The organism is Streptomyces sp. A01 (assembly GCF_059026195.1).
In genome coordinates this window covers 171532-228470 of sequence record NZ_JBWLKN010000012.1, presented here as the reverse complement: position 1 = coordinate 228470, position 56939 = coordinate 171532, and the positions used below count along the sequence as shown (strand labels likewise).

49 protein-coding genes and 1 tRNA gene (2 of these 50 only partly in view) are annotated in these 56939 nt (G+C 71.1%); 27 read left to right on the top strand and 23 right to left on the bottom strand.

Going from position 1 to position 56939, the window contains the following annotated elements; genetic code table 11:
- Together AC5P1B_RS18735 and AC5P1B_RS18730 are read right to left on the bottom strand one after the other, a co-directional pair.
- Positions 1-181, bottom strand: partial view of a P1 family peptidase gene (locus tag AC5P1B_RS18735; protein WP_493888417.1) — the 5' portion only. It extends 1112 nt beyond the left edge of the window; 181 of the gene's 1293 nt are visible here — the first part of the coding sequence; its start codon is at positions 179-181; the stop codon falls past the left edge of the window.
- Positions 182-417: 236 nt separating this feature from the next.
- Positions 418-744 carry a nuclear transport factor 2 family protein gene (locus tag AC5P1B_RS18730; protein ID WP_493888416.1) on the bottom strand — a complete coding sequence of 109 codons (327 nt, stop codon included), beginning with the start codon at positions 742-744 and terminating at the stop codon, positions 418-420.
- A gap of 347 nt (positions 745-1091) precedes the next feature.
- Between AC5P1B_RS18730 and AC5P1B_RS18725 the strand changes: the two genes are divergently transcribed.
- Together AC5P1B_RS18725 and AC5P1B_RS18720 are read left to right on the top strand one after the other, a co-directional pair.
- The gene (locus AC5P1B_RS18725; protein WP_493888415.1) at positions 1092-1649 is read left to right on the top strand and encodes an AMP-binding protein; all 558 of its coding nucleotides are present in this window, start codon (positions 1092-1094) and stop codon (positions 1647-1649) included.
- 169 nt (positions 1650-1818) lie between these two features.
- A complete protein-coding gene (locus tag AC5P1B_RS18720) occupies positions 1819-2007 on the top strand; it encodes a hypothetical protein (protein ID WP_493888414.1) in 189 nt (62 codons plus the stop codon).
- A 204-nt stretch (positions 2008-2211) separates the two neighbouring features.
- Here AC5P1B_RS18720 and mscL read toward each other — a convergent pair whose 3' ends face one another.
- From mscL to AC5P1B_RS18695, 5 genes are all read right to left on the bottom strand, one after another.
- On the bottom strand, positions 2212-2724 hold the full coding sequence (mscL, locus tag AC5P1B_RS18715; protein ID WP_493888413.1) for a large conductance mechanosensitive channel protein MscL: 513 nt from the start codon (positions 2722-2724) through the stop codon (positions 2212-2214).
- Positions 2725-4089: 1365 nt separating this feature from the next.
- A complete protein-coding gene (locus AC5P1B_RS18710) occupies positions 4090-4962 on the bottom strand; it encodes an S-methyl-5'-thioadenosine phosphorylase (RefSeq protein WP_493888412.1) in 873 nt (290 codons plus the stop codon).
- A 507-nt stretch (positions 4963-5469) separates the two neighbouring features.
- Positions 5470-5838: an FmdB family zinc ribbon protein gene (locus tag AC5P1B_RS18705; protein WP_493888411.1), complete on the bottom strand. Its 369-nt coding sequence runs from the start codon at positions 5836-5838 to the stop codon at positions 5470-5472.
- Between the two features lie 66 nt (positions 5839-5904).
- Positions 5905-7221: an MFS transporter gene (locus tag AC5P1B_RS18700; protein ID WP_493888441.1), complete on the bottom strand. Its 1317-nt coding sequence runs from the start codon at positions 7219-7221 to the stop codon at positions 5905-5907.
- Positions 7222-7633: 412 nt separating this feature from the next.
- Positions 7634-9673, bottom strand: a complete 2040-nt coding sequence (locus tag AC5P1B_RS18695; RefSeq protein ID WP_493888440.1) for a potassium/proton antiporter — start codon at positions 9671-9673, stop codon at positions 7634-7636.
- 247 nt (positions 9674-9920) lie between these two features.
- Between AC5P1B_RS18695 and AC5P1B_RS18690 the strand changes: the two genes are divergently transcribed.
- Positions 9921-12725 carry a penicillin acylase family protein gene (locus AC5P1B_RS18690; RefSeq protein WP_493888410.1) on the top strand — a complete coding sequence of 935 codons (2805 nt, stop codon included), beginning with the start codon at positions 9921-9923 and terminating at the stop codon, positions 12723-12725.
- 287 nt (positions 12726-13012) lie between these two features.
- On the opposite strand, the gene AC5P1B_RS18685 is transcribed toward AC5P1B_RS18690, so the two are convergent.
- Positions 13013-13615 (bottom strand): 5-formyltetrahydrofolate cyclo-ligase, encoded by a 603-nt coding sequence (locus AC5P1B_RS18685; protein ID WP_493888409.1) that lies wholly within the window; start codon positions 13613-13615, stop codon positions 13013-13015.
- A gap of 102 nt (positions 13616-13717) precedes the next feature.
- On the opposite strand from AC5P1B_RS18685, the gene galU reads away from it, so the two are divergent.
- The 7 genes from galU (at position 13718) to AC5P1B_RS18650 (ending at position 19581) form a co-directional block, all read left to right on the top strand.
- Positions 13718-14620 carry a UTP--glucose-1-phosphate uridylyltransferase GalU gene (gene galU, locus AC5P1B_RS18680; protein ID WP_493888408.1) on the top strand — a complete coding sequence of 301 codons (903 nt, stop codon included), beginning with the start codon at positions 13718-13720 and terminating at the stop codon, positions 14618-14620.
- 4 nt (positions 14621-14624) lie between these two features.
- Positions 14625-15956 (top strand): molybdotransferase-like divisome protein Glp, encoded by a 1332-nt coding sequence (gene glp, locus AC5P1B_RS18675; protein ID WP_493888407.1) that lies wholly within the window; start codon positions 14625-14627, stop codon positions 15954-15956.
- A gap of 241 nt (positions 15957-16197) precedes the next feature.
- Positions 16198-16683 carry a cyclic pyranopterin monophosphate synthase MoaC gene (gene moaC / locus AC5P1B_RS18670; RefSeq protein ID WP_493888406.1) on the top strand — a complete coding sequence of 162 codons (486 nt, stop codon included), beginning with the start codon at positions 16198-16200 and terminating at the stop codon, positions 16681-16683.
- Positions 16684-16793: 110 nt separating this feature from the next.
- Positions 16794-17351 carry a MogA/MoaB family molybdenum cofactor biosynthesis protein gene (locus AC5P1B_RS18665; RefSeq protein ID WP_493888439.1) on the top strand — a complete coding sequence of 186 codons (558 nt, stop codon included), beginning with the start codon at positions 16794-16796 and terminating at the stop codon, positions 17349-17351.
- Positions 17348-17971 carry a GNAT family N-acetyltransferase gene (locus AC5P1B_RS18660; protein WP_493888438.1) on the top strand — a complete coding sequence of 208 codons (624 nt, stop codon included), beginning with the start codon at positions 17348-17350 and terminating at the stop codon, positions 17969-17971. Before AC5P1B_RS18665 ends, AC5P1B_RS18660 begins: the two co-directional genes overlap by 4 nt.
- 150 nt (positions 17972-18121) lie before the next feature.
- A complete protein-coding gene (sepX, locus tag AC5P1B_RS18655; RefSeq protein ID WP_493888405.1) occupies positions 18122-19417 on the top strand; it encodes a divisome protein SepX/GlpR in 1296 nt (431 codons plus the stop codon).
- Positions 19418-19507: 90 nt separating this feature from the next.
- Positions 19508-19581, top strand: a tRNA-Ala gene (locus AC5P1B_RS18650).
- A gap of 126 nt (positions 19582-19707) precedes the next feature.
- Here AC5P1B_RS18650 and AC5P1B_RS18645 read toward each other — a convergent pair.
- The 4 genes from AC5P1B_RS18645 to AC5P1B_RS18630 form a co-directional block, all read right to left on the bottom strand.
- Positions 19708-20979, bottom strand: coding sequence for an MFS transporter (locus tag AC5P1B_RS18645; protein WP_493888404.1), 1272 nt, complete (start codon positions 20977-20979; stop codon positions 19708-19710).
- Positions 20976-21530, bottom strand: coding sequence for a methylated-DNA--[protein]-cysteine S-methyltransferase (locus tag AC5P1B_RS18640; protein ID WP_493888403.1), 555 nt, complete (start codon positions 21528-21530; stop codon positions 20976-20978). The genes AC5P1B_RS18645 and AC5P1B_RS18640 overlap by 4 nt, the downstream gene beginning before the upstream one ends.
- A 59-nt stretch (positions 21531-21589) precedes the next feature.
- Entirely contained in the window at positions 21590-23065 is a 1476-nt protein-coding gene (locus AC5P1B_RS18635) for a DNA-3-methyladenine glycosylase 2 family protein (protein WP_493888402.1), read from the bottom strand.
- A gap of 485 nt (positions 23066-23550) precedes the next feature.
- Positions 23551-24048 carry a MarR family winged helix-turn-helix transcriptional regulator gene (locus AC5P1B_RS18630; RefSeq protein WP_493888401.1) on the bottom strand — a complete coding sequence of 166 codons (498 nt, stop codon included), beginning with the start codon at positions 24046-24048 and terminating at the stop codon, positions 23551-23553.
- A 45-nt stretch (positions 24049-24093) separates the two neighbouring features.
- On the opposite strand from AC5P1B_RS18630, the gene AC5P1B_RS18625 reads away from it, so the two are divergent.
- Complete coding sequence (locus tag AC5P1B_RS18625; RefSeq protein ID WP_493888400.1) at positions 24094-25059, top strand: EamA family transporter; 966 nt, start codon at positions 24094-24096, stop codon at positions 25057-25059.
- A gap of 149 nt (positions 25060-25208) precedes the next feature.
- Positions 25209-25850: an NAD(P)-dependent oxidoreductase gene (locus AC5P1B_RS18620; protein WP_493888399.1), complete on the top strand. Its 642-nt coding sequence runs from the start codon at positions 25209-25211 to the stop codon at positions 25848-25850.
- Between the two features lie 7 nt (positions 25851-25857).
- Here the strand turns inward: AC5P1B_RS18620 and AC5P1B_RS18615 are convergent, their stop codons facing one another.
- Both AC5P1B_RS18615 and AC5P1B_RS18610 read right to left on the bottom strand, forming a co-directional pair.
- Positions 25858-26670, bottom strand: a complete 813-nt coding sequence (locus tag AC5P1B_RS18615; protein ID WP_493888398.1) for an SAM-dependent methyltransferase — start codon at positions 26668-26670, stop codon at positions 25858-25860.
- A 126-nt stretch (positions 26671-26796) separates the two neighbouring features.
- Positions 26797-27273 (bottom strand): GNAT family N-acetyltransferase, encoded by a 477-nt coding sequence (locus tag AC5P1B_RS18610; protein WP_493888397.1) that lies wholly within the window; start codon positions 27271-27273, stop codon positions 26797-26799.
- Positions 27274-27340: 67 nt separating this feature from the next.
- Here AC5P1B_RS18610 and AC5P1B_RS18605 point away from each other — a divergent pair, with 67 nt between their 5' ends.
- Positions 27341-28138, top strand: coding sequence for an exodeoxyribonuclease III (locus tag AC5P1B_RS18605; RefSeq protein ID WP_493888396.1), 798 nt, complete (start codon positions 27341-27343; stop codon positions 28136-28138).
- A 296-nt stretch (positions 28139-28434) separates the two neighbouring features.
- Here AC5P1B_RS18605 and AC5P1B_RS18600 read toward each other — a convergent pair whose 3' ends face one another.
- Positions 28435-29250 (bottom strand): MerR family transcriptional regulator, encoded by an 816-nt coding sequence (locus tag AC5P1B_RS18600; RefSeq protein WP_493888437.1) that lies wholly within the window; start codon positions 29248-29250, stop codon positions 28435-28437.
- Between the two features lie 303 nt (positions 29251-29553).
- Between AC5P1B_RS18600 and AC5P1B_RS18595 the strand changes: the two genes are divergently transcribed.
- From AC5P1B_RS18595 to AC5P1B_RS18585, 3 genes are read left to right on the top strand one after another with little or no spacing between them, the layout of a single operon-like run.
- A complete protein-coding gene (locus AC5P1B_RS18595; RefSeq protein WP_493888395.1) occupies positions 29554-31140 on the top strand; it encodes a flavin-containing monooxygenase in 1587 nt (528 codons plus the stop codon).
- Positions 31137-32168, top strand: coding sequence for an alpha/beta fold hydrolase (locus AC5P1B_RS18590; RefSeq protein WP_493888394.1), 1032 nt, complete (start codon positions 31137-31139; stop codon positions 32166-32168). The genes AC5P1B_RS18595 and AC5P1B_RS18590 overlap by 4 nt, the downstream gene beginning before the upstream one ends.
- On the top strand, positions 32165-33061 hold the full coding sequence (locus AC5P1B_RS18585; RefSeq protein ID WP_493888393.1) for an SDR family oxidoreductase: 897 nt from the start codon (positions 32165-32167) through the stop codon (positions 33059-33061). The genes AC5P1B_RS18590 and AC5P1B_RS18585 overlap by 4 nt, the downstream gene beginning before the upstream one ends.
- Before the next feature lie 182 nt (positions 33062-33243).
- On the opposite strand, the gene AC5P1B_RS18580 is transcribed toward AC5P1B_RS18585, so the two are convergent.
- Both AC5P1B_RS18580 and AC5P1B_RS18575 read right to left on the bottom strand, forming a co-directional pair.
- Positions 33244-33447 carry a hypothetical protein gene (locus AC5P1B_RS18580; protein ID WP_493888392.1) on the bottom strand — a complete coding sequence of 68 codons (204 nt, stop codon included), beginning with the start codon at positions 33445-33447 and terminating at the stop codon, positions 33244-33246.
- Positions 33448-33594: 147 nt separating this feature from the next.
- Positions 33595-37107: a S41 family peptidase gene (locus AC5P1B_RS18575; RefSeq protein WP_493888391.1), complete on the bottom strand. Its 3513-nt coding sequence runs from the start codon at positions 37105-37107 to the stop codon at positions 33595-33597.
- Positions 37108-37504: 397 nt separating this feature from the next.
- Between AC5P1B_RS18575 and AC5P1B_RS18570 the strand changes: the two genes are divergently transcribed.
- The 6 genes from AC5P1B_RS18570 (at position 37505) to AC5P1B_RS18545 (ending at position 45954) form a co-directional block, all read left to right on the top strand.
- Positions 37505-38134, top strand: a complete 630-nt coding sequence (locus tag AC5P1B_RS18570; RefSeq protein WP_493888390.1) for a TetR/AcrR family transcriptional regulator — start codon at positions 37505-37507, stop codon at positions 38132-38134.
- A gap of 113 nt (positions 38135-38247) precedes the next feature.
- On the top strand, positions 38248-40473 hold the full coding sequence (locus tag AC5P1B_RS18565) for an MMPL family transporter (RefSeq protein WP_493888389.1): 2226 nt from the start codon (positions 38248-38250) through the stop codon (positions 40471-40473).
- A gap of 649 nt (positions 40474-41122) precedes the next feature.
- Positions 41123-42499 (top strand): energy-coupling factor ABC transporter permease, encoded by a 1377-nt coding sequence (locus AC5P1B_RS18560; RefSeq protein WP_493888388.1) that lies wholly within the window; start codon positions 41123-41125, stop codon positions 42497-42499.
- A gap of 212 nt (positions 42500-42711) precedes the next feature.
- On the top strand, positions 42712-43458 hold the full coding sequence (cbiQ, locus tag AC5P1B_RS18555; RefSeq protein ID WP_493888387.1) for a cobalt ECF transporter T component CbiQ: 747 nt from the start codon (positions 42712-42714) through the stop codon (positions 43456-43458).
- Positions 43459-43526: 68 nt separating this feature from the next.
- Positions 43527-44324 (top strand): energy-coupling factor ABC transporter ATP-binding protein, encoded by a 798-nt coding sequence (locus AC5P1B_RS18550; protein WP_493888436.1) that lies wholly within the window; start codon positions 43527-43529, stop codon positions 44322-44324.
- Between the two features lie 265 nt (positions 44325-44589).
- A complete protein-coding gene (locus tag AC5P1B_RS18545) occupies positions 44590-45954 on the top strand; it encodes a serine hydrolase domain-containing protein (protein ID WP_493888386.1) in 1365 nt (454 codons plus the stop codon).
- Between the two features lie 335 nt (positions 45955-46289).
- Here the strand turns inward: AC5P1B_RS18545 and AC5P1B_RS18540 are convergent, their stop codons facing one another.
- The gene (locus AC5P1B_RS18540) at positions 46290-46670 is read right to left on the bottom strand and encodes an ArsR/SmtB family transcription factor (RefSeq protein WP_493888385.1); all 381 of its coding nucleotides are present in this window, start codon (positions 46668-46670) and stop codon (positions 46290-46292) included.
- Between the two features lie 94 nt (positions 46671-46764).
- Between AC5P1B_RS18540 and AC5P1B_RS18535 the strand changes: the two genes are divergently transcribed.
- Positions 46765-48021 carry an MFS transporter gene (locus AC5P1B_RS18535; protein ID WP_493888384.1) on the top strand — a complete coding sequence of 419 codons (1257 nt, stop codon included), beginning with the start codon at positions 46765-46767 and terminating at the stop codon, positions 48019-48021.
- 136 nt (positions 48022-48157) lie between these two features.
- The gene (locus AC5P1B_RS18530) at positions 48158-48940 is read left to right on the top strand and encodes an SDR family NAD(P)-dependent oxidoreductase (protein WP_493888383.1); all 783 of its coding nucleotides are present in this window, start codon (positions 48158-48160) and stop codon (positions 48938-48940) included.
- A gap of 94 nt (positions 48941-49034) precedes the next feature.
- On the opposite strand, the gene AC5P1B_RS18525 is transcribed toward AC5P1B_RS18530, so the two are convergent.
- The 3 genes from AC5P1B_RS18525 to AC5P1B_RS18515 all read right to left on the bottom strand — a co-directional run bounded on the left by AC5P1B_RS18525 (position 49035) and on the right by AC5P1B_RS18515 (position 51063).
- Positions 49035-49886, bottom strand: coding sequence for an EamA family transporter (locus tag AC5P1B_RS18525; protein WP_493888382.1), 852 nt, complete (start codon positions 49884-49886; stop codon positions 49035-49037).
- Between the two features lie 110 nt (positions 49887-49996).
- Positions 49997-50200 (bottom strand): DUF397 domain-containing protein, encoded by a 204-nt coding sequence (locus tag AC5P1B_RS18520; protein ID WP_493888381.1) that lies wholly within the window; start codon positions 50198-50200, stop codon positions 49997-49999.
- Positions 50201-50211: 11 nt separating this feature from the next.
- The gene (locus AC5P1B_RS18515; RefSeq protein ID WP_493888380.1) at positions 50212-51063 is read right to left on the bottom strand and encodes a helix-turn-helix domain-containing protein; all 852 of its coding nucleotides are present in this window, start codon (positions 51061-51063) and stop codon (positions 50212-50214) included.
- A gap of 141 nt (positions 51064-51204) precedes the next feature.
- On the opposite strand from AC5P1B_RS18515, the gene AC5P1B_RS18510 reads away from it, so the two are divergent.
- The gene (locus AC5P1B_RS18510) at positions 51205-51651 is read left to right on the top strand and encodes an ATP-binding protein (protein ID WP_493888379.1); all 447 of its coding nucleotides are present in this window, start codon (positions 51205-51207) and stop codon (positions 51649-51651) included.
- A 127-nt stretch (positions 51652-51778) separates the two neighbouring features.
- Here AC5P1B_RS18510 and AC5P1B_RS18505 read toward each other — a convergent pair whose 3' ends face one another.
- Both AC5P1B_RS18505 and AC5P1B_RS18500 read right to left on the bottom strand, forming a co-directional pair.
- The gene (locus AC5P1B_RS18505) at positions 51779-53431 is read right to left on the bottom strand and encodes a penicillin-binding transpeptidase domain-containing protein (protein ID WP_493888378.1); all 1653 of its coding nucleotides are present in this window, start codon (positions 53429-53431) and stop codon (positions 51779-51781) included.
- Between the two features lie 395 nt (positions 53432-53826).
- Positions 53827-55593 (bottom strand): dolichyl-phosphate-mannose--protein mannosyltransferase, encoded by a 1767-nt coding sequence (locus AC5P1B_RS18500; RefSeq protein WP_493888377.1) that lies wholly within the window; start codon positions 55591-55593, stop codon positions 53827-53829.
- 112 nt (positions 55594-55705) lie between these two features.
- Here AC5P1B_RS18500 and rsmI point away from each other — a divergent pair, with 112 nt between their 5' ends.
- Together rsmI and AC5P1B_RS18490 are read left to right on the top strand one after the other, a co-directional pair.
- The gene (rsmI, locus tag AC5P1B_RS18495) at positions 55706-56599 is read left to right on the top strand and encodes a 16S rRNA (cytidine(1402)-2'-O)-methyltransferase (protein ID WP_493888435.1); all 894 of its coding nucleotides are present in this window, start codon (positions 55706-55708) and stop codon (positions 56597-56599) included.
- Between the two features lie 301 nt (positions 56600-56900).
- Positions 56901-56939: the beginning of a hypothetical protein gene (locus AC5P1B_RS18490; RefSeq protein WP_493888376.1), read on the top strand. The gene runs 528 nt beyond the window's last position; 39 of the gene's 567 nt are visible here — the first part of the coding sequence; its start codon is at positions 56901-56903; its stop codon lies off the right edge, out of view.

Below are 56939 nucleotides of genomic sequence, written 5' to 3'. Positions count from 1 at the left end.
CATCCACGGCGGCCACGGCGCCGCCTTCGGGGGCGAGGACCACGGTGGTGCCCGTGAGCCACCCATCAGTGACCCGGTGAGCGTGGCCGACTCGCAGCCCCCGGACATCCGTCAGCGCGTCCTGCGGACCAGTGCCCGGTCCGGATGCGCCGGGTGCCGCCTCAGCGTCAACGTCAGCCATGAGCCATGGGTATCACGCGCCTTCTGCTGACCAACGCCTCTGGGGGGCTCCCCCTCCCCCACCCACCCCCTGCCCCCCCCCGCCCCCCACCTCCCGTGCGCGCCCGTGCCCTCGCTGCCCGTGCCTCCCTTCACCCTGCCTGGCCGACGGGCTTGAGGTAGGTACGGGCACGCGGTCAGAGCTGGTGGGTGCTCATCACCGTCCAGCCTCTTCACCGGCTGCCGTCCCGGCCTTCGTCAGCCGGTGATGCGCAGCCGTGTTATCCGGTCGCCGTTGATGAGGAAGACGAGATCGGTCGGCCCGGTGAAACCGTCGCCGCCGACCTCCGTGTTCACGGCCGCCACGTTCCCGGCCTTGCGGGATCGCTTCACGTCGAGGGTCACGTGCTGCCCGATGAACTCGGCGTCGCTCCAGTCTCGTATCGCCTCACGGCCATGGAATTCTCGACCCCAGTCGATGACCGAGCCGTTGGTCGCGAAGGAGGCGAGGAATGACTCCGTGTCACCGCCCGAGACGGCGTCGAGAGCGCGCTGTACGGGGTCGGGAAGGTCGGAAGCACTCATCGTGAGGACTCCTTTGACTAGCGGTCCAGCCATCGCGGGAGGGCGCGTCGGCTTCTGTTTCAGCACAGCAGAGGTGAGACCGTCCCGCGCGCCGGGAGCGGACAGGCACCGGTGCACACGCCCGGACAGGCACCAGTGCAGACGCCGGCGAAGTTTGTCGTGATGTGCTCGCGCGGCCGGACGTGCTGGGCGTGGCCGAGCCGGGAGCAAGCCCTCGTCCTCCTCCTGGTCACAGTCGTCCTGCTCCTGGTCACGGCATGAACACGGGAGATCGGCGTTCCTGGGCGGGATGGGCCGTATAGCGATCGTTAATCGGACGTCAATCGCCCGCCGCGACGATTGGTCACATGTTCGCCGTACCTGACATCGCCGCTTCCACGTCCTCCTCAGCCGCCGCCTCCGTTCCCGGTTCCGGGTCCGTGTCCGGTGGCTCCGGTGACCAGGTGGTCCTGCGCTGGGTCAGCGAGCCGGGACCGGGGGAGGAGTTCACCCACACCGAGCTGCTGGACCAGGCCAGGCGGGCCTCCGCCACGCTGACCCGCCTCGGTGTGCGGCCTGGCGACCGGGTGGCCGTCATGCTGCCTCTGGTCCCCGAGTCGGTCGTCGTCACACTCGCCTGTGGCCGTCTCGACGCGACGCGTCTGTCGGTGTCGTCCGGCGAGCCCGTAGGGGCGCTGCGTGAACGGATCAGGGAGTCGGGAGCACGCGTCGTGGTCACTGCGGACGGCCTGCTGCGCGATGGGCGGGTGTACGGCCTGAAGGCCGCGCTGGACCGGGCGCTGACCGGCTGCCCGGACGTGTCCGCAGTGCTGGTCGTGCACCGGGTGGGACTCCCGGTGCCATGGACTCCGGGTCGGGACCACTGGTGGCACGAGGGCCTTTCGTCCTCTGCCGCTACCCAGTAGTTCCTTGCCGGAGCGGCCGTTGGGGGACGGCCGTGGGGGTGGCCGCCTATGTGAGGTGGGCGGCCACCAGCGGGGCGTCGCCGGACCGGGGGGTCGGCGACGCCCTGAGGCGTTCCAGGCGGGGTGTCCTTCCCAGCCACCTGGTGCCGAACGGTCGTATCCTGGAGGCATGAGCACCGCCCCCGCCCCTGAACCGCGCGATCCGGCTCCTGCGCTGATCTTCGACGACCCGCTGGCGCAGCGATCCTCGGACGATACGGACCAAGGGTGGGGTGAGCGGGCTCCGGACACGGGCGGCGGCGACTCGGCCGCCGATCTGGCCCGCTTCCTCGACGAGAAGCCGCCGCACCACGGGTAAACCGACATGAAGCCGTCTCATCGCCCGCTAGAGGACCCGGGCCGGTGGGGCGGCTTCGCCGTCTCCGGCTGTCACCCCCCGCACAGCCGACGCTGACCACTGCGGCCCCAGCTGCGAGCTTCCCGCTGGGCTGTTCCCCTGTGGGCTTCGCTGTGGGCGGTCCTCCTGCGAGCTGTGCGTCGGCCTTCGCTCGCTCGGTTACCGCTACCGCTCGGTCGGCGTGGAGTCGGTGCCGGTGCCCGAGCCCGGACCGCGCTGTGAGACGAGGGCGTCGCGGATCTCGCGCAGCAGTGCCACCTCCACTGCCTCCGCCTCGGCGTGCTCCGCCTCCGCCTTCTTCTCCTTGGCCGCCTTCCGCGCCAGGTAGCGCGACATCGGCAGCACCATCAGGAAGTAGACGACCGCCGCGGTGATCAGGAACGTGAGAACCGCGCTCAGCACCGTGCCCCACATGATCGGGACACCGCTGATGACGGTGCCCGTCTTGTCGGTCTTGCACGGCCCCTTGAGGCACGAGCTGTACTTGTCGAGGTCTTTGGTGCCGAACGCGCCGACGAGCGGGTTGATCATGCCCTTCACCACCGAGTTCACCACGTTGGTAAACGCGGCTCCGATGACGACGGCCACTGCCAGGTCGATGACGTTGCCGCGCATCAGGAAGGCCCTGAAGCCCTCCAGGACGCTCTGCTTCTCCCCGCTCGCCGTGCTGCTGCTCACCGAACTGCCTCTTCCTGAGATCGGATTCCCGGATTCCGCAACCTACGGCAGGGCAGGGCGGCGCTGTCCAATCCGTCACCTCCCGCCACGGCGTTGGCGGGGCGGTCGACATGGCGGCAGTGCGGTTCATCGCAGGACCACCGCCAGCCGTGCCGTGACTCCCGCGCTGACGAGCTTCATCGCGGTCTCTCGCGGTACTGACAAGACGATCAGAGCCCCGTCGTGCGCAGCAGTCTGGCCTTGCTTCGGCACCTGGGCCACTCGGGCGGCGCGTGCCACCACGTGCGCGCCATACGCGTCACCCGGGGCGCTGGTCCGCACGCCGCCCCGCTGGGGGGCACCTCCCATGTTCCGCCCCATGCCAGGGCTCATCGCTTCGCTGCTCGGACCGTCTCCCGGCCGCCGCCCGACCTGAGCCCCTTCAGCGGTGCCTTCCGCGGTTCCCTCGTTGGTCTCTTCGCCGGGAGTACCGCTGGGTCCTTCGCCGGAACCTTTCCCGGATTCCTGCCCGGATTCCTTCCCGGGATCTTCCTCCGACGCCTTCCCAGGGCGTTCACCCACGTCGTCGCGGAGGTCGCCGCTGGTGAAGCTGTAGTCGGAGAAGCCCCTCTCGGAAGCGGCTAACACGTCTACGCGGTCCCCTCGGCGAAGCAGCCGTACGACCGCCGCGTCACCGATCCGTACGGGCGCCGAAACCAGGCCGTCGCCGTCTGGCGGTTGCCGATCTGGCGCGGGCGGTGGGCCCGTCCTGGCCGCCTCGGTGGCGTCGTCATGCGGGACGAAGAAGATCAGCAATGCCGCCGCCACAGCGCATCCGGCAGCTGCGGCTCGCCGTCGTTTCCGCATCAGCCGTCGTAGTCGGTGCTGTCTCCTGCCGCCCGCGCGCACCGGGTCGAACGACGGGACCCCGCGCGGCGGCGGAGCCGACCGGGGAGGTCCTGGCTGGGCAGGCGGATCAAGTGCGTCGCGAGCTGGACCGGGCGCGACATGGAGGGGGTCTGGGGGAACGTACGCGGACATGACGGTCACCGCCTGACGTGCGGAGCGTGCTGGGCTCTTGGACTTGCAGACCCCACGGTGCGCGCCAGCGCCAGATCCTGCTCCGGCCTGTGTATTACTGCCCGGTTGTGGATAACTCCGTCACCCGGCCGTGTATCGCCAACCGGCCCCAGCCCGCACTCTCAGCCCCGCTCCCAGTGCCCGCCCCACTTCCCAAACCCCGGCCACCGAGTCTCAGGTCCCCGCCCCGCCCCCGCCCCGGCCCCGTTCCCCGGAACACGCCTCCGGGTCTCCTGCCTCTCATGCAGGAGACCCGGAGGCGCCAGTTCCGTGCGGTCGGCTACGGCGGCCGGTTACGGCGACCGCCTACGGCAGTTCGATGCCCAGGTCCCAGCCCTCGTGGACCTGGGAGCACTGGCAGCCCCTGGCATCGGTCTCCGGAAGCGCGGCCACGGCGTCGAACAGCACCTCGCGCAGTCGTCCCACGTTCTCCCCGAAGACCCGCATGACCTCCTGGTGCGAGACGCCTTCACCCGCCTCCGTCCCCGCGTCCAGGTCGGTGACCAGCGTCAATGACGTATAGCAAAGCTCCAGCTCGCGGGCGAGCGCCGCCTCCGGGTGGCCGGTCATGCCCACCACCGACCACCCCTGCGCCGCGTGCCAGCGCGACTCCGCGCGGGTCGAGAAGCGCGGCCCCTCGACGACCACCAGCGTGCCGCCGTCCACCGGCTCCCAGTCGCGGCCGCGCGCCGCCTTGAGCGCTGCCTTGCGGCCGACCGGACAGTACGGGTCGGCGAAGGTCAGGTGCACCACATTCGGCACGGGCCCGCCGCCAGGCAGCGGCTCGCCGTCGAAGTACGTCTGCTGGCGCGACTTCGTACGATCCACGATCTGGTCAGGTACGAGGAGTGTGCCCGGACCGTATTCAGGCCGCAGCCCGCCGACCGCGCACGGGCCGAGCACCTGCCGCACGCCGACGGAGCGCAGGGCCCACAGGTTGGCGCGGTAGTTGATGCGGTGCGGGGGCAAGTGGTGCTTGCGGCCGTGCCGGGGGAGGAAGGCGACTCGCCGTCCGGCTACCTCGCCGAGGAACACGGAATCGCTCGGCGCCCCGTAGGGGGTGTCCACGGTGACTTCGGTCACGTCGTCCAGGAAGGAGTAGAACCCCGATCCGCCAATGACCCCTATGTCAGCTTGAGGGGCGGTTCCCGATGATGCTGCATTGCGCGTCTCAGCCATGCGGTCACCCTATTGGCGCCCAACCAGCGCCCTTCAGTGACCCGGCGCCCGACACCGCCGTAACGGGAGGAGCGCCGTAACGGGAGGTGCGCCGTCACCGGAACAACGCCGTCACCGGAACAACGCCGTCACCGGAACAACGCCGTCACCGGAACAACGCCGCAGCCGGAAGAACGCCGCGCCAGAGGGGCACCGCGCCTCCGAACCCCGTACGGACGAGAACCCCGTCCGCACGAGAACCCCGTACGCACGAGAGTCCCGTATGCGCGAGAGCGCGCATGTCCGCGCGGCAAGGCGGCGATGGTGCCGTGCGTCGCGAGCGCGTACGACGAAGCCCCCGCCACCTCATACAAGAGAGGCAACGGGGACTTCGGATGATCAAGGCTTGGCGACGACGCACCAGTGCGTCGTCACGTCGTCGCAGCATCGCAAGGACGACAGGCATCGCAACGACGACAGGCACAGTCAGACGCGGGCCCGGCCGAGGGGCGAGCGCGCCGGCCGGGATCAAGCGGCCGTAGAACCGCTTGACGCCGGGGAGGTGCTGCCACTCGACGAACCCGACGACGAGCCCTTGTCGCCCGAGGAGGACGAGGACGACGACGTGGAGGCGCCCGACGACGAGGAGGAGTCAGAGCTCGAATCAGAGCCGTTCTTCGAGGACGGCTTCGCGGAGCCGCTCGTGCTGCTCGACGAGGCGCTCCGGCTGTCGGTCCGGTAGAAGCCGGAGCCCTTGAAGACGACGCCGACCGCCGAGAACACCTTGCGCAGGCGTCCGTCGCAGCCCGGGCACACGGTGAGCGCGTCATCGGTGAACTTCTGCACCGCTTCGAGGCCTTCTCCGCACTCGGTGCACTGGTATTGATAGGTCGGCACGTGATCCTCCTGGCACTCTCACTCAATGAGTGCTAACGACGCTCCATAGTGCAGTATTCCGCCGCGTCAGTCCACCGCAACGGGCTCGCGGTGACCGACCCCACGTGCGGCTCCGCTCACGATCCGCCCCTCGGAACGGGTCGCCAGCAGGCCGCGCAGCGCGACCAGGGTCACGACCGCGAGCCCCGTTCCGGCCAGCGGCACGACGAACCCGGCACTCGCGCCGAAGCGGTCCGCCAGTTGCCCGGCCGCCGTCGCCGCCCCCGCCTGGCCGAGCGCCACCGCGCCCGTCAGCCAGGTGAACGCCTCGGTGCGCGCGGTCGCCGGGACCAGCGACTCCACGAGCGTGTAACCGGTGATCAGCGCGGGTGCGATGCACAGGCCGACCAGCAGGCCCAGCGCGCCCAGCAGCGGTACGGCGTTCACCGCCCACAGGGCGGAGGTCGCCAGCGTCAGCAGCGGGTACGCGATCAGCAGCCGCTGCTGCGGGCTGCGGCGCCACGTCATCGCGCCGCAGGCGACGCCCGCCAGCATGTTGCCCGCGGCGAAGATCCCGTAGAGGACGCCATTGATGCCGGGCTGCCCGATCTCCTCCGTGAAGGCGGTCAGCGAGACCTGCATGCCACCGAAGACGGTGCCGATGCCGAGGAAGACGACGGCCAGCACCCGTACGCCCGGCACGGACAGCGCCGAGGTGGCGCGGTCGTCGCCGGTCCCGGCCGCGGCACCCTCGCCGGTGCGGCTGCGGCTGCGGCTGCGGCTGGGCACGGGCTGGGTATGGCGCTGCGCGGCGAACAGCAGTCCGCCGGTCAGCGTCAGGGTGGCCTCGGCGATCAGTCCGGCGGCCGGGTGTACGCCGGTGCACAGCGCGGTGGCCAGCACCGGGCCGATCACGAAGGTGAACTCGTCCGTCACCGACTCGAAGGCCGCCGCTGTCGTCAGCAGCGGCGAGTTCCGCGTACCGCCTCCGCCGTGGCTCTTGCCGTCACGGCTGCCGTTCCCGCCGAGCATGGCAGCCCAGCGTGCGCGCACCATGGGGCCGACCTGCGGCACCGAGGCGCCTGCCGGTACGGCGGCCACGAACAGCGTCCACAGCGGCGCGTCCAGCAGTGCCAGCGCCGTCAGCAGCACGACGGACGCGGAGTGCACCAGCACTCCGGGGAGGAGCACGGCGCCTTGCCCGAAACGGTCGGCGAGCTTGCCGCTCTGCGGCGCGAACAGTGCCATCGACACACCGGCCGTAGCCGATACGGCTCCGGCGAGGCCGAAGGAGCCGTTGGTGTGCTGGACGAGCAGAACGATGCCGATGGTGAGCATGGCGAAGGGCTGCCGGGCCGCGAAGCCGGGGAGGACGAAGGTCCACGCGCCCGGCGTGCGCAGCAGCTGCCCGTATCCGGCCTTCTCGGAGGGGCGGCGGTCGGCGCGATCGGCCTTGCGGCCTCTAACGGAACGCGACGGTGCGGACGCTTCAGATGACGCAGACAATTCAGCTGCCTGCTCGGAGCGCGATGCGCCAGTGTCCGGCTGGTCGGAACTGTGCTGCTGGCCGGGGGATGACTGGTTGGAGCGCGACTGATCCGCACGCGTCGGCGCGTCAGTCGGGTGTTCCGAACGAGTCCCGTCGGCCGGGTCGGGAGTGACCGTGGATGCCACGGCCGGGCCTTTCTGCCGCCTGGTAGCGCCTCTTGGGATCACCACGGGGCGCCGAGAGCTGTCCTCTCGCGCATGACCGTGGTAGATGCCGGGCAGGCCGCCTTGCGGTCGCGCCAGCTCTGCGTCAGGCAGAGTTGGTCGGTTATTGCCTCTTTGCGTTCATGCTACCGGCTGATGAGCCCGCTTCGTTACGTTCGTGACCGTCGCCACCGCAGTGGCCGCCGTGGCCCTCGTCACCACGCGTACGCCCGCCGTGGCTCTCTTCACCACGGTTGTGCCCGTGGCCGTCATCCCCACGGCTATGGCCATGGCTGCCGTCCTCACCGCCTCGACCGTCACGTCGGCCATCTCGGCCGTCGCGCCGACCGCCCTTGCCGCCGCTGCCGCGCCGAGCGCGGCCGCCGTCGCCGCCCTGCTCACGGCCTCGTGACCGGTCGCGCGCCCGGTCACGCGCCTGGTCGCCACCGTGGCCCCGGCCCGCCGCCGCCTCCTCCTGCTGCCGTCGCCGCTGCCGCTGGAGCTGTCGCTGCCGCTGCCGTTCGCGCTCCCGCGCTTCCTCCCGCTCCTCTGCTCGCCCCAGTTCCCCCCCTTGCTCGCGCTGTCCGCCGCCATGGATGCGAGCCTGCGCGCGGAGCCATGGCCACGGCCAGGTCCCCGGGCGCGGCTGGGGCCTGTCACCGTCGTTCATGCCGTCGCCTCCGGTGCCCAGCCAGTCGGCCAGCTTGCCGCCGTGGCTGACGGCCCGCAGCCGTCGTTCCGCCGCGTCGCGCACCGGGTCGGTGGCCACGACGAGCAGTTCGTCGCCGTGCCGCAGCACGGTCGTCGGCAGCGGGGCGAAGCTCTTGCCGTCCCGTACGACGAGGGTGACCGCGGCCCCGGCGGGCATCCGGAGCTCGGCGACCTCTACCCCGTGCATGCGGGAGTCCTCGGGGATCGCCATGGACAGCAGATGTCCGCGCAGCCGCTCCAGGGGTGCCGACTCGACGCCGAGGTCGGCGGCCAGCTCCGAGTCGCCGAGCCGCAGCCGCCTGGCGAGCCAGGGCAGGGTCGGGCCCTGGATGAGGGTGTAGACCATCACCAGCACGAAGACGATGTTGAAGACCCGCTGGCTCTCCGGCACCTCGGCGACCATGGGAATGGTGGCGAGCACGATGGGCACCGCGCCCCGCAGCCCGGCCCAGGACAGCAGCGCCTTCTCCTGCCAGGGCGTACGGAACGCGGCAGTGCTCACCAGGACCGAGACCGGCCGCGCCACCACCGTCAGCACCAGGCCGACCAGCAGCGCGGGCAGCACGTCGTCGCCGAGCTCGTGCGGTGTCACCAGCAGGCCGAGCAGGACGAACATGCCGATCTGGGCGATCCAGCCGAGCCCCTCGGCGAACCCTCGGGTCGCCGGCCAGTGCGGCAGCCTCGCGTTGCCCATCACCAGCGAGGCGAGGTACACAGCGAGGAAGCCGGAGCCGTGCGCCAGCGCGCCGCCCGCGTAGGCGACGACGGCGATGGCCAGGACCGCGATCGGGTACAGGCCGGAGGCGGGCAGCGCCACATGCCGCAGTGCGTACGCGCCGAGCCAGCCGATAGCGAGACCGATCGCCGCGCCGATGGCCAGTTCCATGGCGATCTCGCCCAGGAGCACATACCAGTGTTCGATCGGCCCGGTCGCGGAGAAGGCGACGACGAGAATGACGACGGGGGCGTCGTTGAAGCCGGACTCGGCCTCCAGCGTGCCGGTCAGCTTCGTCGGGAGCGGGACCCTGCGCAGCACGGAGAAGACGGCGGCGGCGTCGGTGGACGACACCACGGCCCCTATGATCAGCGCCTGTTTCCAGTCGAGACCCACGAGGTAGTGGGCGGCGGTCGCGGTGACCCCCACGCTCACCGCGACGCCCACGGTGGACAGCGTGGCGGCGAGCGGCAGGGCGGGTTTGATCTCCCGCCACTTGGTGCCGAGGCCGCCTTCGGCCAGGATGACCACGAGCGCCGCGTAGCCGATGACCTGGGTCAGTTCGGCGTCGTCGAAGACGACGCCGAACAGGCCGTCCTGGCCTATCGCCACGCCGATTCCGAGGTAGACGAGCAGGCTTGGCAGCCCGCTGCGGGAGGAGAGCCGTACTGCGACCACGGCGATCAGCAGGACGAGTGCGCAGACCAGCAGGAGTTCATTGAGGCGGTGGACAGTCAGGGGCCGACCCTTTCGCGAGGCTTTCGGCCAGAACGTTTCCCTCGGCCGACCGGAAGTTCATTGCCTTACCTAACATTTTACCGGTCCTTGACGCGATGATCGACACAGCTCGCCCGAGTCACCCGCTCGCCGTCGTCCCGCCCGCCCGGCTTCTCCCCTGGCCCTGACTCCGCGTAGGGAAGCCGTCAGGGCTCCGGATACGGTTGCTCCAGCACTCCAGGTCCACCCTGCCCCTTGAAGGACAGCGATGCCCTCCCGCCCGTCGCCCGACCGCCAGCCCTCTACGGGGACACAGAGCGGCAACAGTGATGCTTCGAACGCCCCTTCCCGAAAGAAGAAGAAGGGGCGGCGCGTCCGTCTGATCGTCCTCACACTCGTGCTGCTGCTCGTGGGGGGCGTCGGCTATGGCGCGTACTGGAGCATCAGCACCGTGCGTGCCTCCTTCCCGGAGACCACCGGTTCGATCCAGATCAAGGGCATGTCGAAGCCGGTCCAGGTCAAGAGGGACGGCAACGGCATCCCGCAGATCTACGCGGACACATCGGAAGACCTCTTCCGCGCCCAGGGCTTCGTCCAGGCGCAGGACCGGTTCTGGGAGATGGACGTCCGGCGGCATCTGACGTCGGGGCGGCTGTCGGAGATGTTCGGGTCCAGCGAGGTGGAGACGGACGCGTTCCTGCGCACGCTCGGCTGGCGCGAGGTCGCGCAGCGCGAGTACGACACCAAGCTGTCGCCCAGCACCAAGAAGTACCTCCAGGCGTACTCGGAAGGCGTCAACTCCTACCTCGACGACCACGAGGGCGCCTCGCTCTCCGTCGAGTACGCGGCGCTGAACTTCAAGAACGACTACAAGCCGGAGAAGTGGACGCCCGTCGACTCGGTCGCCTGGCTCAAGGCCATGGCCTGGGACCTGCGCGGCAACATGGAGGACGAGATCGACCGGTCGCTGGCCTCCAGCCGGCTGAACGCGAAGCAGATCGAGGACCTGTACCCGACGTATCCGTACGACAGGAACCGGCCGATCGTCGACCGCGGCGCGGTGGATACCCTCACCAAGGAGTTCAAGCCGGACGGGCAGCCGCAGGGCGCCTCGTCGACGCCCGGCGGCGGGCCCGGCGTCGGGCAGGGGTTGCAGACCAACCTGTCCGCGCTGTCGAAAACACTCGATGACATCCCGGCGCTGCTCGGCCCCAGCGGCAACGGCATCGGCTCCAACTCGTGGGTCGTCGCCGGTGAGCACACCACCACCGGCAAGCCGCTGCTCGCCAACGACCCGCACCTCGCGCCGCAGCTGCCCTCGCTCTGGTACCAGATGGGCCTGCACTGCAACCAGGTCAGCGCCGAGTGCCCGTTCGACGTCGCCGGTTACACCTTCTCCGGGATGCCTGGCGTGGTCATCGGCCACAACCAGGACATCTCCTGGGGTCTGACGAACCTCGGCGCCGACGTCTCCGACCTGTATCTGGAGAAGGTCAACGCCGAGGGCTACCTGTACGACGGCAACCAGCGGAAGTTCAAGACGCGCAAGGAGACCATCAAGGTCGCGGGCGGCAAGAGCCGCCACATCACGGTCCGCGCCACCGAGAACGGGCCGATCGTCTCCGACCGCGACGACGAGCTGGAGAAGGTGGGCGAGAAGGCGCCGGTGGGCGACTCCGCCCCGGACCGGGGTGACGGTTACGCGGTCTCGCTGCGCTGGACCGCGCTGAACCCGGGCAAGACGATGGAGTCGCTGTTCAAGATCAACAGAGCGAGTGACTTCACCGAGTTCCGGGCGGCCGCCGCCGACTTCGCCGTGCCCTCGCAGAACCTCATCTACGCGGACACCAAGGGCAACATCGGCTACCAGGCGCCGGGCCAGATCCCGATCCGGGGCAAGGGCAAGAGCGGCAAACCCGCCGATGGCCGCTACCCGGCGCCCGGCTGGGACTCCTCGTACCGGTGGACCGGCTACATCCCGCAGAAGGCCCTGCCGTACGAGTACAACCCCAAGCGCGGCTACATCGTCACCGCCAACCAGGCCGTCGTCGACCGCGAGAAGTACCCGTACCTGCTCACCGACGACTGGGGCTACGGGGCGCGCAGCCAGCGCATCACCGACCTCATCGAGTCGAAGACCAAGGACGGCGGCAAGATCTCGACCGATGACATGCAGTCCATGCAGATGGACAACAGCAGCGAGATCGCCGAACTGCTGACGCCGTACCTGCTCAAGATCAACATCAAGAACGACTACGTCCGCGAGGCGCAGAAGCTCCTTGAGGGCTGGGACTACACCCAGGACGCCGACTCGGCCGCCGCCGCGTACTTCAACGCCGTCTGGCGCAACACCCTCAAGCTCGCCTTCGGCAACAAGCTGCCCAAGGAGCTCCGGGTCAAGGGCCAGTGCCTGCGGGTCCGGCCCGCCGACGACACCGGTCCCGTCGAGGACCTCGACGACGACAGTGACTACGTGACCGAATGCGGCGAGCGCGCCAAGGACGCCGCTCAGCCGGACGGTGGCGACCGCTGGTTCGAGGTCGTACGGAAGATCCTGGACGACCCGGACAACGAGTGGTGGCACACCGCCGGCACGCAGGCCAACCGTGGCGTCAAGAACCGCGATGAGCTGCTCGCGCGCGCCATGAAGGACGCGCGCTACGAGCTGACGTCCAAGCTCGGCAAGGACATCGACACCTGGAGCTGGGGCCGTCTGCACCAGCTGACGCTGAAGAACCAGACGCTGGGCACCAAGGGCCCCGGCTTCATCCAGTGGCTGCTCAACCGTGGCCCGTGGAACCTCAGCGGCGGCGAGGGGGCGGTCAACGCCACCGGCTGGAACGCGGCGGGCGGCTACGAGGTCGTGTGGGTCCCGTCGATGCGGATGATCGTCAACCTCGACGACCTCGACAAGTCGCGCTGGATCAACCTGACCGGCGCTTCGGGACACGCGTACCACGAGCACTACGACGATCAGACCGAGAAATGGGTCAAGGGCGAACTGCTCGACTGGCCGTTCAGCGAGAAGGCGGTCGACGAGGCGACGGATGACGAGCTGGCGCTGACGCCGTAGCGCCCGTGGCGCTCACAGCGCCGGGGAGCGGGTCTGAGCCTTGCGGGCTCGGGCCCGCTCCCCTGCCCGTCGCGCCGCTGAGCCGTCCCCCGCCGACGCCGGGAGGCAGCTTGGCGACCTGGCAGCTTGGCGATCTGGAGAGGCTGCCCTGCCGGGTGGCGCGGCGCGGGGAGCGCCGAGTCCGGGGCCTTGGACCCAGCCCGATGCGCCCCGCGCTCGCGTCGGCGCTTATGCGCGCCTCGCGCCCGCGTCCGCTCCGGCATGCCAGCGGACCATGCGCCCGCGCGTCAGCGGAACCGCCGCACGCCCTCCGCCGTCACCACCGCATGCACCGGATGGTCATGCGGGTCCTTCGGTACGCGCTCCACCACCTCGTTCGCGTAGAGCAGCACCACCAGCGCCGGGCTCGCCCCGGCGATCTCCAGCCGGGCCAGGACCCGGTCGTACGAGCCGCCGCCCCTGCCCAGCCGCACCCCGCGGCTGTCCACCGCCAGGCCCGGCAGCAGCACGGCGTCGACCGACGTCACCGCCTGCGGACCGAGCCGCGGTCCGTCCGGCTCCAGCAGGCTGAACTTCCCGGAGTGCGCGACACGCGCGAGATGCTCCGGACCCTCGTACACGCCCCAGTCGAGATCGTTGTCGGGCAGCAGCACCGGAAGCAGCACCCGTACGCCCCGCGCGCGCAGCGCGTCCAGCAGCGCGCGCGTGCCCGGCTCGCTGCCCACGGAGACATACGCGGCGACCGTGCCCGCCCCTCTCAGCTCCGGCAGTTCCAGTGCCCGGCGCGCGAGCGCCGCCTCCGTCGCGGCGATGTCATCCGGAGTCAACCCAGCCCTAACCGCCAGGAGACCTCGCCGCAATGCCCGCTTAGTACCGTCGGCGTTGATCATGGCACGTACAAACCCCTCGTTTTGTGCTGCTGTTGTGACGTCCCAGGTCATATTCGGCGGACCATCATCTTCTGCACAAAGGCAGCGGATAGGGTGCTGAACATGACTCCATCGCGCACTCGGATCAGCAAGGCTGTCATTCCTGCCGCCGGGCTTGGAACGCGCTTCCTCCCGGCCACCAAGGCCACCCCCAAGGAGATGCTGCCGGTCGTCGACAAGCCCGCGATTCAGTACGTGGTCGAAGAGGCGGTCGACGCGGGCCTCTCCGATGTCCTCATGGTCACCGGCCGCAACAAGCGCCCCCTGGAAGACCACTTCGACCGCAACTACGAGCTGGAAGAGGCCCTGCGGCGTAAGAAGGACGAGTCGCGGCTCGCCCGCGTACAGGAGTCCAGCGACCTCGCGACCATGCACTACGTCCGCCAGGGCGACCCCAGGGGCCTCGGCCACGCCGTACTGTGCGCCGCGCCGCACGTCGGCGACCAGCCCTTCGCCGTCCTCCTCGGCGACGACCTGATCGACCCCAGAGACCCCCTCCTCGCCCGCATGATCGAAACGCAGGAGCGGTACAACGGCAGTGTCATCGCCCTGATGGAGGTCGACCCCGCGCAGATCCACCTCTACGGCTGCGCCGCCGTCAAGGGCACCGCCGACGAGGACATCGTCCGCGTCACCGACCTGGTCGAGAAGCCCGACACGGCCGACGCCCCCAGCAACTACGCCATCATCGGCCGCTACGTCCTCGACCCCGCCGTCTTCGACGTGCTGCGCGAGACCGAGCCGGGCCGCGGCGGCGAGATCCAGCTCACCGACGCCCTCCAGACGCTGGCCGCCGACGAGACGGTGGGCGGGCCCGTGCACGGCGTCGTCTTCCAGGGCCGCCGCTACGACACCGGCGACCGGGGCGACTACCTGCGTGCCATTGTCAGACTCGCGTGCGAACGTGAAGATCTGGGTCCGGACTTCCGTTCCTGGCTTCGCCGTTACGTCACCGAGGAGATGTAGCACTTTGAGCAGCACCGCCGACCCGGCCGCCGGCCCGACACGCACCTGGCTGGTGTCCGAGCATCTCGCCGACGTCCTGGGCCGAATCCGCCCGCTGGACCCCATCGAGCTGCAACTCCTCGACGCGCAGGGGTGCGTTTTGGTGGAGGACGTCACCGTCCCCGTCGCCCTGCCGCCCTTCGACAACAGCTCCATGGACGGTTACGCGGTGCGGATCGCCGATGTGGCGGGCGCGAGCGAGGAGTTCCCGGCGGTCCTCACGGTCATAGGCGACATCGCCGCGGGCAGCGGTGAACTGCCCAGAGTCAGCCCCGGCGAGGCCGCCCGCATCATGACGGGTGCCCCGTTGCCGCCCGGTGCCGAGGCCGTCGTCCCCGTCGAGTGGACGGACGGCGGCACGGGCGGCGGCCCCGTCGCGGGCATGCGGGCGCACAGCGCGGCGCCCGAGGCAGCCGGCGGCCACGTCCGTGTGTACCGGCCCGCCGAGAAGCGGCAGCATGTCCGGGACAAGGGCAGCGATGTCAGCGCCGGTGAACTGGCCCTGAAGGCTGGGACGGTCCTCGGCGCCCCGCAGATCAGCCTGCTCGCGGCGATCGGCCGGGCCACGGTGCCGGTGCGCCCGCGCCCGCGCGTCGTCATCATGTCCACCGGCAGCGAACTGGTCCAGCCAGGTGAGCCATTGGGCCCCGGTCGCATCCACGACTCCAACAGCTTCGCGCTGACCGCCGCCGCCCGCGACGCCGGAGCCATCGCCTACCGGGTCGGCGCCGTGAGCGACGACGCCGCGACGCTGCGCGCCACCATCGAGGACCAGCTCATCCGCGCCGACCTCGTCGTCACCAGCGGCGGCGTCAGCGTCGGCGCGTACGACGTGGTCAAGGAGGCGCTCACGGACCTGAGCCAGGACAGCGACGGCGTCGAGTTCCGCAAGCTCGCCATGCAGCCGGGCAAGCCGCAGGGCTTCGGCTTCGTCGGCGACAGCGACGGCGGCCGCGAGCGCACGCCGCTGCTCGCCCTCCCCGGCAACCCGGTCAGCGCGTACGTGTCCTTCGAGCTGTTCGTCCGACCCGCGATCCGCACCCTGATGGGCGTGGAGCCTGTGTACCGTACGGTCGTCAGCGCGGTGTGCCCGGAGGGCGTGGCCTCGTCGCCGCAGGGCCGCCGCCAGTTCCTGCGCGGCCGGTACGACGCCGAGGCCGGGTCGGTCACCCCCGTCGGCGGCGCCGGTTCCCACCTGGTGAAGGCCCTCGCCTTCGCCAACGCCCTGATCGTGGTCCCCGAGGACACGACGGCCTACGACCCGGGCGACACGGTGGACGTCGTCCTCCTGGACTGAGGCCCCCGGACCCCCGGACCCCCGGCCTTCCGGCTCCCCGGCCCCGTCCGTCCTGTCCGCGCGTGCTGCGGGAGCGCTCGCGGCAGCCCGCTTCACCGGCCCCCGGAGGCGAACGACGCCGCCCGCCGGAGGCGACCGGCACCGCCCGGGCGGGCGCGCCGTGGCCGGGTGGGGGCGGTTGCCGCGCTGATCCACGGCCGTGCCCGGTACGGTGTCTGCCTTAGGACCGACCGGGAGAACCATGAGCAGCGCCCAGGATCACCTCACTCATCTCGACGAAGCGGGCGCGGCGCGCATGGTCGACGTCTCGGGGAAGGACGTCACCGCGCGCAGCGCCAGCGCCAGCGGCCGCGTGCTCGTGTCGCCGCGCGTCGTGGAACTGCTGCGCGGCGAGGGAGTGCCCAAGGGCGACGCCCTCGCCACCGCCAGAATCGCGGGCATCATGGGCGCCAAACGCACCCCCGACCTGATCCCGCTGTGCCATCCGCTGGCCGTGTCCGGGGTGCGGGTGGACCTCTCGGTCGCTGACGACGCGGTGGAGATCCGGGCCACCGTGAAGACGACCGACCGTACGGGGGTGGAGATGGAGGCCCTGACGGCCGTCACCGTCGCCGCGCTCACCGTCATCGACATGGTCAAGGCCGTCGACAAGGGCGCGGTCATCACGGACGTACGGGTCGAGGAGAAGGCCGGCGGGAAGTCCGGCGACTGGAGCCGCACCTCATGACGACAGACCCGTCGGCCGCTGCCCGCAGTGCGCCGCACCCGCACAGCACACCCAGCGCGCCGGGCGCGCGCAGCGGGACGTCCGCGCCGGGGGGTGCGCCGGTGCCCGGAATCCCGGCGCCTGCCTCGGCCTCAGGCCGGACGGGTCTGCCCGCGGCCAGGGGCCGCTACCGGGCGCTGGTCGTGACCGCGTCCAACCGTGCCGCCGCCGGGGTCTACGCCGACAAGGGCGGACCGCTGCTGGCCGAGGGCCTGGCCGCGATGGGTTTCCTGGTCGACGGCCCGCGCGTGGTCCCCGACGGCGAGCCGGTGGCCGCCGTCCTGCGGGAGGCGGTGGCCGCCTCGTACGACGTGGTCGTCAGCACCGGCGGCACCGGGATCTCGCCCAGCGACCTGACGCCCGAGATGACCCGGCGTGTCCTGGACTACGAGATCCCCGGCATCCCCGAGGCGATCCGTGCCGAGGGACTGGCGAAGGTGCCGACGGCGGCGCTCTCCCGGGGGCTCGCGGGAGTCGCGGGCAGCACGTTGATCGTCAACCTGCCCGGCTCGTCAGGCGGCGTCCGCGACGGCCTCACCGTGCTCGGCAGGCTGCTGATCCACGCGGTGGACCAGGTGCGCGGTGGCGACCACCCCAGACCCGAGGGTGCTGCGGGGAGCGGGCACTGAACGCCTGCTGGCCCGTGGTGTTGGCGGACGGTGAGACGGCCCTCCGCCCCATAAGGATGCGCGACCAGCGCGCCTGGCGCGAGGTCAACCGCCGGAACCGGGAGTGGCTGCGACCATGGGAAGCGACCATTCCGCCGCCCCCGCCGGGCGGACCGGTCGCGCACCGGCCCACGTACCGGCAGATGGTGCGGCACCTGCGCGCGGAGGCGCACGCCGGGCGGATGCTGCCGTTCGTCGTGGACTACCAGGGACGGCTGGCCGGGCAGCTGACGGTCGCCGGCATCACCTGGGGCTCGATGTGCTCGGGCCATATCGGCTACTGGGTGGACAAGGCGTGCGCCGGGCGTGGCGTGATGCCGACGGCCGTCGCACTCGCCGTCGACCACTGCTTCCGCTCGGTCGGGTTGCACCGTGTCGAGGTGTGCATCCGCCCGGAGAACGTCCCCAGCCGCCGGGTGGTGGAAAAGCTGGGATTCCGCGAGGAGGGCCTGCGGCCCAGTTACCTCCACATCGACGGGGCATGGCGCGACCACCTCGTCTTCGCGCTCACCGCCGAAGAGGTCCCGAACGGGCTGCTCAACCGGTGGCATCAGATGAAGCCCGGAGCATCACAGATATAAAATAGGTGTTCGATATCGAACACAAATTGAACACATTTGCAGGCTGTTCATCGCACCAATCACAAAAAAAGTTCGAGATATCAGCAAGATCGTGCGACACACCGCGCCAATTGGCGGATCGGCCCGCTCCGGTCCCTCTACCGTGTGACCGTGAGCAGCAGTGGCCTCATCTACGCAGTCATCGTCGGGGCCTGGGCCGCCTATCTGGTGCCAATGTGGCTCCGCAGGCAGGACGAGCTCAACGACGCCCGTCCAACGGAACGGTTCAGCACCGCCATCCGGCTGCTGTCCGGACGGGCGGCGATGGAGCGCCGTTACGCCAAGGAGCTTGGCGTCAGGGACCTGGCCGACGACGCCGCCGACGATGCGGATGACCCGGATCTCCGGGAAGACACGGCCGCGCGAGTACGGGGCGCGGTCGGCCCTGACGACGTCACCGACGTCGTCGACGTCCGTGCCTTCGTCGAGCCCGCGACCGTCCTCGCTCCGGCGGGCGAAGCCCTCCTGCCGCCCGCCTCCGCGGGCCCCGGCACCCCGGAGACATCGTCCGCCGCCGCCGGAGGGCCGGGCGGAGAACAGGGCGGGATCGCCGCCGAGCGGGGAGAGCGTGCCGGTGAGCGCACTCGGCGCGCGAAGGCGCTGGCGCGCCGCCGCCGCACCACGGTGCTCCTCTTCCTCGCGTTCACCGTGGGTTCGGTCATCGCCGCCGTCGGCGGTGTCGCCTTCCTCTGGGCACCGGTGGGCCCCGCCGTGCTGCTGAGCGCGTACATCGTCTACCTCCGCATCCAGGAACGCCGCCGCTTCGCCTTCACCATGGACCAGCGCCGCGCGGAACTCGCCGCTCAGCGCCTGCGCGAACGCCGCCAGCCAGCCCGCCCGGCCGCTGACCGCCCCCGGCCCTCGGCCGACCGGCCCGCCGAGACCCCCGGCGACCTGGAACGGCCCGCGACCGCGGCCGGGCAGGAGGCCCCGGCGAGGACGCCCCGCGCGGCAGCCCCTGACCCGCGAGGCGAGCCCGCTGTGCCCACCCCGGCGGCCGAAGCGAGAACGGCGCACGCGGCCGACCGCCGTGCCCTGGTCGAGCAGACCGACCACGCGGAGTGGGTGGACCAGCACGAACGCGAGCGCGGCGGCCCGGCGGGGGAGAGCTGGGACCCCGTCCCCGTACCGCTGCCCACCTACGTCACGGCCCCCGTCGCCCCCCGCGCCTCCGGCAACGTCGACCTCGGCGCCCCGGACGCCTGGAGCTCGGCCCGCTCCAGCCCGGCCGAACCAGCTGCCGGGCAGACGCCCCCGGCCGCCCCTCCGGCGACGGCCGACCCGGCGGAACCCACCGCCCGCCCCCGCTCCGGCACCCAGGGCCGCCGCCCGTCCCGCGAACGCGGGCGCACCCCGTTGTTCGACCAGTACGCCGACGACGACCGCCCCCGCGCCGCCAACGAGTGACCACCCGCCGCCCCCGCCCACTCCGTTGACCAGCGAGGGAACGGATTTCCAAGCACCCCGACGGGGATGCTAGAGTTTCACTCGTTGCAAGGGCCTGTGGCGCAGTCTGGTAGCGCACCTCGTTCGCATCGAGGGGGTCTGGGGTTCAAATCCCCACAGGTCCACCGCAAGCGCTGTTCATGAGTCCAAGTGTGAACGGTTGACGAGCTCCCGTCCGAATCATTCCGATCGGGCGGGATCTCGTCGTTTCCGCGTTTCCGATGGCTGCTCCGTGCTGGGCTATGGAGTTCTCAACTCCTGGCAGGGGAAGAGGGCACTTCGCCGGTTCCGGTGTTCTTGGGTGTCGGCTCGGGAGCGGGGGTCCGGTCTGTGGAAGACAGCAACAGATACAGCCCGGGTAGTCCCGCCAGGGTGGTCATGAACACTACGGACACGCCGAGTCCGCCGTGCACCAGCAGGGGGGCGGCGACCGCTGCCCCCAGTGGAGAGGTGCCCTGCATCAGGGTACGCAGCGCGGCGAAGGACCGGCCGTGCAGCTCAGGCGGGATGCGGCGCATCCGCAGGGACTGTGCCCATACGGTCATCGGCGCGCTCAGAAGACCCACCGCGAAGAACGCGGCCCCGACGACCACGGGCTGGGGAGCCCCGAGCACGGCCAGGATGGCAAGGGCCGCTCCCGACTGGAACAGTCCGATCCGCCGCACCGACGCCCTCCCCACCCGGCCGCTGCCCGCCAGGGCGGCTCCGCCCAACTCCCCGGCGGCTACCGCCCCGATCAGCACCCCGAGCCAGGGAGCGCCGCCTGGCAGTTCGTTCTTCGCCAGCCACGGCGCGACGACCAGCAGCAGCATTCCCTCGGCGATGTTGAACAGCATGAAGGCGGCTGTGGTGGCCACGATCACCCGGTCTCGGGCCACCGCCTTCAGCGACCGCCGCCCGGTCGGTGTCTCCACGCCGGCGGCCCGGCGCAGCGGCGGCAGCGGGCGCCGTACGGTCGCGACCGCGCCCGCGAAGACCAGATAGGTGACGGCATCGATGAGAAGCACGTTGGGCGCGCCGATCACACCTACGAGGACACCGGCCGCGGCCGGGCCCACGACGGTGGCCACGCTGAAGCTGAACGACTCCAGGGCGTTCGCCGTGTCCAGATCCGGCTCATCGACGAGTTGGGGGATCGCGGCGGGAAAAGCCGCCAGCGGCACCATCTTGAGCAGGCCGTAGACAGCGGCCACCATGAACGGCAACGCCGTCGGTATATCCCCGACGGCGGCTGCCAAGGGCACGGCGGTCACGCAAGCCGCGCGGAACAGGCTGTCGCAGATCAGCAGAGTCCGTTTGTCCAGCAGGTCGAGGAGCGGCCCCACAGCCAGGCCTCCCAGAACGACAGGGGCGGTGAAGCACACTCCCAGCAAACCGAGCCGACCGATGCCGCCCTGGTCGATGACCAGCCACGACAGGGCCAGAAACGTCATCCCGTCCCCGAGCAGCGACACAGTCGCGCCCAGCCACAGGCGGCCGAAGCCGCCCCCGCCCGACCGCAGAACCCGCGCATACGTCGTCATCGGGCAACGTGTCCATTCCCGGAGGTGGCGGCCGGTGCGGGGAGAGAGAGGACCCGCCCACCGCTTTCGTGCGCCAGCAGCCACCGCTTGACGTCCAGCCCGTAGTAGTAGCCGCCCAGGCTTCCGTCCGAGCGGCGGACGCGGTGGCAGGGGACCACCAGGGGCACCAGGTTGTACGAGCAGGCCGCGCCGGCAGCCCGGGCGCCGCCCGGGCTGCCGGCGCGGCCTGCGAGTTCCCGGTAGCCGAGTGTCGTACCGGGCTTGATCCGACGCATCTCCCGCCACGCCGCCAGCCGGAAGTCACTGCCGAACTGCACGACGGGAAGGGCGTCGATGGCCTCCACCGTGCCGTCGAAGTATGCCGTCACCGCGGACGTGCAGAGTTCGGGCGAGCCACAGCCACGTCGGCTCAGCCGGCGTTCTCGCCAGGGCGGCGGCAACTCTTCCAGGAGGGTCGCCGGTTCCCGGGTGAAGCCCGCGGTGAGTATCCCGTCGTCGACGGTCACCAGGCTGAAGGGGCCCAGCGGGGTCGGCACAGTTACGGCGTGCATGAGGAGTGTTCCTCTCGAATGGGGTTGGCTGCCCGGACCGCGCGGCGGACCGGGAGTGGTCAGTGGTTGGTGGACCTGAGGAGGTGCATCACGGCGTACGAGCGCCAAGGCCGCCATCGGCGGGCACGTTCCTCCAGGCCGGGGGGAAGCTCTGGGCTGTCGCCGGCCTGCCGCAGGGCCGCCCTGCCGAGGGCCGGGTCGTAGGGGCAGAAGGCATCCGGGTCGCCCAACGCGTGCATTGCGATGCGTTGCGCCGTCCACGAGCTGACGCCGGGCAGGGTCAGCAGCCTGGCTCTGGACCTCTCCCGGTCGGCGTCCCGTTCCAGCGAGAGATCCCCGTCGGCGACCGCGCGCGCCAGCGCCTGAAGTGCCGCGGCCGGCTCCTTGCCGAGGCCGGGCACGTCGAGGACGCCTTCCGCCACCACGGGTGCCGACGGAAACAGCAGGACCGGCCCTCCTTCTGGCACGCCGACGGCCTCGCCGTGCAGCTCGGCCAGCCGTTCGCACAGCGTCCGCGCATCCTCCAGCGGAGCGTATTGCTCGGCGACCATGCGGACCGCCAACTCGAATCCATCGGCACAGCCCGGTATCCGCAGGCCCGGCGTGGCCTCAACCAGCGGGCCGATCCAGGGTTCCGCGCCCAGCACGTCCGCGATGGCTGCCGGATCGGCGTCCAGGTCGAGGAGGTCGCGGCAGCGTCGCACCGCCGCCGTGACATCGCGCAGGTCCTCCAGCCACAGGCGCAGCGTCACCTGATGCCGATGCGCCTGCTGGCTCACTGGGCGAACACGAAGGTCCAGCTCGGCAGACCCGGTGCCCCGGGGGAGGCGCAGCGTACGTCGATAACGCGTGTGCTCCACCTGCTCGACTCCGGCGACGGCCCTGACTCGCAGCCACTCCAGCAGCGCGGCGGCGGCAAGCGGCGGCCGGTAGCGCAACCGCAGCACCAGCGGCCCGGAACGGTGGCCCGACCGCGGCCCGCGCGCCGTGCGCAGCTCCCTCGGTGCGCAGCCGAACGCGGCCCGCATCCCGTCGTTGAACTGGCGGACGCTGGAATACCCGGCGGCGAACGCCACGTCCACCAGGGGCAGCGCGCTGGACTCGATGAGCAGGCGCGCGACCTGATTCCGGCGGTTCACGGCCAGGGCGAGTGGCCCCACCCCCAGCTCCGCGACCAGTTGCCGGTGCAGGTGCCGCTCACTCACCGCGAGCTGCCGTGCCACGCCCGCCACACCGACGTCGTCGACGGCCCCGCTCGCGATCAGCCGCAGCGCACGAGCGACCAGATCCCCGCGGACGTTCCACTCGCGTGAGTACGGCGCGACCTCGGGACGGCAGCGGCGGCATGCCCGGAAACCGGCTGTCTCGGCCGCCGCTGCGACGCGGAAGAAGCAGACGTTCTCCGGCTTCGGAGTGCGTGAGCCGCACACGGGACGGCAGTAGACGCCGGTCGTCGTCACGGCGACGTAGAAGTCCCCGTCGAACCGCGCATCGCGGCTGGCCATCGCCCGGTAGCAGGTGTCGAAGTCGAGCACCCGCGAATTGTCACGCGCGCCCCCTCGTGCCGTCTGGCGGCGATCGGACCTTGTGATGCAGCGCGGGGCGCCGCTCCGGCGAGGTCACACAATGCCCGGGAAACGATCACCGAAGAACTGGGAAGCGATCTTGAACGCGCCCGGACGGCACTGGTCAGCCCGACTCGTGAACGACCCACCGCAATGACTGTTCTTGAGTCCGCTCAGGAATGGCTGATGAAACCCCGTCCGATCGGTTGATCGGACGGGGTTTTGTCGTGTCTGGGGACGGTCTGTTCGAGGCGGCGTCCGACACGGTGTGGTGAGGGGTGTGGTGAGGGGTGCCCCCGCCGGTGTCCCGACAGTGTCCCCGGTTTGTCCCCAGTGGTGTTCGAACGGGGGCGGGTGGGGGCGGTTGGGCCGGGGCGGGCGCCGGAGGTCGGGACTGGCGGTGGTGGCGGAGCGGGGCATGTCCGGGCGTCGGGCGGCAGCCGTGGCTCCGCAGGTCAGTGCCTTCTGTCGCCCAGCGATTCCAGGAGGCCCTTCAGGGTGTCGGCGAGGGTGTCGCGCTCGGCGGGTGTGAGCGCGGCGAGCAGCCGGTTCTCGGTGTCGATGTGGTCGGGCAGGGCTTCGTCGATGAGGGTGCGGCCCTCGTCGGTGAGGGCCACGTAGACGCCTCGGCCGTCTGACGCGCTGGGCGCGCGGTGCACCAGGCCGCGGGTCTCCAGGCGGTCGAGGCGCTGGGTGATGGCGCCCGAGGTGACCATGGAAGCGAGCATCAGCTCGGTCGGGGTCAGGCGGTGTGGCGGGTCGCTGCGGCGCAGGGTGGCGAGGACGTCGAACGACGCGTGGTCGAGGCCGTGCGCGCTGAACGTCCGGCGCAGCTCGGCGTCGACCAGCCGTGAGAGGCGCGACAGGCGCCCTATTACCGCCATCGGCGAGACGTCTATATCGGGGCGCTGCGCGCCCCACTGCTCCAGCACACGGTCAACTTGATCTGCCACGACTCCACTCTAGCCAATTACTTAGCGCTGAGGTACTTTACTTTAGTGCTAAGCAATCGAGTCTGGCTCGTCCTGGCGACCGCGCTGGCGCCTGCTCTCTGGGGCACCACCTACTTCGTCACCACCGAACTACTGCCACCAGGCCGCCCGTTATTGGCTGCCGTGATACGTGCTCTTCCTGCGGGCCTCCTGCTCGTCCTCATCACCCGGCGCCTGCCGAAGGGGCAGTGGTGGTGGCGCGCGCTGGTGCTCGGCGCGCTGAACATAGGGGGGTTCTTCGCGCTGCTGTTCATCGCCGCGTACCGGCTGCCCGGTGGGGTCGCCGCGACCATCGGCGCGTTGCAGCCCCTCCTGGTCGCCGGCCTCGCCTCCGGTCTGCTGGGCGAACGGCTGACGCCGCGCACGACGATCGCCGCGGCCGCCGGAGTGGCCGGGGTCAGCCTGCTCGTCCTGCGTTCCGACGCGCGGCTGGACACGCTCGGTGTCGTGGCGGCGGTCGGTGGCGCGATCGTCATGGCTTCCGGGATCGTCCTGAGCAAGCGCTGGACGTCACCCGCCCCCCTTCTCGCGACCACCGGCTGGCAACTCGTCGCGGGCGGCCTGCTGCTGCTCCCGGTCGCGCTCCTCGTCGAAGGCGCGCCACCCGCGACGCTGAGCGGCGCGAACCTGGCCGGTTACGGCTACCTGGCGATCATCGGTTCCGCCCTCGCCTACGCCCTCTGGTTCCGGGGAATCCGCGCCCTGTCCGCCACCAGCGTCACCTTCCTGGGGCTGCTCAGCCCCGTGGTCGCGACCGTCCTGGGCTGGCTCGCCCTCGACCAGAAACTCAGCGCCCCGCAAATCCTTGGCGGCCTCATCGTCCTCGCCGCGCTCATAGCGGCGCAGACCAAGCCCGGGAGCGGCCCGAGCGGGCGACCGCGCCAGCGCGTCATCAAGCGCCCGGCCACCTCTGCGGAGGTGCCGGGGACACTGGGGGCACCGGCGATACCGGAGCGCGAGCGGGTGGCGTAGACCTCACGCCTCACCGCGGAAGGCGGCGCAGTCGTCAGCCTCACCGGCGGGTGGCCTGCCCGCCGTCCGCCGGCTGACAATGCACCAAGTGATCAGCCTTAGCAGCTGATTTCGTCATCGTTCACAACGAAAAAGGAAAGCAGAGACACATGCGTATCACCGTGTTCGGAGCAGCGGGAAATGTGGGAAGCCGAGTGGTGGCCGAGGCGCTGTCCCGTGGCCATGAGGTCACCGCTGTCGTACGAGATCCGGCGCGGTTCCCCGGACTGCCCGCCGCTGCCCATGCCCGTGTTGGCGACGCCGCGGACGCCGATGACGTGGCCGCGCTGAGCGCCGGTCAGGACGTGGTGATCAGCGCGACCCGGCCGGCGCCCGGGCACGAGAGAGAGTTCGGCCCGCTCACCGAGGCACTGCTCGCCGGGCTCTCCCGGACCGGCGTGCGGCTGTTGGTGGTCGGCGGCGCCGGCAGCCTGACCTTGCCCGGGGGCGGCGGTACGACCGTGATCGACGGTCCGGATTTCCCCGCTGACTGGCGGCCCATCGCTCTGGCCTGCGACGACCAGCTCGCGGCCTGCCGTGCCGAGGCCACCGGGGTGGACTGGGCGTATCTGAGCCCGGCCGCGCTGCTGGAGCCGGGGGAGCGCACCGGGAATTACCGGCTGGGCACCGATGAGCTGCTCGTGGATGCCGACGGCAACTCGGCGATCTCCATGGAAGACCTCGCCGTGGCGCTGCTGGATGAAGCCGAGCGGCCCAAGCACCACCGGACCAGGTTCACCGCCGCGTACTGATCCGCGGTCAGTAAGTCTTCTTGGCGACGCCGCCGTACATGGCGATGTCCCGGTCGTCGATGTTCTTGTCTTCCTCAGGCCGCCAGTGGTGGACCTGCGTCACACCGGGTTCCACCAGGCTGAGGCCCGCGAAGAACTCCTCGGCTTCCTGCCGGGTGCGCAGGCGCATGGGCATGCCGCGCCTGGCGTACTCGCGGGCGACGCGGCCGACTTCCTGCGGGGCGAAGTCGGCTGTGCCGATGGTCATGGCGAGGAAGCTGCCTGCCGGGAGCGGATCGAGCAGTCGTCGGACGATACCCATCGCGTCGTCCTCGTCGAGGAGGAAATGCACGATGCCAATGATCATCAGCCCCACCGGCTGGCTGAGGTCGAGCGTATCGCGGACTTGGGGGGAGCTGAGGATCGCGGCCGGGTCGCGCATATCCGCGTCGATATAGGCCGTTCGCCCTTGCGGGCTGCTCACGAGAAGGGCCTGGGCGTGGGTCAGCACGATCGGGTCGTTGTCGACGTAGACGACGCGGGAGTCCGGGGCGGTCCGCTGGACGACCTCATGGAGGTTCGGCTCGGTGGGAATGCCGGTGCCGATGTCGAGGAACTGCCGTACGCCTTCCTCGCGGGCGAGGTACTGGGCGGCCCGGTGCATGAAGTACCGGTTCTCCTCCATGTGGACCGGGAGCGCGGGCCACTCCTGGCACATCGTCTCGGCTGCCTCCTGGTCGACGAGATAGTTCGTCTTGCCGCCGAGGATGTAGTCGTACACGCGCGCCGAATGGGCTTCTTGGGTGTTGATGCGGTCGGCCGGGTAACCCTCTTGAGCCATCGTGCACTCTCCCTCTGTCCCTAGCCGCCCACGGCGTTCGCGCGGCGATCTTCGAGTGTACGGATTCCCTTGACGCGGCAAGGAGGTTGAGAAGAGGCGGGAAGAAGGAAGGGGTAGGGGCAGGGGTTATGTGAGCGGCTTGGCGTAGCAGCGGCTGTCGTCGTGGAACCGGTAGAGGCCGAACTTCTTCGTGGGCTCGTATCCACTGGACTCGTACAGCGCCATGGCTTCCTGCTGCTTGATGCCGGTTTCCAGCACCATGCGGACCCGCCCGGCGGCGCGGGCGCTGTCTTCGAGGAGGGCGAGGATCTGGCGGGCGAGTCCCTGGCCGCGTGCTGCGGGGAGCACGAACATCCGCTTCAGCTCGGCGTCGCCGTCGCTGTGCCCCTCGTCACTGTGGTCCTGTGCCCGCCATCCACCGCTGGCGACCGGGCTGCCGTCGTCGGCGTACGCGAGCACGTAGAGGCCCAGGGGCGGGTCGAACTGCCGCGGATCGATGGTGGTGAGGTCGGGCTCGCCGTAGCGTGCGACGTACTCCAGCTGCACCAGGTCACTGAGCTTGGTGGCGTCGGGGTGGTCGTAGGGCACGGGCAGGATCTGCATTCTCGCAATCGTACGGGTGTGCTGTTCGTGGGTCGGCGGGGTGTCCGGGTATCGGTATCGTGCGGGGATGCTCAGGGTGACGACGGTGAATGTGAACGGTTTGCGGGCCGCTGCCAAGAAGGGGTTCCTGCCGTGGCTGGCGGCGACCAGCGCGGACGTGGTGTGCCTCCAGGAGGTGCGGGCCGAGCCGGACCAGCTGCCCGCCGAGGTGCGCGAGCCGGAGGGCTGGCACGTGCTGCACGCCCCGGCGGCGGCCAAGGGGCGGGCCGGGGTGTCGCTGTACACGCGGCGGGAGCCGGAGCGGACGCTGATCGGGTTCGGGTCGTCCGAGTTCGATGGGACGGGCCGCTATGTGGAGGCCGACCTGCCGGGGCTGACGGTGGCGAGCCTGTATCTGCCCTCGGGGGAGGTGGGCACGGCGCGGCAGGAGGAGAAGGAGCGCTTCATGGGCGAGTTCCTGCCGTATCTGAAGGAGCTGCGGGAGCGGGCGGCGGCCGACGGGCGCGAGGTGCTGGTGTGCGGCGACTGGAACATCGCGCACCAGGAGGCCGACCTGAAGAACTGGAAGGCGAACCGCAAGAGCGCCGGATTCCTGCCCGAGGAGCGGGACTGGCTGGGCCGGGTCTTCAACGAGACGGGCTACGCGGATGTGATGCGGCAGCTGCACCCGGGCGTGGAGGGGCCGTACTCCTGGTGGTCATACCGGGGCAAAGCCTTTGATAACGACAGTGGTTGGCGCATCGACTACCACGTGGCGACGCACGGGCTGGCGGAGCGAGCCGTGTCCGGCGTGGTGGAGCGGGCAGCTTCGTATGACCTGCGCTGGTCGGACCACGCGCCGGTGACGGTCGTCTACGACTGCTGACCGTACGGGCCCGTGCCGCCGCCTGATCACGACCTGTGTGATCACGGCGTGTGTGATCTCGGCCTGTCTGGTCACGGCCTGTCTGACCATGATCTTTCGGATCTCGGCCTGTCTGACCGCGGCCTGTCTGACGGCGGCCTGTCTGACGGCGACCCGTCTGGCCGCGCCCTGTCTGATCATGGCTCGCCCAGTGCTGGCTCGTCTGGTCTCAACTCGGCCGGTCTGACTCGCCCAGCCGCGTCCGCCGGCCGCGTCCGCCAGCCGCGGCCGACCGGTCAGGACACGTCGTCCGCCGGTCAGGACGCGTCGTTCGTCGGGGGCTCCGCCGGGGTGCCCGGGTCCCCGGCGGTGTTCTCCTTGCCGCTCGCCGATGACTGTTTGCCGCTTTCCGTCCCCTGTTTGCCCAGCCAGACTTCGAGTTCCGCACGGACGCGGCGGTCCATGGCCATCGACAGTTCCGCGTCGACGATGCTCTTCGCGGTCTGTCGCAGGGTTTCCAGGCTCTGGGTGATGCGGGCCGCTTCCTCCGTCGTCAGGCCCTGGCCCGCTTCGGCTCGGGCCAGGGCGTCGGCCAGGACGTGGGTGCGGACGAGGTTGGTGAAGTCCTCGGTGATGGCTTCCACGTGGCGGCGCAGCTCGCGGCCCGCCGTGAGGACGTCCGCCAGGGGGACGCCGCTGGCGACCAGCTCGCGGGAGGCGTCGAGGAGGCGGCGGCTGACGTGGACGAGCTCGTCACCGTCGACGGCGAGATAGCCCAGGTCCAGCGACGTCGCGAGGTTTTCCGGGGTGACGTCACTGGCGAAGTAGTCGGCCAGTTCCTCGGGGGTGAGCCGGACCGGGGTCTCCTCCGACCAGGGGATGGAGATGGCGGCGTCGAGGCCGAGCACCTCGCCGACGTCGCGGCCGCTTTCGAAGGCGGTGAGCAGTTCGGCGATGCCGCCGAGGGTGTGGCCGCGCTCCAGCAGGGCCGAGATCGTGCGGATTCGGGCCAGGTGGTGCTCGGTGTACCAGGCGATGCGGCCCTCGCGGCGAGGCGGCGGGATGAGTTTGCGTTCACGGTAGAAGCGCAGGGTCCGCACGGTGATCCCGGCTTCCCTGGCCAGTTCCGCCATGCGGTATTCGCGCTCCTGGTGAGCCTTAGTCGTCTTCGCCACCAGTGCAGCCTATGCCGAGCGGCCCGGGTGCGACCCCGGTCAGCGGCCCGGGGGCGGCCCGGGAGGGGACCCGGGCGCGATCCGGTGGACGGGCAGGCCCGCTCGGGGTTCGGGGCGCCGTGCGACCTCGCCGAACAGTGCGGTGCGACCGCCGGTAACTTCTCCGCGCCCAACCCCTACCGCTCAGTATGTTCCTGCCCTACTCTCCTAATCGTGCCAGTGATTGCTGGCATGGTTTCGTCGGACTCTGGAGGCGGCGGCATGGCCGAGCATGAGCACGTGCGGGTGGCGGTGATCGGAACCGGTTTCGGTGGCCTCGGGGCGGCCGTACGGCTGCGCCGCGAAGGCATCACTGATTTCCTCGTTCTGGAACGGGCCGACTCGGTCGGCGGCACCTGGCGCGACAACAGCTACCCGGGCTGCGCCTGCGACGTCCCGTCCCACCTCTACTCCTTCTCCTTCGCGCCGAACCCCGAGTGGCCGCGCAACTTCTCCGGCCAGCCACACATCCGCGCCTATCTGGAGCGGGTCACCGACACCTTCGGGCTCAGGCCGCACATCCGGTTCAACTCCGAGGTCAGGGGGATGCGCTGGAACACCCAGGAGCTGTACTGGGAGATCGACACCGCCAGCGGCGCGTACACCGCCGACGTCGTCGTCTCCGCCACCGGGCCGCTGTCCGACCCGCAGATCCCCGGCATCCCCGGGCTTGAGGACTTCCCCGGCCGGGTCTTCCACTCGGCGCGCTGGGACCACGACTACGACCTGCGCGGCAAGCGCGTGGCGATGATCGGGACCGGTGCCTCCGCCATCCAGATCGTGCCCAGCATCCAGCCCACGGTCGACCAGCTCACCCTCTTCCAGCGCACCCCACCGTGGGTGCTGCCGCGCGCCGACCGCAAGATCACGGCCGTTGAGCAGTGGCTGCACGGCAAGCTGCCGGCGACCCGGGTCGTACGCCGCGGCCTGCTCTGGGGCATGCGCGAACTCCAGGTCAGCGCCTTTACCAAGCGGCCGAACCAGCTGGGCCTCGTCGAGACCGTGGCCAAGGCGCACATCAGGCGCGCGGTCAAGGACCCCGTGCTGCGCGCCAAGCTCACACCTGACTACCGCATCGGCTGCAAGCGCATCCTGCTGTCCAATACCTACTACCCCGCGCTGGCCCAGCCGAATGTCGACGTCGTCGCCTCCGGCCTCAAGGAGGTGCGCGGCTCCACGCTGATCGGCGCCGACGGCTCCGAGACCGAGGTGGACGCGATCGTCTTCGGCACCGGCTTCCACGTCACGGACATGCCCATCGCGAAGCGCGTGACCGGCGCCGAAGGCACCACCCTCGCCGAGGAGTGGAAGGAGGGGATGGAGGCACTGCGCGGCGCCGCCGCCGCCGGATTCCCCAACTTCATGACGATCATCGGCCCCAACACCGGCCTCGGGAACAGCTCGATGATCCTGATGATCGAATCGCAGCTGAACTACATGGTCGACTATCTGAGGCAGCTCGACATCCTCGGTGGCAGGGCCGCCCTCGACGCCCGGCCGTCCGCCGTGCATGCCTGGTCGCACCGGGTGCAGGAGCGTATGAAGCGCACCGTGTGGAACGTCGGCGGCTGCGACAGCTGGTACCTGGACGCCAACGGCCGCAACACCACCGTCTGGCCCGGCACCACCGGCGAGTTCCGCAAGGAGACCCGCGAGGTGAACCTCTCCGAATACGAGGTGCTGCGCGCACCCGCCCGCCCAGCCGCCGAGCCCGCCCTGCCCGCGAAGTCGGCCAAGCCCAGCAAACCCCGGACGAAGGCCGCCGCGAAAGCGGCGAGCAGCGAGCAGTCATCGGAGGCGGTCGCATGACCCGGCCCGCATACGTCACCACGGGCCGCTACGCCCCGCCCGCGCCCGTCCGTGAACTTCCCGTGACCTCCGCGGACGGCTCGCTGATATACGCCGAGCAGCACGGGCCGGACGACGCGCCCGCCATCGTGCTCTCGCACGGCTGGACCTGCTCCACGGCCTTCTGGGCGCCCGTCATACGCGAGCTGGCGACCGACCACCGGGTGATCGTTTACGACCAGCGGGGCCACGGCAGGACCGCCGAGCCCGGCTACGGCCGCTACGGCACCGACACCCTCGCCGACGATCTTGTCGCCGTGCTCGACCAGACGCTGGGCACCGCCGCGGACGGCACCCCCGAACAGGCGGTCGTCGTCGGCCACTCGATGGGCGGCATGACGATAATGGCCGCCGCCGAGCGGCCGACGCTGCGCGAGCGGGCCGCCGCCGTCCTGCTGTGCAGCACCGGAAGCGGCCAGCTGCTCGCCGAGACACTCGTCGTACCGCTGCCCCGGGGCAAGGTGCGCGCCAAGGTGCACCATCTGGTCCTCGGCTCGTCCGCCCCGCTCGGGCCGGTCACGCCGGTCGCGCGGCGCGTGCTGAAGTACGCGACGATGGGGCCCGCCGCCACCGTCGAGATGATGGAGGCGTGCGCCCGTATCGTGCACTCCTGTCCGCGTACGGTCCGGGCCAAATGGGGACACATGATGGCTGACATGGACCTGGACCGGCACGTCAGCCAGCTGAACATGCCGACCGCCGTCATCGGCGGCACCGCCGACCGGCTCACCCCCATCACGCACTCGCGGAAGATAGCCGCCCGGCTTCCGCGCTGCGTCAGCTACACCGAGCTGCCCGGCCTCGGCCATATGACCCCGATCGAAGCGCCCGACACGGTGGCAGCCGCGGCCCGCGGCCTGGTGACCGGCCACCTCACCGCGGCGTCCCGGACGACGGCGGCAGCCCAGGCGGCGGCATCCCAGGCAATGGCGGCACCCCAGGCGACGGTCACGGCCGACGCCGGCACGGTGAAGGAGCAGACGGCATGAGCACACGCAGGAGTCTGGAAGGACAGGTCGCCGTCGTCACCGGAGCGGCGCGCGGCGTGGGCGAGCTCCTCGCCCGCAAGCTCTCAGCACGCGGTGCCACGGTGGCGCTCGTCGGCCTGGAGCCGGAAGAGCTCAAGCGGGTGGCCGCCAGCATGCACGGAGAGGCCGCGCACTGGTATGCCGACGTCACCGACCACGCCGCGATGTCGCAGGTCGCGCTGGAGGTCAAGGCCAGGTTCGGCAAGGTGGACATCGTCGTCGCCAACGCCGGGGTGGCCGCGGGCGGCCCGTTCGTCGACTCCGACGAGGCGTCGTGGAACCGCGTCATCGAGGTCAACCTGATCGGCAGCGCCACCACGGCCCGCGCGTTCCTGCCGGTGCTGATGGAGAGCCGCGGTTACCTGCTCCAGATCGCCTCACTGGCCGCGATCACTCCGGCCCCGCTGATGACGGCGTACTGCGCGTCCAAGTCCGGCGTCGAGGCGTTCGCGCACAGCCTGCGCGCCGAGGTTGGTTACAAGGGCGTACGGGTCGGGGTCGGCTATCTGAGCTGGACCGACACCGACATGGTGCGCGGTGCCGACGAGGACGACGTGCTCCGCGACTTGCGCGCCCGGCTGCCCTGGCCGTCCAACCGCACCTACCCCCTCGGCCCTGCGGTCGACCGGCTCGTCGCCGGTATCGAGCGGCGTTCCTCGCATGTGTACGCGCAGTGGTGGCTGCGCGGCATGCAGTCCATCCGCGGCTACCTGCCGGCTCTGATCGGCACGGTCGGCCAGCGCGAGATGCGGCGCTTCGAGCCACGCCTTGAGGCGAACCGCGGCGCCCGCACCGGCCTGGTCGGTGCCGGCGGCGGAGCGGACGAGAAGGAACGCGTCGCGCGCCAGTCGTAGGCGCGCGACCTGCTGCGAACTGCGGACGGCGCGGCTCGCGGACAGCGGTGAGGGGCGCACCCCCGTGGGTGCGCCCCTCGTGCGCGCGGTGTCGTGTCCGCGCGCGCTGCTACGGAGCTGCTGGGGGCTGCTACGGAGCTGCTGCGGAATGGATGGTTCCGATTGCGGCTCGGGTGCCTCGGTCAGAGCTCGTAGTCGTCCCGTGTCTCGCCCATCCGCCGTTTGCCGCGCTCCATGGTGTCGCCCATGTCCTGGCCGCGCTGCGAGGAGTCGTCCTCCCGCTGCCTCTCGCGCTCCCGGCTCTTCTCCTTACCCTGGCCGGCCTTCTGCTTGGCCTTCTGCTGGAGCTTTTCGGCCTTGTCCTTGAACTGGTCTGAGATGCCCATGCTGTTCGCTCCTCCTGCGGTGGTGGGGGCCCCGACCAGAGTTACATGGCACCGCATAGCTCGCATTTCGGACATTACGCACAGTGAAAACACCTGGTCCTCGCGGTCGCCCGCCTGGCCAGGGCCGGCCAGGAACGGCCAGGCCGACTAGTCCGCGGTGCGCGGCGGGAGCTGGGGGCGGCGCCGGTCCGGGACGCCTGAGTAGTCGGGCGGCTCCGCCGCCGGGTGGCGTTCCAGCAGCTCAAGTGCCGTACGTACGGCGACAGCCAGCTGTGGATGGCGGCCTTCCGCCCAGTGCAGCGGGGAGCGCAGCGCCTCGATGTCCGGCTCGACGCCGTGGTTCTCCACCCCCCATCCGTATGCGTCGAACCAGGCGGCGTTCATCGGCACGGTGAGTGTGGTCCCGTCCACGAGGCGGTGGCGTCCTGTCATGCCGACCACTCCGCCCCAGGTGCGCAGCCCCACCACGGGCCCGAGGCCGAGCAGCCGGAACGCCGCGGTGATCATGTCGCCGTCGGAGGACGTCATCTCGTCGGCGACGGCCACGATGGGGCCGCGCGGCGCGTTGCTCGCGTAACTCACCGGCTGGGCGTCGCGGGTGAGGTCCCAGCCCAGGATGGTGCGGGTCAGCTTCTCGACGACGAGTTCACTGATGTTGCCGCCCGCGTTGCCGCGTACGTCCACGATGAGCGCGGGCCGCGACATCTCCATGCGTACGTCCCGGTTGAACTGCGCCCAGCCGGAGCCGCCCATGTCCGGGATGTGCAGGTAGCCGCACTTGCCGCCGCTCAACTCGCGGACGACAGCACGGCGCTTGGCGACCCAGTGCTGGTAGCGCAGCGGCCGTTCGTCGATCAGCGGCACGATGGCGACCCGCCGCGGTGGTGGCCGCTCGCCCTCGGTGGCGGTCTCTCCCGAGTCGTGTCCGGGCGCGGGACCCGGGATGAAAGTCAGCTCGACCGTCGTGCCACCAGCGGCGGCCAGCAGCGGGAACGGCCCGGTCAGCGGGTCCACGGGGCGGCCGTCGACGTGCGTGAGCGTGGAGCCTTCCCGGATACCGGAACCGGCCAGCGGCGAGCGGGCCCTGGAGTCGGAGGAGTCGCCCGGCAGGATGCGGGTGACGACCCAGGAGCCGTCCTTGGCGTGGGTGAAGTCGGCGCCGAGCAGGCCGATGGCCCGCTGGTAGTGCGGTGGGCCCTCGTTCCTGCGGGCGGGTACGACGAACGCGTGCGAGGTGCCGAGTTCGCCGAGCACCTCGCGGAGGAGGTCGGCGAACTCGTCGGGGGACGCGACGCGTTCGACCAGCGGCCGGTACTGGGCGAGCACCGCGTCCCAGTCGATGCCGGACAGGCCGGGGTCCCAGAAGTAGTGCCGGATGAGGCGGCCCGCCTCCTCGTACGCCTGCCGCCACTCGGCCGTCGGGTCGACGTCGTGCAGGATGCGCCGCAGGTCCATGAAGACCGTGGTGTCCGGGTCGGGGGTCTCCGTGGCGGGCACCATCCGCAGGTCGCCGTCGTCGTTGACGACCAGCCGGGAGCCGTCGCCGCTGACGGCGAACCAGTCGACGGCGCTGGTGAGTTCGGTGCGCCGGGCCTTCGCGAGGTCGAAGTGTTCCAGCGTCGGGCGCCCGGAGGTGTCGGCCGGGTTGGCGAACGTCTCGCCGAGCGCACCGGAGATCGGCCAGCGCAGCCAGACCAGGCCGCCGCCGCTGACAGGGTGCAGCGCGGAGTATTTGGAGGCGGCGACGGGGAAGACCGTGACCCGGCTGGCCAGCCCTTCCACCTCCACGAGCACCGTGTGGTCGAGGTCGTCCGCCACGGCCGGGTCGAGGCCGCCCGCCGCCGGGCGGCCCTCGGGGGAGAACGCGAAGGGCGAGGGCGTCGCCGACGACAGCGGCACCAGGTAGGGGCGGCAGCCCAGCGGGAAGGACAGGTCGCCGGTGTGTACGTCGTAGACGGGGTCGAAGCCGCGCCAGGACAGGAAGGCGAGATAGCGGCCGTCGCGGGTGAAGACCGGCTGCTCGTCCTCGAACCGGCCGTCGGTCACATCCACGATGGCCCTGCCCAGGCTGCCGGTCGGGCGCAGCCGGGCGATCTTGATCTTACGGAGCGAGCGCCCGATGTTCGGGTGCGACCAGGCCAGCCACGCCGAGTCGGGGGAGAAGGCCAGGTCGCGCACCGGCCCGTTGGAGGACCTGGTCAGCTCGCTGACTCCGGCCTGCTCGGCGGCGGCCGCGGCGGCGGCCTCGGGCGTGGCGCCGAAGTCGGTGGCGTCGCCGACCCCCGGAATGAGGTCTTCCACGGCGCTCGCCGCCTCCGCCTCGTCCACGGTGGCGTCGACCAGCAGCAGCCGCCCGTCGTGGGTGGCCACGGCCAGCCATTCGCCGTCCGGGGAGGCGGTCAGCTCGGTCACGCGGCCCAGCATTCCGGCGGCCAGTCTGCGCGGGTGGCCGGGCCCCGTGGCCCGGGGGAGCTGGGCGATCTCGATCGCGTCCTCACCCTCCGCGTCCGTCACGTAGGCGATCCGCCCGGTCGGCCCCAGCATCTCGGCCAGCCGCACCCGCACGCCCGGGGTGTCGGCGATGGTGCGGGCGGGGCCGTCGCGGTGGGTGAGCCAGTAGAGGCTGCCGCGTACGCCCACGGCGCTCGCCCGGCCGGTCTCGTCCACGGATACCGAGGTGACGTGCGCGGCGGCGGGGACCTGGTACGCGCGACGGCCCGCGCGCGGCCCGCCGAGCTCCACAGCCAGCCGCCGTGGCGTGCCCGTCGGGCTCAGGTCGTCGACGAGCCACAGGTCGCCCGCGCACTGGTAGACCACGCGCGAGCCGTCGGTCGAGGCGTGCCGGGCGTAGAAGTCCGCGTGGTCGGTGTGGCGCCGCAGATCGGTGCCGTCGGGCAGGCAGGAGTAGAGGTTGCCGATGCCCTCGTGGTCGGAGAGGAAGGCGATCCGGCCGCTGACGAACATCGCCGAGTCCAGATGTCCGTTCAGCTCGGGGACCAGACGGGTGCCGTGCAGCCACAGACGGCCCATGGCGCCGCCCCGGTAGCGCTTCCAGGCGGCGGGCTCGTGCGGTGGTTTGCCGCTGAGCAGCAGCGTGCGGCGGTTGGCCGGTCCGCCGCAGCCGTGGCCCGGCCCGCCGCCGCCTTGCTCCGGCCCGTCGGCCGTGGACGTGTCCGCGTCGTCGCCGAGGCCGAGGGTGTCCAGGTCGGCGACGGCGATGTCGGAGACCGGGCCCCACGGCAGTCTGCCGCCGGGGCTGCCGTCGGTGGGCAGGCTGTAGGCCCAGGAGTAGTACGAGAAGGGCTGGCCGTGTGAGGACACGGCGAGGATGTCGCAGCGCTGGTCCTTGTGGGGCGGGGTCCAGCCGCAGACGCGGGTGTCCGTGCTGCCCCAGTACGTGAGGCGGCGGGCCGGTCCGCCGCTCACGGGGACGAGGTAGACCTCCGGGTCGAGACTGCGCCAACTGGTGAACGCGATCCGCGAGCCGTCCGGGGAGAAGCGGGGATGGCCGACCCGCGTGCGATCGACGGTCAGCCGCCAGGCCCGTCCGGCCACGGCGTCTGTCGCGGCGAGCGGGGCGACCCACAGGTCGTCCTCGGCCGCGAAGCACAGCAAGTTCTCATGGAGATGCGGGTAGCGGAGGTATGCGCCATCGCTCACAGTCACCCGTCCATGCTTTCGGCCCGCGCACGGGGCGGCAACTCGGTCGCGCCCCCTTCACGCCCGGGGGTGAGTCGCGCGCCGGGGGCGGGTGGGCGGCGTGCTCCCGGGCTGCCGGGCTCGGGTGGCCTGTGCTGCTGGGGGGCGCGGGCGCCGCGCGCCCTCCGGGGACGAGCCCGCCGCCTCGCGCCGCGTACGCCGTCCGGCCCGGCGAGCGCTCGTGCCCCGGTATCGCACTCCTGTGCGCCCTCGGCGTCCGTATGACCTCTGAGCTGGGCGGGTTCCTTCCCGAGCGCCATTGTGATGCAGAACACCAGCGAAACGGCATCGTTTCGTTGGGGCTGGACGTATGCTGAGCAGGTAGTACGAAACCGTTTCGTTCGGATGGGGGTGCGTCATGCCGGTCGCTGAACCCAAGGCCCCAGCGCGGCGCAGCAGGCTGACGCCCGAACGCGAGGGCGAGTTGTACAACGCCGTCATCGACCTGCTCCGCGAGGTCGGCTACGAGACGCTGACGATGGACGCGGTCGCGGCCCGGACCCGCGCCAGCAAAGCGACTCTCTACCGGCAGTGGAACGGCAAGCCTGAGCTCGTCGCCACGGCCCTGCGGCATATCAAGCCGGTCGCGCTTGAGGACATCGACACCGGGTCGCTCCGCGGCGACCTGCGCGAGATGGTGCGGTGCGGCGAGAACAACGCGGAACGCGACGCCGACCTGCTCCGCGGCCTCGCGCACGCGGCCCACGACAACCCCGACCTGGAACAGGCGCTCCGGGAGCTGCTGATCGCACCCGAGATCGTCGCCCTCGACGCGCTGCTCAAGCGCGCCGTGGCCCGGGGGGAGGTCTCCGCCGGGACCCCTGCTCTGCACTTCGTTCCCCACATGATGACCGGGGCCTTTGTGGCCCGTCCGCTGATCGACGCCGAGAAGCCGGACGACGCATATCTCTACGAATACATCGACGCCGTGATACTCCCCGCTCTCGGTGCCGACCCCGCCGCGACGAGGCGCAGCCCCATCGCCTAGATTCGCGAACACCCGAATACCCCGAATATCTCCAACCTGGCGCGCCGCTCTCGTCGCTGGGATGGCTCAGTACGCCCCTGCCACTCCACTACTCGACGGGAGCACTCCTTCTCGTGGCCACCTACCTGTATAAGCTCGGCCGATTCGCCTTCAGGCGACGCCGGTTCGTCGCTTTGTTCTGGGTCGCGCTGCTGGCGGTCGCCGGAGTCGGCGCCGCCACGGCCCCCGCCCCGACCGATGAGAGCTTCTCCGTCCCGGGCACCGAGGCGCAGCACGCCTTCGACCTGATGGAAGAACGCTTCCCTGCCGCCAACGCGGACGGCGCCACCGCGCGCATCGTCTTCCGCGCGCCCGACGACGAAAAGATCAGCGACCCGGAGAACAAGGCCGAGGTCGTCAAGGTCATCCGCGAGGTCAAGGCCAGCTCGGACCAACTGGGCTCGGTGGCCGACCCCTTCGAGGCCAAGACCATCAGCAAGGACGGCACCACCGCCTTCAGCTCGGCCACGTACAAGGTCACCTCCATGGAGCTGAAGGACAAGACCAGGGAGGGCCTGCAGGACGCTGTCGACAAGGGCGGCGACTCGCGGCTGACCGTCGAGGTCGGCGGTGACGCGCTGGAGGCCATGCCGGAGCAGGGTGCCACCGAGATCATCGGTATCGCCATCTCCGCCGTGGTCCTCATCATCACCTTCGGCTCGCTGGTCGCCGCCGGACTGCCGCTGCTCACCGCGCTGATCGGCGTCGGTATCGGTATCTCCTCGATCACCGCGCTCGCCAACGTGCTGAACCTGGGCACCACGACCTCCACGCTGGCCATGATGATCGGCCTCGCGGTCGGCATCGACTACGCCCTGTTCATCGTCTCCCGGTACCGCGGCGAACTCGCCGACGGCAGGGAGCGGGAGGAAGCGGCCGGACGCGCCGTGGGCACCGCGGGCTCCGCGGTCGTCTTCGCCGGTCTCACCGTCGTCATCGCCCTCGTCGGCCTCGCGGTCGTCAACATCCCCGTGCTCAGCAAGATGGGCTTCGCCGCCGCGGGCACCGTCGCCATCGCCGTCCTCATCGCGATCACCATGATCCCCGCGATGCTGGGCTTCGCGGGCAAGCGCGTGTACGGCCGCAAGGCCCGCAAGCTCGCCGAGAGCGGCGCGCCGGTCTCGGACAAGCCGAAGATGGGCACCCGTTGGGCGCGGTTCGTTCTGCGCCGCCCCGTCGCCGTGCTACTGCTCGGTGTCGTCGCGCTCGGCGCGGCGGCCGCCCCGGTGAGCAAGCTAGAGCTGGGCCTGCCCGACGACGGCGCGCAGCCGACGAGCACCACGCAGCGCAAGGCGTACGACATGGTGTCGGAGGGCTTCGGCCCCGGGTACAACGGACCGCTGATGGTCGTCACCGACACCGCGGGCAGCGACAACCCGAAGGCCGCCGTCGACAAGGTCAAGAAGACCATCGAGGGCTTCGACGACGTCGCCAGTGTCACCCCGGCCCAGTTCAACAAGGCGGGCGACACCGCCACGCTGACGGTCATTCCGGCCTCCAAGCCGAGCAGCATGGAGACCGAGGACCTGGTCTCCAACATCCGTGACGCGGCGTCCGGCCTGAAGACCGACACCGGGGCCAAGGTCCTGGTCACCGGCACCACGGCCATGAACATCGACGTCTCGGCGAAGCTCAACGACGCGCTGGTCCCCTATCTGGCGCTCGTCGTCGGCCTGGCGTTCCTGCTGCTGATGATCGTCTTCCGGTCGATCCTGGTTCCGCTCAAGGCGGCGCTCGGCTTCCTCCTGTCCGTCGTCGCCGCGCTCGGCGCAGTGGTCGCGGTCTTCCAGTGGGGCTGGCTGTCGGGCCTGCTGGGGGTCGAGCAGACCGGTCCGGTGATGAGCATGATGCCGATCTTCATGATCGGTGTGGTCTTCGGTCTCGCGATGGACTACGAGGTCTTCCTCGTGACCCGCATGCGCGAGGCGTACGTCCACGGCGAGTCCGCGGAGCAGGCCGTGGTCACCGGCTTCACGCACGGTGCCCGGGTCGTCGCGGCCGCGGCGGTCATCATGATCAGCGTCTTCGCCGGGTTCATCGGCTCGCACGACCAGATGGTCAAGATGATCGGGTTCGGTCTGGCCATCGCGGTCCTGTTCGACGCGTTCGTGGTCCGCATGGCCATCGTTCCGGCCGTGCTCGGCCTGCTCGGCAAGAGCGCCTGGTGGCTGCCGGGCTGGCTGGACAAGGTGCTGCCCAACGTGGACGTCGAAGGCGAGAAGCTGCAGAAGGTCCTGGAGTCTCCCGCTCCGGCCGAGTCGGGGTCCGACCCCGACCAGGACCGCCTGACCCGGGTGTGACCGACGGTCCGCGCGCCCCTCGGGGCCGCGCGGACCACCGGGCGGCCGGTGGCCGCCCCGCGGCTCAGCGCTGCGGGGCGGTCCAGCGGCCACCCGCACAGCGTCTGGAAACGCCGGAGCTGACACTTCGCCGGCGCTTCCAGGCAGTGCCTGCCCGTGGGGACGGGGTCAGGCACGCACAGTGAGAAGGACGGCGGCTCCCGGACAGGGGGCCGCCGTCGTCTTTATGCCCGTCTCTTCATGCCCGCCTCGGCGGTTACGCGGGCCGGGCTGGTTCCCCGCTTGGGTGCGGGCCGGCGCCCGAGCCCCGGTCCGGCGCCCGGACCACGTGCGGGCCGACGTCCCGGCCCGACCCCGGCCCGCCTCCGCCTTGACCCCGCCCCGGCCCCGGCCCGGCGCCCGCTCCCGGCCCGGCTTCGCCTTCAGGCGGGTGCGGGCTGTCGGATTCCTGGTGTTCTGCCGTCGTACGTCACCGTCGCTGATGCGGAGGAAGCCCTGCCGCCGGGGTTACGCGTCTGTCATGCTCTTGCAAGCTCTTCGCAGGAGAGCACAATCGTCGAGAGGCCGGGTGTGCCCCGGCGTTGGCGGCCGGGCGGTGTCCCCGGCCGACGGCGAGTGCCCGAACAGGTGGCGAGAGCGGAGACGGGCCATGCATGTCCCCGATGGATTCATTGACGCCCCGGTGTCGCTGGCGGCCGGAGCGGTCGCGGCGGCGGCTGTGGCGATCAGCCTGCGCGGCGCGCGCCGCGAGCTGAGCGGCCCGTCCGGCGGCCCGACCGGTGAGCTGGCGGGTGACGAGCGTACGGCGCCACTTGCCGGTCTCGTCGCCGCCTTCATCTTCGCCGTCCAGATGCTCAACTTCCCGGTCGCCGCCGGGACCAGCGGCCATCTGCTGGGCGGTGCCCTGGCGGCGATACTCGTCGGCCCGTATACGGGTGTGCTGTGCGTGTCCGTCGTGCTGCTCATGCAGAGCGTCCTGTTCGCGGACGGCGGCCTCACCGCGCTCGGCGTGAACATCACCGACATGGCGGTGGTCACGACCGTCGTCGCATACGGCCTCTTCCGTGGCCTGGTGCGGGTGCTGCCGCGTGGCCGTGGCGCGGTGACGGCGGCGTCCTTCGTCGCCGCCGTCGTCTCCGTACCGGCCGCCGCCGTCGCCTTCACCGGCCTGTACGCGCTCGGCGGCACGACGGACGTCGGGATCGGCAAGGTCTTCACGGCGATGGTGGGCGTGCACGTGCTCATCGGCATCGGGGAGGCCGCGATCACGGCTCTGACGGTCGGCGCGGTCATGGCCGTACGACCCGACCTGGTCTACGGCGCGCGCGGCCTCGTCCGCCCGCTGGAACTGCGCGTCGCTCCGGTCACGGCTCCCCGCACGCCGGGCCGACCCCTCGGGGCGGACGCGAACGGGCCTGGCGCGAACGGGCCTGGCGCGGGCGCGGTTGGCGCGGAGACGGACGGTGCGGAGGCGGAGGGCGCAGCCGCGCAGGGCATGGCGGCGGCCGAGACCGGGGCAGTGACCGACCACGCGACGCCCGCTGCACCAGACTCGACTGCCACGCCCGGCACACCCGACTCGCCCGCCACGGCTGCCGCTCAGCCGATCGCCGCCCGTACGCGCGCGAATCGGCGCTTCAAGCTCGCCGGTCTCGTCGCCGCCCTCGCGCTGGCCGGGTTCGGCAGCTACTACGCGTCGGCCAACCCCGACGGCCTGGAGAAGGTCGCCGAGGACAAGGGCATCGACACGAAGACCGAGGACCACGCGGTGAAGGACTCGCCCCTCGCCGACTACCAGACCAAGGACATCGGCGACGAGCGGCTGTCCGGCGGCCTGGCGGGTGTCATCGGAGTGAGCGCGACGCTCGTCGTCGGCACGGGCGTCATCTGGACGGTCCGCCGCCGAAGGGCCGCGTCGGCCTCCGCGTCAACCCCGAGCCTGGACCCGGGTTCCGCCCCTGATCCTGAACCCGTGGCCGAGGTGGGCCCCGGGGTCGTGCCGGGTGGCGAGGGGGAGAGCCGTTGAGCGGGGTGCCGACCGGTACGGGGGCTCGGCCGCGCCCGCCGACGGGTTCCGGGCCGTCCCCGCGAAGCGGGTCGGACGGGTCGGACGGGACAGGCAGATCAGGCGTGTCAGCCGGCTCGGACCGGGCGGGCAGCCCGGGCCGGTCGGGTCGGTCGGGCGAAACTGGCCGCTCTGGCCGGTCGGACGCGTCAGGTGGTTCAGGCGGGGGCGCAGTGCAGCGGCTCTACGTGGCTCGGCACAGCCCCGTGCACGGGCTGCCGCCGCACTGCAAGATCGTCGCCGTCCTCTGCTTCGTCCTCGTCGTCGTCTCGACACCGCGCGAGGCGGTCTGGGCGTTCGGTGCCTACGCGGTGCTGCTCGCGGCCGTGGCCACGCTGGCCCGGATGCCCGCGGGGCTGCTGCTGAAGCGGCTGCTGATCGAGGTGCCGTTCGTGGCGTTCGCCGTCCTGCTGCCGTTCGTCGCGGAAGGCGAACGGACCGAAGTCCTCGGCCTGTCGCTCAGCGTCTCGGGCCTGTGGGGCGCGTGGAACGTACTCGCCAAGGGCACGCTCGGCGTCGCCGCTTCCGTCCTGCTGGCCTCCACCACCGAGCTGCGCACACTGCTGCTCGGACTCCAGCGGCTGCGGCTGCCACCGCTGCTCGTACAGATCGCGTCGTTCATGATCCGGTACGGCGATGTCATCTCCGACGAGATGCGCCGGATGCGGATCGCCCGGCTGTCGCGAGGCTTCGAGGCGCGCGGAGTGCGCCACTGGGGCGTGCTGGCCAAGTCCGCCGGGGCCCTGTTCATCCGCTCGTACGAGCGCGGCGAGCGGGTGCACCTGGCGATGCTCAGCCGTGGCTACACGGGCAGCATGCCCGTCATCGACGAGGCGACGGCGACCCGTGCCCAATGGGCGTACGCGCTCGGGCTGCCGGTGGCCGCGCTGGTCATCTGCCTGATGGGATGGACTCTGTGACCGACACCGCCCCCGCCGCTTCCGCCGCCGACGACGGCACCAGCACCAGCACCGGCACCGGCCGTGGCATGAGCCGCGCGGCTGCCGAGGCTCCACTCGCCGATGCCCCGCCCGCCGCGCCCTCGCTCGCCGTGCGCGGCCTCGCGTACGCCTACCCCGACGGCTACCAGGCCCTCTTCGGCGTCGACCTGACGGTGGCGCGTGGTGAGCGCGTGGCGCTGCTCGGTCCCAACGGGGCGGGCAAGACCACCCTCGTACTGCACCTCAACGGCATCCTGAGCGCGGGAGCGGGCACCGTGCACGTCGCGGGGCTGCCGGTCGCCAAGCGCGACCTCGCGGAGATCCGCCGCCGGGTCGGCATCGTCTTCCAGGACCCGGACGACCAGTTGTTCATGCCGACGGTGCGGGAGGACGTCGCGTTCGGTCCTGCCGCCGCCGGGCTGCGCGGCCCCGAGCTGGAGGCCCGGGTGCGCGCGGCCCTGGACCAGGTGGGGATGGGGGAGTACGGCGACCGCCCGCCGCACCACCTGTCCTTCGGCCAGCGGCGCCGCGTCGCCGTCGCCACGGTGCTCGCCATGGAACCGGAGATCCTGGTCCTCGACGAACCGTCCTCCAACCTCGACCCGGCCGCGCGCCGTGAACTCGCCGACATCCTGCGCGCCCTGGACGTCACGGTGCTGATGGTGACCCACGACCTGCCGTACGCGCTGGAGCTGTGCCCGCGCTCCGTGGTGCTCAGCGACGGCGTGATCGTCGCGGACGGCGGCACCCGGGACCTGCTCTGCGACGCGGAGCTGATGCGGGCGCACCGGCTGGAGCTGCCGTTCGGCTTCGACCCGCGCTCGGTGCCCGCGCCGACCGGCTGACGGCGGGGCCGCACCTGACCCTCACGCCCCCCTGCGGTCCTGCGAGCGCGCCCCGCCAGGCGTTCGGGACAAACCGGTCGGGCACCGGTCGGCACCGGTCGGCGGTGGGCCGGGGAGAGCCGCGAGGCGGGTCCCGGCGGTCCCGGTCCCGTGAGCCACCTCGCTCCCGGGGCCCTCGCAGGGCCCCGGCATAAGACGCGCACGGCGCGCATTGCACCATGGAGGGTGCACAGCGCGGCGAAACGGAACGTGGGAGTAGGCAACAGTGGTGGACGTCCAGGGCACGGTGGCGGACGGTTTCGAACCGGTCCGGGACGCCTTCGCAGCCAACTTCGCGCGGCGTGGTGAGCGCGGCGCCGCCCTCACCGTCTACCGGGACGGCCGCAAGGTCATCGACCTGTGGGGCGGCACCAAGGACGCCGACCGCGTCCCGCTGAGCGCCGACAGCCACCCGCGCGGCGCCGGAGGCAGCCACTCGCGCGGCGCGCACAGCGGTCACGCGCCCGGCCTCGAAAGCATCACAGGCGCCGAAGGCGTCGCAGGCGAGGACCAAGCTGCCGGGGCGCCCTGGACGGCCGACACCGCCCAGGTCGTACGGTCGGCGACCAAGGGCGTCGCCGCCGCCGTGCCGCTCCTGCTGCATCAGCGCGGGCTGGTCGACCTCGACGCGCCGGTCGGGACGTACTGGCCGGAGTTCAAGGCGAACGGCAAGGAACGCGTCCTCGTACGGCAGCTGCTGTCGCACCGGGCCGGAGTGCCCGTGCTGGACACCCCGCTCAGCCCGGCCGAGGCGATCGACGCGGTCAGCGGGCCCCGGGCGGTCGCCGCCCAGGCGCCCGCGTGGGCACCCGGCACCGCCCACGGTTACCACGCGCAGACCTACAGCTGGCTGCTGAGCGAGCTGGTGCGCCGGGTGACCGGCCGCACCATCGGTGCCTGGGTCGCCGATGAGATAGCCCACCCGCTCGGCCTCGATCTGTGGATCGGACTGCCCGAGGCGGAGCTCGGCCGGGTCGGCAGGATCGGCACCGTCGAGACGCCGGTCCCGCCCGCGGCGCAGGGCCTGCGGGTCCGTCCCAAGCGCTCGGTGTCCGCCGCGTACAAGGACCCGCACTCGCTGACCAGGCGCGCCTTCGGCGCCATCCACCCGCTGCCGGACGAGAACGATCCCGCGTACCGCGCCGCCGAACTCCCCGCCTCGGGCGGCGTCGCCACCGCGCGCGCCCTCGCGCGCTTCTACGCCGCGCTGGTCGGCGAGGTGCCGGACGAGTCCACGGCGCGCGGTCTCGACACCCCGAAGCTGGACAGCCGCGGGCTTGACGGCCGGGGCGGCCGGCGCCTGTTCGCACCGGCGACGCTCACCCTGGCCCGTACGGAGGAGTCGGCTGGGCCTGACCAGGTCCTCGTGGTCAACACCCGTTTCGGGCTGGGCTACATGCTGCACGGCCCGGCGTCCCCGCTGCTCGCGCCGGGCTCGTTCGGGCACCCCGGGCGCGGCGGCTCCCTCGCCTTCGCCGACCCCGAGTCGGGCATCGGCTTCGGTTACGTCACCAACGGCATGCAGAAGAACGTGACCGCCGATCCCCGCGCCCAGGCACTGGTCCGTGCCCTCGCGGGCTGCCTGCGCTGAACGGCGGTCTCCCTGACAGGTGCCTGTGCTGAATGGCGCCTGCGCTGAACGGCGCCCGCCCTGAACGGTGGCCTTCCCTGCGGGGCGGTGGCGGGCAGCCGCAGCAGCTTTACGGGGGCGGGGACCCGTAATCCTTCTGGTGGGCGGGAGTTGACGCGCCGGTCCGGGCCTTGGCTCCGCCGCCACGAAGGGCACGCAACCGGCGCGGCGGACCTGCGACGGCGCGAAGGACGGGAGCTGGAGTCGCGTCCCGCGCTGAGTCGCGCCCCGAGCCCCCTGCCGACCCACCCCTGTGAGCCGGGTCCCCGTTGCGGCGGGGGCCCGGCTCGGCAGGTTCAGGCCGTCTCCGGCGACCAGGCCATGACCAGATTCAGCAGGCCGGGGAAGCGGGCTTCGAGGTCGTCCGCGCGCACATGGCTCCGCCGTTCCAGACCGTACTGGCGCTGCCGGATGACACCCGCTTCCCGCAGCGACCGGAAGTGGTGGGTGAGCGAGGACTTCGGACGGTCCAGCCCGAACCAGCCGCACGGGTGGTCGAACTCCTCCCGTTCCAGGAGGAGTTTGCGTACGATCCCCAGCCTCAGCGGGTCGCTCAGGGCGCCCAGCACCGTCTCCAGGCGCAGCTCCTCGACGGCCGGCTCCGGCAGGGGCTCCGGCAGCCCCGGCGGCTCTGGCACCGCAGGGGCGGTGAAGCCCGGCTGTGTGGTCGACGGCATGAGCGGTCCTCCTCGCGGCATCCTTGTACGACTTCTATCGTACAGCCTGCTAAGTTCGAGTTATCTCGTACAGGAGTCTGGCGGAAGGAAGACCATGCCCGAAAGCGGAACGACATCGGTGGATACGGTGCGCGCGATACGGCTGCCGGAGGGAGGCGACGGCCTCGCGGTGGCACCCACGTGGTGGGTGTGGCTGGCGGCGTGGCCAGTGACCGTCGTGTTCATCCTGTCGAACGCGGCCACGCCGCTGTACGCGCTCTGGCAGCGCGACATCGGCTTCTCCCAGGGCACGCTGACCGTGATCTTCGCGTCGTACATCGTCGGACTGCTGGGCTCCCTGCTGGTGTGCGGCGTGGTCTCCGACCGTCTTGGCCGCAAACCGGTGCTGCTGCCCGCGCTCGCCCTGGCGGCAGTGGCCTGCGGCGTCTTCGCGACCGCGACGACGGTGGCCGCGCTCGTCGCCGCGCGGCTGTTCACCGGAATCGCGGTCGGGGCGGTCGTCTCCGCCGGGATGGCCGCGGTGACGGATGTGGCGGGACAACACCGCAGGCGGCTGGCGGCCCTGCTCGCCTCGTGTGCGATGGTCTTCGGGGCGGGCCTCGGCCCGTTCCTCGCGGGTGTGCTGTCCGAGGCACTGCCGGCGCCCACCAGCACCGTCTTCCTCGTGGAGCTGGCCTTGTTGGCCACGGCGGGCCTCGTCACCTGGCGCATGCCGGTACGGCGTCCCGCCGCGCGTCCCGCGGACGCCTGGGTGCGCGTGCCGGGCGTACCGCGCGGAACCGGCATGCGGCTCGTGCTGGGAATCGCCGTGTTCGCGCCGGGCATCACCGCCACCTCCTTCGTGCTGTCGCTCGGCCCGTCCTTGCTGTCGGACCTGCTGGACACCTCCAGCCGGGTGGTCGCGGGAAGCACGGCCTTCGTGATGTTCGCCGCCGCCACCGCCGTGCAGTTCGCGGTCCAGCGTCTGCGCGGGCGCGCGATCCTCATGGCCGGGGCCGCCAGTACCACGGCGAGCATGGCCGCACTCGTCGTCGCGGTGCACACCGCGTCGGTTCCGGCGCTCATCACCTCCGCCGTCCTGGCGGGAGCGGGTCAGGGCATGGGCCAGCTCGGCGGCCTGTCGCTGCTCAACTCCGCCATCCCGGCGCGGCACCTGGCCGAGGCCAACGCGGCGTTCAGCATCGGCGGATACGTGTTCGCCGGGCTGCTGCCGGTGTCGGCGGGCTATCTCAGCGACGCCCTGGGGCTGACGACCGGGGCGACCGTCTTCGCCGCGACCCTCGCCGCCCTCGCGGTCCTCGGCGGTCTCGTCGTCGTCGCCACTCGCCACCGGGTGCCGGAACTCCGCTGAGCCGAGGCAGCCGTTCCCTTCAAGCCGTCGTTCCCTTGAAGCCGTCGTTCTCTTCAAGCCGTCGTTCCCTTATGGCGCCCGCCCCCGCCGCCTACGCTGCTCCCACGCATGATCAACGGCGAAGAGGGGCACGCGGATGCGACGGTTCGAAGGCTATGGCGTACTGATCACCGGCGCGGGCCGTGGCATCGGTGAGGTCACCGCCCGCCGCTTCGCCGACGAGGGCGCGCGCGTGCTGCTCACCGACCTCGACGGCGCGCGGGCCGGGCGGGCCGCCGCCGAGATCCGCGCGGCGGGCGGCGCGGCCGAGTCGCTGGCCTGCGACGTCGGCGACCGGGCGGCGGTGGAGGCGGCGGTGACGCACGCGGCCGAGACGTTCGGCGGGCTGGACGTCCTGGTCAACAACGCCCTGTCCTGCCACCCCGACAGCGGCCTCTTCGAGGAAGAGCCGGACGCGCACTGGCAGCGGGACCTCGACATCACGCTGAGCGGCGCGTTCCGCTGCGCCAGGGCCGCCCTCCCGCACCTTGCCAAGGCCGGAGGCCGGGGCTCCATCGTCAGCGTCGGCTCGGTCAACGGCGAACAGGACTTCGGCAACCACGCCTACAGCGCCGCCAAGGCCGGACTGGCGAGCCTGACCCGCACCCTGGCCGGTCACGCCGCCCCACGCGGCGTACGCGTCAACCTCGTCGCCCCCGGCACGGTCCGCACCCCCAACTGGGACGGCCGCGAGGACGCGCTGCGCCGCGCCGGGTCGCTCTACCCCCTGGGCCGGGTCGGCGAGCCGGAGGACATCGCCGCCGCCATCACCTTCCTCGCCTCACGCGACGCCGCCTGGATCACGGGCGTCTCGCTGCCGGTGGACGGCGGTCTCCTGATCAGCAACATCGGCCTCCGTGACGCCTTGCGGGGCGACTGAGCCCGTCACGTCCCGAGGCGGGGGGCGACGGACCCCGCCCGGCGGGTACGAACCGCGCGGGCCCCGCGCTCCGGCCCGGGACCGGGCGGGTGTGTCAGCCCGCGTGCAGCATCAGCCCGATGCCCGCGACCATCAGACCCGCCGCCGCGATCCTCGCCATCCCGAACCGCTCCTTGAAGAACACCGCGCCGATCGCCGCGCCGACGATGATGCTCGACTCGCGCAGCGCGGCGACCGGCGCCAGCGGCGCCCGCGTCTGGGCCCACAGCACCAGCCCGTACGCGAGGACCGACAGCACACCGCCCGTCAGCCCGCGCACCGCGAGCGGCCGCAGCTGGCGGGCGAGTTCACCGCGCCGGGTGGCGAGCGCGTACGCGGGGATCGCCAGGCCCTCCAGGATCATCAGCCAGCCGATGTATCCGAGGGAGGTACCGGAGGCCCGTACGCCCACCCCGTCCACCACGGTGTACGCGGCGATCGACAGGCCCGTCGCGAGCGCGGCGAGGATGGCGGGCCAGTGCGGGCGCGCCCCGGAGCCCCTGATGCCCCACAGCGCGATGCCGACCAGCCCGGCCGACGCCACGACGACGCCCGCCGTCTGCCAGCCGTCGGGCGTCTCGTGGACGAAGACAGCGGCGAGCACCGTCACCACCAGCGGTGCCGTGCCGCGCGCGATCGGGTACATCTGCCCGAAGTCGCCGAGCTGGAACGAGCGCATGAGCAGCGCCTGGTAGAGCACGTGCAGAAGGGCGGAGGCGATGAGATACGGCCAGGCGTCCCCGTCGGGCACCGGGGCGAACGCCACGATCCCCAGCCCGCACACCGCCCCGCCGCCGGACACCAGCGTGAAGGCCAGCAGCTTGTCCTTGAAGCCGTGGGCCATGGCGTTCCAGCCCGCGTGGGTGACGGCGGCGGCGAACACGGCCCCGGCGACCAGCGGGGTCATGCGCGCAGCCCGCGCATGACCCCGGCCTTCTCACTCTCCGTACCAGGTATGGGTGCGATCATGCACCCCACGGTAACTCAAGTTGTATAGCCAACACGGTGAGGCGTGCGTCACCCCGCCGCACCGAAACGGTCGAACGCGCCTGCCTTGGCCGCCCGGATGAACGCCGCGAGTTGGGTGGGTGTGGTGTGGACGATCACCCCGGGGTCGTCGCTTTCGCGGAGGTGGAGGGTGCCGTCGGGTGTGGCGGCCAGGTTGAGGCAGTTGTTTCCTTCCTGACTGAAGGAGGATTTCTGCCAATCGAGGCTGGACAACTCTCTGCCTTTCAGAGATCTCGGGCGATGCTGTGAATGAAGTCGCGGGACTGGTCCGGCTTGAGTGCCGCCTTCACCATGCGATCCATGAAGATGCGGTACCGCCTCAGTTGGGCGTCCGCGTCGAGGAACACGCTGCCATGCTCGCTGTCGAGCTGCACGGTGTCGAGTTGAGGAACCGGACCTGTTGCGTAGAGCACGGACTGGCCCGAGCCGGGGATGGCTCCTGCGGCGAATGGGATGACCAGGACCATGATGTGGTCGTGCTCGCTCATGTCGAGGATGTGCCGCAGCTGCGCGCGGGTGATTGCCTTACCGCCGAATTGCATCCGCAGCGCGGCCTCGTGGATGACCGCTGTATACGGAGATGGGGACTCGCGGAAGAGGACGGCCTGGCGCTTGATGCGATGGGACACTCGGTGCTCCACGTCGGGTGGCGGGAGCGGGGGCACCGATTGATCGAAGAGCACGCGCGCGTGATCGACGGTCTGGAGTAGGCCTGGCAAATGCATGATCTGGGTGGAGCGCAGGGCGGTGGCATGGTGTTCGAGCTCCGCGAGGTCCAGTAGAGCTGCGGGCAGGATTTCCCGGTACTCCTCCCACCACTGGCGTTTTCGCTCGCCGGTCATGCCGACGAGAGCCTCGATCAAGTTGGCGTCCGAGCAGTCGTAGTGACTGGCGAGTCTGCGCACCCGAGCGGCGCTCACCCCGAAGCGCCCGGTCTCGATGTTGCTGATTTTCGGCCGCTCGGTACCCAAGAGGGTGGCGGCCTCTGTGGCGGTCAACCCAGCGCGTTCACGCAGCTTACGTAGCTCAAAGCCCAGGCGGAGCTGTCGGGTTGTCGGAATGCTTCTAGGCGGCATGGGTCCTCCCTCGTTGACCACGCACAGTGTGCTGCCAATTACCCACAGGGTCTAGTCGGACGGGTATTTCCGAAGTGGTAGCACTAGTCTTCCCAGCGGCGCTACGGTGTGTACTACGTCACTCACACTACGGAGGCGCGCGTGAGCCCCTACCCGCATCTGGCGTCCGAAGACTGGGACTACACCCTCCAGTTCGCCCCCCACGCGCTCGCCCCGAGCGTCGCCCGGCGCACGCTTCGGGTGATCCTTGAAGCGCATGGCGCGTACGAACTCGCCGATACGACCGAGCTGTTGGCGTCCGAGTTGGTCAGCAACTCCGCTCAGCACGCCGACGGCCCGGCGTCGCTGCGCGTGACGCGGAACGGGGAGGGAAGTGTGCGGGTCAGTGTCTGGGACACCAACCCCGAGTTGCCGTCGCTGGACCCGGGTTGGGCCGACCGGCTCGACGCCGAGGACGGGCTCGGGCTCGGGCTCATCGACGTGTGTGCCGACAAGTGGGGTGGTTGCGCGATCGGTGACGAACTGTTCGGGCTCGGCGGGAAGTCGATCTGGTTCGAGGTGGGGAACCGCTGGCGCGACGCGCCGTGATCCGTCGCCGGGAGAGCCGAGGGCCCGGGGCCCGGGGGCCCGGGGGCCCGGGGGCCCGGGAGACGGGCAAACGCGAGGGCGCGGGGAACAAGTCCCCGCGCCCTCGCGTCACTTCGGTGGACCGGCGTCAGCCTGCCGCACGCAACAGGGAGGCGACGAGCGGGCCCGCCGACGAGCCGCCGTGGCCGCCCTGGGGGACCACGGCCGCCGCCGCCACGTCGCCCCGGTACGCGGTGAACCAGCCGTTGGGCTGCTTCTGGCCGTCGACCTCGGCGGAGCCGGTCTTCGCACCGATGTCGCCGCTGACGCCCGACATGGCCTCGGCGGCCGTGCCCGAGGTCGCGGTGAGCCGCATCAGGTCGCGGAGCTGCTTGGCCGTGCTGGGCTTCATCGTCCGGCTGGCCTTCGCGAGCGGGCGGTTGTCCAGGCTGGGCGCGACGATGACCGGCTGCCGGAACGTACCGGTGCTCGCGGTGGCGGAGACGGACGCCATGGTGAGCGGGTTCATCCGGACGCCGCCCTGGCCGATGAGCGAGGCGGCCTTGCTGGCGTCCTGCTGCACCGGCACCCCGCCGTCGAAGGTGGGCACGCCCGTCTGCCAGTTGAGGCCGAGCCCGAAGACCTCGCTGGCCTCCTTGGTCAGGGCGTCATCGGAGAGCTTCCCGGCCTGCGTGATGAACGCCGTGTTGCAGGAGCGCTTGAAGCTCTCGGCGAAGGTGCCGCCCTGGATCTCGAACTTGTCGAGGTTCTGGAACTTCCAGCCCCCGTACGAGGCGTACTTGGGGCACGGGTGCGGCTTGCCGTAAGCGGCGAGACCCTTGTCCATGAGGGTGGCGGCGGTCACGACCTTCATGGTGGAGCCGGGGGCGAGCGAACCCTGGAGGGCGGTGTTGAAGCCCTCGGCGGGGGAGTTGGCGACGGCGAGGATCTCACCGGTGCTGGGCTTGAGCATCACCACAGAAGCCTTCGGCTTCTTCGCGACCTGTCGTTCGGCGGCGGTCTGCAGCGTGGAGTCGAGCGTTGTGCGCAGCGTGCCGGGCTTGCCCTTGGAGAGCACCTTCAGCGTCTCGTCGGTGGCGTCCTTCCCTGCCCGGTCGATGTACAGCTCCACGCCGGGCTTGCCGCCCGCCTTCGTGCCGTACTTCTCGCGCAGCCCGGAGAGCACCACCTTCAGGGTGGGGTGGTCGGCGGGACGCAGCTCCTTGCCGTTGCGGTCCACCGCCTTGATCGGCGGCTTCTTCGCCGCGCCGGTGAGCAGCGTGTCCCCGGCCTTGAGTTTCGGGTACACCACGGCCGGCTTCCAGTCGACCACGGCCTTGCCCGTCGTGGGCTCCCGCGTCACCGTCAGCGCGGAGTCGTAGGTCCAGGTGGTGCGCCGCCCCTTGTGCGCGATCTCGGAGCTGACGCGGAAGGGGACCTTCGCCCCGGCGCGCTGCCCGGGCGTCAGCGTGACCTTCTCGACGTGCGCCTTCTTGCGGTAGCCGGTCAGCGCGGAACCGGCGGCCTTCTTGTCGTCGGTGAGAGCGGCGGCCTCGTCCGCCTCACCCTTCGCCCACGCCGCGAGGAAGTCCTTGGACGTGGCCTTGATCTCGGCGGCGCTCGGCGGCCCCGTCTTGACCGGGGCCTTCTCACCGGGCGTGCTGTCGGTCTTCGAGCTGGAGACTGTGCTGTCGTTGCCTGGGTCGTCGTCCGACGTGAGGCTGTACGCGCCGTATCCGGCCGCGCCGACCATCGCCACGAACACCCCACCGATGACGGCGGCCTTCGCACCACTCCGCATAGAGAACCCCCACAGTTCCTCGAACCCTTCAACAGATGATGAAGGGGGCGGCGCGGGGCACTCTACCGGGAGTCTTCGTACGCCTTTGCCTCCCGCCTCCCCCTTGCCGGGGAAGCCGGACGTGTCCGCGTACGGGAGATCAGCGGGCGCCGGATGGGCACCCTGGCGACCGGCTACGGCATCGCTTAGGCGGTAGGCCGCTGTGACGGCCTCGAATCCCGTCGGATTCACCCCTTCGAGGGACGCCCCGTAACCGCTGCGGTGTTCTTCCGCACCCGGGATGACGTGCGGGAAGACATCGGGGGGGGCAGGCGTGGTCCGGCAGTTGGAGCAAGCGTCGCGCGGAGTCGCGACGACGGCCTGGGGGGAAGGGCGCTGTGCCCGTCACCGTCCTGCTAAATCCACGTGTCCAGCCACATCCGGTCCCGCCAGGCGTCGATGGGGATCGCCTGCCCGGTGTAGATCGGGAAGAAGTAGATGAAGTTCCACACGATCAGCAGCACGAGGGCGCCCGCGCCCACCGCGCCGGGGACTCTGCGGCGTTCCGAGGAGCCCGGGGGCCCGGCGATGGCGCCGATCATCATGGCGACGGCCAGACAGAGGAACGGCACGAAGACGACCGCGTAGAAGGAGAAGATCGTGCGGTCCTGGTACGCGAACCAGGGCACGAGTCCGGCGGCGGTGCCGCACAGGATGGCACCGGCGCGCCAGTCGCGGCGCAGGCCCCAGCGGTAGAGGCAGTACACCAGCGCGAAGCACGCCGCCCACCACAGCAGCGGGGTGCCGAGCGCCAGGACTTCGCGGGCGCATTTCTCCCCGGCGTCGGCGGGGCAGCCGTCCTTGCCGGGCTTGGGTGACTCGTAGAAGTACGACACCGGGCGGGACTGGACCAGCCAGCTCCACGGGTTCGACTGGTACGTGTGAGGTGAGTCGAGGCCGACGTGGAAGTCGTAGACCTCCTTCTCGTAATGCCACAGGCTGCGCAGCGGGTTCAGCATCCAGGACAGCGCCCCGTCGTCGGGGTAGTCGCCGTCGCTCTCGGCCCAGTGCCGGAAGTAGCCGCTGTGCTCCCAGCCGCGCTGCTCGCTGTACGAGCCGCTGCTCTTGAACCAGCCCGCCCAGGACGCGATGTACACGCCGAGCGCCACCGGCACCGTCGAGAGGAACGCCCACGGCATGTCGCGGCGCAGGGCGGTGCGGTAAGGGTGGTGGGCGCCTGCCGTGCGGCGGGCGCCGACGTCCCACAGGACCGCCATCAGGCCGAACGCCGCCAGCACATAGGCACCGTTCCACTTGGTGCCGCAGGCCAGGCCGAGGCAGACGCCCGCGGCGATCCGCCACGGCCGCCAGCCCAGCCCCAGCTGTCCGGCGACCCCGGCGTCGGACCGCGCCAGACCGTCGGTGCCGACCGGCAGCGCGGCGGCGAGCCGGGCCCGCGCGTGGTCCCTGTCGACGACCAGACAGCCGAAGGCGGCCAGGATGAAGAACATCAGCACGAGGTCGAGCAGCGCGGTGCGGCTCATGACGAAGTGCAGTCCGTCCACAGCGAGCAGCCCGCCCGCCAGACAGCCGAGGACGGTGGAGCGGAACAGCCGCCGCCCGATGCGGCACAGCATCAGCACGGAGAGCGTGCCGAGCGCGGCGACCATGAAGCGCCAGCCGAACGGTTCCAGACCGAAGAAGTGCTCGCCGAGCGCGATGACCCATTTCCCGACCGGCGGATGCACCACATACGAGGGGGCGTCGCTCAGCGGGATGCTCGGCGGGGAGTCGAGGACGCGGTCGTTGGCGTCCTTCTGCCAGGTCCCCTCATAGCCGAACTGGAGCAGCGACCAGGCGTCCTTGGCGTAGTACGTCTCGTCGAATATCACCGCGTTCGGACTGCCAAGCCGCCAGAACCGGACCAGCCCGGCGAGCAGCGCGACCAGCAGCGGGCCACCCCAGCCCGCCCAGCGAGCCAGCCGGTCCGCCGCCACCGGGCTCATCCCGAGCGCGGTCCACAACCGGGTGCCCGGCTGTGGGTAGGGCGGCACCAGCCGGTCGCGGGCGTCGGTCCGCGCCCGGTCCGCATAGCCGAAACGGCGCAGCCGCAGCTGCCAGGTCAGCGGCTGCTGATCGGCGCCTTGGCCCTGCTGGGCATGGGTCGCGGTGTCACTGGTCACCGCGCCATCGTAGGGAACACATTCGAGCGAGTCGCGAGTACGGCGCCCCACGGCCCGCCGTGCGGCGGATGTCATACCCGGCGGCTGCGAGGATGGCCCCGTGACTGGAACGGTGACTGGAACGCTCGTACTCGCAGGGACCCCCATCGGCGACACCGCCGACGCGCCACCCCGGCTGGCCTCCGAACTCGCGGCGGCCGAGGTGATCGCGGCCGAGGACACCCGGCGGCTGCGCCGTCTCACCCAAGCCCTGGACGTCCAGACCACGGGCCGGGTCGTGTCGTACTTCGAAGGCAACGAGTCGGCCCGTACGCCGGAACTGGTCGAGGCGTTGGAGGGCGGCAAGCGGGTGCTGCTGGTGACCGACGCGGGCATGCCGTCGGTCTCCGACCCCGGATACCGGCTGGTGGCCGCCGCCGTCGAACGCGGCATCACCGTCACCGCCGTCCCCGGGCCCTCGGCGGTGCTCACCGCCCTCGCCCTCTCGGGGCTGCCCGTGGACCGGTTCTGCTTCGAGGGCTTCCCGCCGCGCAAGGCGGGCGAACGGCTCAGCCGCCTGCGGGACGTCGCGGGTGAACGCAGGACGCTGGTGTACTTCGAGGCGCCGCACCGGCTGGCGGACACCCTCGCCGCGATGGCCGAGGTGTTCGGCACGGAACGCAGGGCCGCCGTGTGCCGCGAGCTGACGAAGACCTACGAGGAGGTCAAGCGCGGCCCGCTGGCGGAGCTGGCGGCGTGGGCCGCCGACGGCGTGCGGGGCGAGATCACCATCGTCGTGGAGGGCGCCCCGGCCCCCGGCCCGCAGGACCTCACCCCCGGGGAGCTGGCCCGCCGGGTCGCGGTCAGGGAGGAAGAGGCGGGGGAGCGCCGTAAGGAGGCCATCGCCGCGGTCGCGGCGGAGGCCGGGCTGCCGAAGCGCGAGGTCTTCGACGCGGTGGTGGCCGTGAAGAACGAGCAGAAGGCACAGCAGAAGGCCGAGCAGGGCGGGAAGGCCGCAGGGGCGTGACCGCGTCGGTGGCGAGGACGTGGGAGGTGCTGCGCGCGGGTGCGGTGCGGGCCGTGGGACGCGCTGGGTGAAGGGCCGGGTGCGGAGCGCGAAGAGCGCCGAGCGGACGGGACCATTGGAAGGTAAAGGACTATCGTGAAAGGCAAAGCTTAGGTCGCGTAACCGGGTCCTTTCCGTATGAGGTGGCCAAATCTGGCCCAAGGAGTGGGAACGGCTACTGCGCCCCCGCCGGGAAAGGCGTCCACTGGGTTGTGGGACGTCCAGTCCCGGAAGGCTTGTCCAGCGGACAAGAGGAGCTGCCATGAGCGAGACCGCGGGAACCTCCAGCGGTATCCACTCC

Excerpts from the sequence above, each read along its gene's own strand:
- AC5P1B_RS18730 (WP_493888416.1), bottom strand. The coding sequence starts at position 744 with ATGAGTGCTTCCGACCTTCCCGACCCCGTACAGCGCGCTCTCGACGCC.
- AC5P1B_RS18725 (WP_493888415.1), top strand. The coding sequence starts at position 1,092 with ATGTTCGCCGTACCTGACATCGCCGCTTCCACGTCCTCCTCAGCCGCC.
- AC5P1B_RS18720 (WP_493888414.1), top strand. The coding sequence starts at position 1,819 with ATGAGCACCGCCCCCGCCCCTGAACCGCGCGATCCGGCTCCTGCGCTG.
- AC5P1B_RS18710 (WP_493888412.1), bottom strand. The coding sequence starts at position 4,962 with ATGGCTGAGACGCGCAATGCAGCATCATCGGGAACCGCCCCTCAAGCT.
- AC5P1B_RS18690 (WP_493888410.1), top strand. The coding sequence starts at position 9,921 with ATGCCCTCCCGCCCGTCGCCCGACCGCCAGCCCTCTACGGGGACACAG.
- AC5P1B_RS18685 (WP_493888409.1), bottom strand. The coding sequence starts at position 13,615 with ATGATCAACGCCGACGGTACTAAGCGGGCATTGCGGCGAGGTCTCCTG.
- galU (WP_493888408.1), top strand. The coding sequence starts at position 13,718 with ATGACTCCATCGCGCACTCGGATCAGCAAGGCTGTCATTCCTGCCGCC.
- moaC (WP_493888406.1), top strand. The coding sequence starts at position 16,198 with ATGAGCAGCGCCCAGGATCACCTCACTCATCTCGACGAAGCGGGCGCG.
- AC5P1B_RS18645 (WP_493888404.1), bottom strand. The coding sequence starts at position 20,979 with ATGACGACGTATGCGCGGGTTCTGCGGTCGGGCGGGGGCGGCTTCGGC.
- AC5P1B_RS18640 (WP_493888403.1), bottom strand. The coding sequence starts at position 21,530 with ATGCACGCCGTAACTGTGCCGACCCCGCTGGGCCCCTTCAGCCTGGTG.
- AC5P1B_RS18620 (WP_493888399.1), top strand. The coding sequence starts at position 25,209 with ATGCGTATCACCGTGTTCGGAGCAGCGGGAAATGTGGGAAGCCGAGTG.
- AC5P1B_RS18615 (WP_493888398.1), bottom strand. The coding sequence starts at position 26,670 with ATGGCTCAAGAGGGTTACCCGGCCGACCGCATCAACACCCAAGAAGCC.
- AC5P1B_RS18610 (WP_493888397.1), bottom strand. The coding sequence starts at position 27,273 with ATGCAGATCCTGCCCGTGCCCTACGACCACCCCGACGCCACCAAGCTC.
- AC5P1B_RS18605 (WP_493888396.1), top strand. The coding sequence starts at position 27,341 with ATGCTCAGGGTGACGACGGTGAATGTGAACGGTTTGCGGGCCGCTGCC.
- AC5P1B_RS18600 (WP_493888437.1), bottom strand. The coding sequence starts at position 29,250 with ATGGCGGAACTGGCCAGGGAAGCCGGGATCACCGTGCGGACCCTGCGC.
- AC5P1B_RS18595 (WP_493888395.1), top strand. The coding sequence starts at position 29,554 with ATGGCCGAGCATGAGCACGTGCGGGTGGCGGTGATCGGAACCGGTTTC.
- AC5P1B_RS18590 (WP_493888394.1), top strand. The coding sequence starts at position 31,137 with ATGACCCGGCCCGCATACGTCACCACGGGCCGCTACGCCCCGCCCGCG.
- AC5P1B_RS18585 (WP_493888393.1), top strand. The coding sequence starts at position 32,165 with ATGAGCACACGCAGGAGTCTGGAAGGACAGGTCGCCGTCGTCACCGGA.
- AC5P1B_RS18580 (WP_493888392.1), bottom strand. The coding sequence starts at position 33,447 with ATGGGCATCTCAGACCAGTTCAAGGACAAGGCCGAAAAGCTCCAGCAG.
- AC5P1B_RS18570 (WP_493888390.1), top strand. The coding sequence starts at position 37,505 with ATGCCGGTCGCTGAACCCAAGGCCCCAGCGCGGCGCAGCAGGCTGACG.
- AC5P1B_RS18560 (WP_493888388.1), top strand. The coding sequence starts at position 41,123 with ATGCATGTCCCCGATGGATTCATTGACGCCCCGGTGTCGCTGGCGGCC.
- AC5P1B_RS18550 (WP_493888436.1), top strand. The coding sequence starts at position 43,527 with ATGAGCCGCGCGGCTGCCGAGGCTCCACTCGCCGATGCCCCGCCCGCC.
- AC5P1B_RS18540 (WP_493888385.1), bottom strand. The coding sequence starts at position 46,670 with ATGCCGTCGACCACACAGCCGGGCTTCACCGCCCCTGCGGTGCCAGAG.
- AC5P1B_RS18535 (WP_493888384.1), top strand. The coding sequence starts at position 46,765 with ATGCCCGAAAGCGGAACGACATCGGTGGATACGGTGCGCGCGATACGG.
- AC5P1B_RS18530 (WP_493888383.1), top strand. The coding sequence starts at position 48,158 with ATGCGACGGTTCGAAGGCTATGGCGTACTGATCACCGGCGCGGGCCGT.
- AC5P1B_RS18525 (WP_493888382.1), bottom strand. The coding sequence starts at position 49,886 with ATGACCCCGCTGGTCGCCGGGGCCGTGTTCGCCGCCGCCGTCACCCAC.
- AC5P1B_RS18515 (WP_493888380.1), bottom strand. The coding sequence starts at position 51,063 with ATGCCGCCTAGAAGCATTCCGACAACCCGACAGCTCCGCCTGGGCTTT.
- AC5P1B_RS18505 (WP_493888378.1), bottom strand. The coding sequence starts at position 53,431 with ATGCGGAGTGGTGCGAAGGCCGCCGTCATCGGTGGGGTGTTCGTGGCG.